The following is a 45,796-nucleotide window of genomic DNA, read 5'->3' as shown; positions in this document are numbered from 1 at the left end:
GTGCGGGGGCACAACGGGCACATATCCGGCAGCTATGTGCGCACCGCAGCCACCGTCGACGGCCGGCGTGTCCTCACCTTCCGCGTGAACACGGACGCGATCGCGGAACCCGGTCTCGAACCCGCGGTGCTCGCGGCCGAGTTCTGCCCCCGCACCTCGTAGAACGACCGGGTCCCGAACGGAGATCCCGGTTTCTGATACTCGTTCGAGTGATGTCGAAAGCGCCGCCCGGTGCGCGGGAACAGCCGCCTACAGCGGCACGATGTCCGGCGCCCCCAGCCGCGCCGCGTCCGCCGTCAGGTCGTCCGGCTGGCGCTGCGACTCCCGCTCGGCCTCCACCCGCTTCTCGTAGTGCTGTACCTCGCGCTCGAACTGGTCCTTGTCCCAGCCGAGGACCTGCGCCATCAGCCCGGCGGCGTCGCGTGCGCTGCGCGTGCCCCGGTCGAAGGTCTCGAAGGAGATGCGCGTGCGCCGGGTCAGCACGTCGTCCAGATGCCGCGCCCCCTCGTGCGAGGCCGCGTAGACGATCTCGGCGCGCAGATAGTCGTCGGCCGCCGGCAGGGGCTCGCCCAGGGACGGGTCCTCGGCGATGAGCGCGAGGAGTTCCTCGGCCATCGTCCCGTACCGGTTCAGCAGGTGTTCCACCCGCACCACATGCAGCCCGGTCCGGGCGGCGATCCGCGCCCGCGCGTTCCACAGCGCCTGGTAGCCCTCGGCGCCCAGCAGCGGCACGTCCTCCGTGACGCACTCGGCGACCCGCATGTCGAGTCCGTGCACCGCCGCGTCCACCGCGTCCTTGGCCATGACCCGGTAGGTCGTGTACTTGCCGCCGGCCACGACGACGAGCCCGGGCACCGGATGCGCCACGGTGTGCTCGCGCGACAGCTTGCTGGTGGCGTCCGACTCGCCCGCGAGCAGGGGCCGCAGGCCCGCGTACACGCCCTGGACGTCGTCCCTGGTGAGCGGCACCGCGAGCACCGAATTCACATGTTCCAGCAGGTAGTCGATGTCGGCGCTGGACGCCGCCGGGTGGGCCTTGTCGAGGTCCCAGTCGGTGTCCGTGGTGCCGACGATCCAGTGCCGGCCCCAGGGGATGACGAACAGTACGGACTTCTCCGTGCGCAGGATCAGCCCGGTCGTGGAGTGGATCCGGTCGCGCGGTACGACCAGGTGGATGCCCTTGGACGCCCGGACGTGGAACTGGCCGCGCTCCCCGACCATCGCCTGGGTGTCGTCCGTCCAGACGCCGGTCGCGTTGACGACCTGTTTGGCGCGGATCTCGTACTCGCCGCCGCCCTCCACGTCCCGCACCATCGCGCCGACGACCCGCTCGCCCTCGCGCAGGAAGCCCGTCACGCGGGCGCGGTTGGCGGCCTTCGCGCCGTACGCCACCGCCGTGCGCACCAGGGTCGCCACATACCGGGCGTCGTCCATCTGCGCGTCGTAGTACTGCAGTGCCCCGACCAGCGCGTCCTTCTTCAAGCAGGGCGCCACGCGCAGGGCGTGAGAGCGGGTCAGGTGGCGGTGCGTGGGCAGGCCCCGGCCATGTCCCCGGGCCATGGACATGGCGTCGTACATCGCGACGCCCGACCCGGCATAAAGGCGCTCCCAGCCCTTGTGCTGCAAGGGGTACAGGAACGGCACGGGCTTCACCAGATGCGGGGCGAGCCGCTCCAGCAGCAGGCCGCGCTCCTTCAGGGCCTCCCGTACGAGCGCGAAGTCGAGCATCTCCAGGTAGCGCAGGCCGCCGTGGATCAGCTTGCTGGACCGGCTGGAGGTGCCGGACGCCCAGTCACGCGCCTCGACCAGTCCCGTGGACAGGCCCCTGGTCGCGGCGTCGAGGGCGGTGCCCGCACCGACCACGCCTGCGCCCACCACCAGCACGTCCAGCTCGCGCTCGGCCATAGATGCGAGTGACTCGGCGCGCTGCGCCGGCCCGAGTGTCGCTGTCCTCACCGCTGCCTCCCGCTCATCGCGGCGGCTGGTGCCGCCTCGGTCGCGCCGGCCGCACCCCTCGGGTGAGACCCCGTCCGTATCCCATGCCCAAATTCTGACCGTGTTGCCCGACTTCAGCCACCACGGGCCGACAGCCTGTGGACAACACCCACGGGACACTCACCGAAACTCGGGCGAGCAATCCCGCATATCGGTCATATTTACTCCTAGTCTGACATTGCGCTCGCCCGTCCTGTCCACAGGGCTTGCGCACCTGTCCCACTTCGGCTATCGGGAAGGACGGCCACGCCATGCCCGCAGATCTCGCCGTCATCGGACTCGGCCCGTACGGCCTGCCCCTGGCCCAGGCCGCCGTCGCCGCCGGTGTCGCCACCATCGGCTACCGGACCGGCCCCGAGGCCGGCTCCCTCACCGCCGCCGAACAGCGCCGGATGCTCTCGGGGGGCTTCCGGCCGACGACGGACGCCGCCGAGCTCGGCCGGGTGCGCACTGCGGTCATCTGCGCGCCGACCCCGCGGGGCGCGGACGGCGGACTCGACCTGAGCCAGCTGGAGGCGGCCGCGCGCACCCTGGCCGCACAGCTGCGCCCGCACACCACTGTGATCCTGGAGTCCCCTGTGTACCCAGGGACGACAGAGGAATTCCTGCGCCCCCTCCTCGAAGAGGGATCGGGTCTGCGCGCGGGCCGCGACTTCCACCTCGCCTACTCCCCCAGCCGCGTCGACCCCGGCAACCGCGACTTCACCCCCGCCAACACCCCCAAGGTCATCGGCGGCCTCACCCCGGCCTGCACGGAGTCGGCCGCCGCCTTCTACGGACGGCTCACCGACAAGGTGGTACGCGCGCGTGGACCCCGCGAGGCGGAGACGGTGCAGCTCCTGGAGACCAACTACCGGCACGTCAACATCGCCCTCGTCAACGAGATGGCCGTCCTCTGCCACGACCTGGGCGTCGACCTGTGGGACGTCGTCCGCTGCGCGGAGACCAAGCCGTTCGGCTTCCAGGCCTTCCGCCCCGGTCCCGGCGTCGGCGGCCACGCCGTCCCGCAGGACCTGACCGTCCACGGCGGCCGCACCCTGCGCATGGTGGAACTGGCCCAGCAGGTCAACAGCCGCATGCCCGGCTACGTCGTCCAGCGCGCGGCAGCGCTCCTCAACGAACACGGGAAGTCGGCCCGGGGCGCACGCGTGCTGCTCCTGGGCGTCACCTACAAGCCCGACCTCGCCGACCTGCACGGCACGCCCGCCCAGGAGGTCGCCCTGCGCCTGATGGAACTGGGCGCCTCGGTCAGCTACCACGACCCGCACGTCCCCGCCTGGAGCGTCCTGGACCGCCCCGTCCCCCGCGTGGACTCCCTCTACGAGGCGGTCGCCGACGCGGACCTGACCATCCTCCTCCAGCAGCACCGCACGTACGACCTGCAAGGCCTGTCGGTGAAGGCACAGCTGCTGCTGGACACGCGGGGGGCGGCGCCCACGGGGGCGGCGCACCGGTTGTGAAGAAGGGCGCGTGGGGGCGCTGAGCCCCCCGGGCTGGTGGCGCGGGGCACCCCGCCGCCAGTACCTTGGGAGACGGCGGAGCCCACCGCAGAGGCCACTGCGGCAGGCTCCTGGATGGATCACGGAGTGTCCGCCCCTAGTTCTCTTGGGGGCGGCCGCTCACCATCCGAAGCAAGGCGGAGCCCACCGCAGAGGGCACTGCGGCAGGCTCCTGGATGGATCACGGAGTGTCCGCCCCTAGTTCTCTTGGGGGCGGCCGCTCACCATCCGAAAAGTCGCAAGATCCACCTCCTCCGGCACTGCACCATCCGAAGACGGAGTCGGTCCCAGCGGGTGGGCTTGCGGTGGCGTCCCATGGGCGCCCCCTTCCACGACGCCACCCATTGGCCCGGTAGGCGGCACGTCGGAATCGGGCCGGGCCCCGAGGGCGGGGTCCGGAACCGTGTCCTTGGAAGGGGGCACCCAGGAGAACCGGGGCGCCGATCACGGACACTAGCGCCTCGAAACCGCCCTCCACCGCGCCATCCGGCCCGAAGGCAACCACGCGCCCCCATACGCCAACACGCGCCCCTCCAGGGCCAGTTGGGCACGCAAGGGCCTGGTCACTCACCCGAGTGACCAGGCCCTTCCTCGCCCTGGGGGCTGCCGACTACCGCCGGTGCTGCGAGTCCGCCACCGTCACCTCGACCCGCTGGAACTCCTTCAGCTCGCTGTACCCGGTCGTGGCCATCGCCCGTCGCAGCGCGCCGAAGAGGTTCATCGAGCCGTCGGGCGTGTGGGATGGGCCCGTGAGGATCTCCTCGATGGTGCCGACCGTGCCGAGGGCGACCTTCTTGCCGCGCGGCAGCTCCTCGTTCACGGCCTCCATGCCCCAGTGGTGGCCCTTGCCCGGGCCGTCGGTCGCGCGGGCCAGCGGGGAGCCCATCATGACCGCGTCGGCGCCGCAGGCGATCGCCTTGGGCAGGTCGCCGGACCAGCCGACACCACCGTCCGCGATCACGTGCACGTACCGGCCGCCGGACTCGTCCATGTAGTCCCGGCGGGCCGCGGCCACATCGGCGACCGCCGTCGCCATCGGGACCTGGATGCCCAGCACGTTGCGCGTGGTGTGCGCGGCGCCGCCGCCGAAGCCGACCAGCACGCCGGCCGCGCCGGTGCGCATCAGGTGCAGGGCCGCGGTGTACGTGGCGCAGCCGCCGACGATCACCGGGACATCCAGCTCGTAGATGAACTGCTTCAGGTTCAGCGGCTCGTGCGAACCGGAGACGTGCTCCGCCGAGACCGTCGTACCGCGGATGACGAAGATGTCCACGCCCGCGTCGACGACGGCCTTGGAGAACTGGGCCGTGCGCTGCGGGGAGAGCGCGGCGGCCGTGACCACGCCCGAGTCGCGCACCTCCTTGATGCGCGCGCCGATCAGCTCCTCCTTGATGGGCGCCGCGTAGATCTCCTGGAGGCGCCGGGTCGCGGCCTCGGCGGGCAGCTCGGCGATCTCGTCGAGCAGCGGCTGCGGGTCCTCGTAGCGCGTCCACAGGCCTTCGAGGTTCAGCACGCCGAGGCCGCCGAGCTCGCCGATGCGGATGGCGGTGGCCGGGGAGACGACCGAGTCCATGGGGGCGGCCAGGAACGGCAGCTCGAAGCGGTAGGCGTCGATCTGCCAGGCGATCGAGACCTCCTTCGGGTCCCGCGTACGGCGGCTGGGGACGACGGCGATGTCGTCGAAGGCGTACGCCCGGCGGCCGCGCTTGCCGCGCCCGATCTCGATCTCAGTCACGTTGGTGGCCTTTCCCTTTGCGTTTCAGCGTCTTCCAGTATCGCCGACGGGCACGGCGAGGGCGGCCCCGGATGCTCCGGAGCCGCCCTCGGAAGGCCGGGCCTACTTGTTGCGGCTGTAGTTCGGCGCCTCGACGGTCATCTGGATGTCGTGCGGGTGGCTCTCCTTGAGGCCCGCCGACGTGATGCGGACGAAGCGGCCCTTGGTCTCCATCTCCTCGATGGTGGCCGCGCCCACATAGCCCATGGTCTGGCGCAGACCGCCGACGAGCTGGTGCAGCACGTTGGCCAGCGGGCCGCGGTAGGGCACCTGGCCCTCGATGCCCTCGGGCACGAGCTTGTCGTCGGAGGCGACCTCGGCCTGGAAGTAGCGGTCCTTGGAGTACGACCGGCCCTGGCCGCGGGACTGCATCGCACCGAGCGAACCCATGCCGCGGTACGACTTGAACTGCTTGCCGTTGATGAACTGCAGCTCGCCCGGGGACTCCTCGCAGCCCGCGAGGAGGCTGCCCAGCATGACCGTGTCGGCGCCCGCTGCGAGCGCCTTGCCGATGTCGCCCGAGTACTGCAGACCGCCGTCACCGATCAGCGGCACGCCGGCCGGGCGGGCGGCGAGGGACGCCTCGTAGATGGCCGTGACCTGCGGGACGCCGATACCGGCGACGACCCGGGTGGTGCAGATCGAGCCGGGGCCGACGCCCACCTTGATGCCGTCGACACCGGCGTCGATCAGCGCCTGGGCGCCGTCGCGCGTGGCGACGTTGCCGCCGATCACGTCGACGCGCACGCTCGACTTGATCTTCGACATCCAGCTGAGGGCGTTGCTGTTGTGGCCGTGCGAGGTGTCGACGACCAGGAAGTCCACACCGGCCTCGGCGAGCGCCTGGGCCCGCTCCAGCGCCTCGGGGCTGGCGCCCACGGCGGCGCCGACGATCAGACGGCCCTCGGCGTCCTTGGCCGCGTTGGGGTACTGCTCGGCCTTGACGAAGTCCTTGACGGTGATGAGGCCCTTGAGGACGCCCGCGTCGTCGACCAGCGGCAGCTTCTCGATCTTGTGGCGGCGCAGCAGCTCCATGGCGTCGGGGCCGGAGATGCCGACCTTGCCGGTCACCAGGGGCATCGGGGTCATGACCTCGCGCACCTGACGGGAGCGGTCGGTCTCGAAGGCCATGTCGCGGTTGGTGACGATGCCGAGCAGCTTGCCGTTGCCGTCGGTGACGGGGACGCCGCTGATGCGGAACTTGGCGCACAGAGCGTCGGCCTCGCCGAGCGTCGCGTCCGGATGCACCGTGATCGGGTCGGTGACCATCCCCGACTCGGACCGCTTCACCAGGTCGACCTGGTTGACCTGGTCCTCGACGGAGAGGTTGCGGTGCAGGACGCCGACACCGCCCTGGCGGGCCATGGCGATCGCCATGCGCGACTCGGTCACCTTGTCCATGGCGGCGGACAGCAGCGGGATGTTGACCCGCACGTTGCGGGAGATGCGGGACGAGGTGTCGACCGCGCCCGGGAGCACCTCGGATGCACCCGGCAGCAGCAGCACGTCGTCGTAGGTCAGCCCGAGTGTCGCGAATTTACCGGGCACTCCGTCGACGTTTGCAGTCATGACACCTTCCCCAAATGGCCTTGATCGGTGCGGATGTCCATGCTAACGGGAAGCGCGGCTGTCTCATTCCACGGTTCCGCCTGGCTCCGGGCTTCGTATGTTCGTACGGAAGCGGCGCACCGCCTGTTCAGTACAGGGGTTGTTCCGGCAGGGCTACTGCTCGGCCAGCGCCCGCAGCCGGCTCAGCGCCCTGTGCTGCGCCACCCGGACCGCGCCGGGTGACATTCCCAACATCTGGCCCGTCTCCTCGGCCGTGAGACCCACCGCGATCCGCAGCAGCAGCAGTTCCCGCTGGTTCTCGGGCAGGTTGGCGAGCAGTTTCTTGGCCCATTCCGCGTCGCTGCTGAGCAGGGCGCGCTCCTCCGGACCCAGGGAGTCGTCGGGCCGCTCCGGCATTTCGTCGGAGGGGACGGCCGTCGAGCCGGGGTGGCGCATCGCCGCGCGCTGGAGGTCGGCGACCTTGTGGGCGGCGATGGCGAAGACGAACGCCTCGAAGGGGCGCCCGGTGTCCCGGTAGCGGGGCAGTGCGAGGAGCACCGCCACGCAGACCTCCTGGGCGAGGTCCTCCACGAAGTGCCGGGCGTCGCCCGGGAGGCGGGACAGCCGGGTGCGGCAGTAACGCAGGGCCAGGGGGTGGACATGGGCGAGCAGGTCGTGCGTGGCCTGCTCGTCCCCGTCGACGGCGCGGTGGACGAGCGCGCCGATCGCCCCTTGGGCATTGACCGCCTCGTCGTCGCGCATCGGTCCATGGTGCCCTGCGGCCGCCGGGTCCGTGGCACCGCGCCCGTTGTTGTGCACCGAAGCGTTATGAGCAGGTGCGCCGGAACTCATCCCCTGCGCCCTCCCCTTCCGCTCGACCGACTCGTCCCCGAGGAACTCCACACCCTCAAGGATGCGGCATCCGCGGCGAAACGAGCAGCGGGCATCCGGCAGACCCCGGGTCCACCCCCGCCGACCTGGCTTTCCGTGCCCCCACTGCGACCGCTGGGGCCTGCCGTTCGGACCATCCCGGGGCCGTGGGTTCGCGCGTGCGCGCTCCCGGGCTCTCGGTCTCGCCCGGGCGGGGACGGATCCGCTCCGGCGCTGTCGTCAGCCGCCGGCCATGGCACACATGTGAACAGCTCGCACGGGGGCCGCCGTGTGCCCCCGCTCTCCGGTCCTGGCCGGAGAGCGCGCGTCGAAGCCGGCACGGTCCGAAGGGCAGGCCCTAGGGGGTGTCCGTAAAGTCCCGTCGCCGGCCCGGAGGGCGGTCCCTGCGGCGTCCGGTGCGCGCTCTCGGCATGCCGGGCGGACGCCCGCGTACGGGTACGCGGGCGTGCGGCGGATGCGGCGAGGGAGCGTGCCGGGCGTCGCGGGGCGGGCGGGGCTTCGCGGACATCCCCTAGCGCACCAGACCCCACCGGAAGCCGAGCGCTACGGCGTGGGCCCGGTCCGAGGCGCCGAGCTTCTTGAACAGGCGGCGGGCGTGTGTCTTGACGGTGTCCTCGGAGAGGAACAGCTCGCGGCCGATCTCCGCGTTCGAGCGGCCGTGGCTCATGCCTTCGAGCACCTGGATCTCACGCGCCGTGAGCGTCGGCGCGGCGCCCATCTCGGCCGAGCGCAGCCGGCGCGGGGCGAGCCGCCAGGTCGGGTCGGCCAGCGCCTGCGTCACCGTCGCGCGGAGCTCCGCGCGGGAGGCGTCCTTGTGCAGATAGCCGCGGGCACCGGCGGCGACCGCGAGGGCCACACCGTCCAGGTCCTCGGCGACGGTGAGCATGATGATGCGCGCACCGGGGTCGGCGGACAGCAGCCGCCGGACCGTCTCGACGCCGCCCAGGCCGGGCATGCGTACGTCCATCAGAATCAGGTCCGAGCGGTCGGCCCCCCAGCGGCGGAGGACTTCCTCGCCGTTGGCCGCCGTCGTCACGCGCTCTACGCCGGGCACGGTTGCGACCGCGCGACGGAGCGCCTCTCGGGCAAGCGGGGAGTCGTCGCAGACGAGGACGGAAGTCATGACCGCCCTCCGCAGCTGATGCGCGTCACCTTGAGCCTCCAGGCTGGTACGAAATCGTCACCTGTGCGGTTGACCGTCTCGGACGCCCGCCCGAGCACTTGTTCCTTCAACCGCCTCGCACTCTCAACGACGGTCACTCGAAAGAGTTACGGGGGCGGCCGACATCTTCGGCACTCTACGTGAGGGGCCGGACACGGTGCAGACATGCGCAACAGACCCGCGAACTTTCATCACAACCTATGCCCCTTTCGGATCTATTTCTTCCGCTTTGCCGGTGTCTGGAGCTAGATTCGCAATGAGTCATATTTTCATCTCCTTAGATCGTAGTTGTACGGTCGTTGACACCGGATCCGCCCAGAACGGCTACAAGGGGTCACGTAATGGCAGATTTCTCCCGCCTTCCCGGACCGAACGCGGACCTGTGGGACTGGCAGCTGCTGGCTGCCTGTCGTGGGGTGGACAGCTCGCTCTTCTTCCATCCGGAGGGCGAGCGCGGTGCGGCTCGGAGCGCTCGCGAGAACTCGGCCAAAGAGGTCTGCATGAGGTGCCCTGTGCGTGCCGAGTGCGCCGCCCACGCGCTGGCGGTGCGGGAACCGTACGGCGTGTGGGGCGGACTGACCGAGGACGAGCGCGAAGAGCTGATGGGACGGGCGCGCAACCGGCTGGTGTCGGCGTCGACATCCGGCGGGCACGCCGCCTCGAACACCTGAAGTAACGTTTCTGCGAGAGAGGCACGCGCACGCGTGCCGTTTGGTTTTTGACGCGCCGGCGCTGTGGCCGGACGCCCCTGCGCCGTAGCTGGGGCGCGCCTGCGCCGTGGCTAGCGGTGGGCGGCCCGTGCCAGCTGGCCGAGCGTCGCCGCCACCGCCGGGACCTGTGCGAGGTCGGGCAGGGTGAGCGCGACGATCTCCCGGCGTACCGCCGGTTCCAGCGTCACGGTCCGTACTCCCCGGGGCCGTACGGACTCGATCGCCAGCTGAGGCAGCACGGCCACGCCCAGACCGGCCCCGACCAGCCCCGCGACCGCCGGGTAGTCGTCGGTCGCGAAGTCGATGCGCGGGGTGAAGCCGGCCGCCGCACACACCTCGACGAGCTGACCGCGACAGCGCGGGCAGCCCGCGATCCACGCCTCCCGCGCGAGGTCGCCGATCGCGACGGACTCGGCGCCCGCGAGGCGGTGCCGCTCCGGCACGAGTGCGACGAGCCGGTCCGTCAGCAGCGGCCGTACGACGAGGTCCTCCCACTCCTCGGCGCCCGCCGCCCCCTCGTAGCGGAAGGCGAGCGCCACGTCGCAGTCGCCCTCGCGCAGCATGCCGACGGACGCGGGCGGTTCGGCCTCCTCCAGGAAGACCCGGGTGCCGGGGTGCGCCTCGCGCAGGGCGGCGAGGGCGGTCGGCACGAGCGTGGAGCTGCCGCTGGGGAAGGAGACGAGCCGGACCCGGCCCGCGCGCAGCCCGGCGATGGCGGCGACCTCCTCCTCCGCGGCCGTGAGCCCGGCGAGGATCCCGGCGGCGTGCCGCACCAGCGCCTCGCCGGCCTGGGTCAGGCGCATCTCGCGTCCCGTACGGATCAGCAGAGGTGTGCCGACGGAGGCTTCCAGGGCCTTCATCTGCTGGCTGACGGCGGGCTGGGTACAGCCCAGTTCGCGCCCGGCGGCGGAGAAGGAACCGGTGGCCGCGACGGCGCGCAGGACACGGAGATGACGGGCTTCGATCACCCGTCGAGAATAAGCGACCCTTTGCATCCGCTCCGAATAATGCGTCGACGCTTTGGGGCCGGGTCTCCTACCGTGCGGGCATGAAGCTTCTGTCTGTGAATCTGGGCCGTGCCAAGGCTGTGCCGTACACGGACAACCCGGAGGGTGTGACCGGAATCGACAAGCGGCCGTTCGACGGGCCGGTGCGGGTCTCGGCGCCCGGGCCCAAGGGCGTCGGCGGGAGCGGGCTGGCCGGGGACGCGGTGTGCAAGCTGGAGCACCACGGCGGCGACGACCAGGCGGTCTACGCGATGGCGCGCGAGGACATGGACGCGTGGGAACGCGAGCTGGGCCGGACGCTGCCCGACGGGGCGTTCGGCGAGAACCTCACGACAGAGGGTCTCGACGTGTCCGGCGCGCGGATCGGCGAGCGCTGGCGCATCGGGCCCGAGGTGGTGCTGGAGATCACCTGCGGGCGGATCCCGTGCCGCACGTTCCAGGGCCATCTGGACGAGAAGCAGTGGGTGAAGCGGTTCACACGGCGGGGGGCGCCCGGGGCGTATCTCCGGGTGATCCAGCCCGGGGAGATCCGGGCGGGCGACCCCGTGGAGATCGTGCACCGGCCGGAGCACGACGTGACCGTGGCCTTCCAGTTCCGGGCGGTGACCACCGAGCGGACGCTGCTGCCGCGGCTGCTGCCGGCGGGCGAGGCGCTGCACCCGGAGTCGCTGCGGCTGGCGCGGGAGTACGCGGAGAAGCACGGGGTCTGACGGCCGCTCGCCGGTCCGGTCCGACGACCGCTCGCCGGGCGGGTCTCCACCGACCCTTCACCGGCGAGACCCCCGCACGGAAGCGGATGCTCCTACTCCAGGTCACTAACCTTCTGCCATGACAACGGCTCTGATTACGGGATCGACGGCAGGCATCGGGGCCGCGTTCGCGCGGCGACTGGCGGCGGACGGGCACAACCTCGTGCTGGTGGCCCGCGATACCAAGCGGCTCCGGGAGCAGGCGACCGAGCTGCACGACCGGCACGGCATCGAGGCGGAGGTGCTGACGGCCGACCTCGCCGAGGACCAGGGCATCGAGTCGGTGGCCGACCGGCTGGGCGACCGCAAGAACCCCGTCGACCTGCTCGTCAACAATGCCGGATTCGGCAACAAGGGCCGTTATCCCGACGTTCCCATGGCCGACGAGCTGCGCATGCTGAAGGTGCACTGCGAGGCGGTGCTGCGGCTGACGTCCGCGGCGACTGAGGCCATGCGGGAGCGCGGGCGCGGCGGCGTCGTGAACGTCGCGTCGGTGGCCGCGTTCGTCCCGCGGGGCACCTACGGCGCGTCCAAGGCCTGGGTCGTGCAGTTCACCCAGGGCGCCGCGCGCGACCTGGCGGGCAGCGGCGTACGGCTGATGGCGCTCTGCCCCGGCTTCGTGCGCACCGAGTTCCACGAGCGGGCCGGCATGGGCACGGACAACATCCCGGCCTGGATGTGGCTCGACGCGGACAAGCTGGTGGCGGCGGCACTGCACGACCTGGCCCGTGGCAGGACGCTGTCCATCCCGGACCCGCGCTACAAGGCGCTGATGGGGGCGGCGAGGCTGGTGCCGCGGGGCGTACTCGGCGCGGTGTCGTCTAGGACGGGTCGGAAGTACGGGCCCCAGTAGGAACCCCGGCGTGCCACCCGCAGGCAGACTTCATGGCGTCGGCGGCCTCCAGCACGAGCACAACCGCGTCCGGTGCCTGCCCGAGGAGCGCGGGCAGGGCCGACACCCACTCACCGCCCTGGAGGGCCAGGGCAGCCAGTCGCCGGGCCTGTTCGCCGTCGGTCGTCGCGGCCGCGATGAGCGCCCGGGCCCTGGCCAGCGTCGCCGGAACGGACAGCGTCCGTGCGAGTTCCTCGGCGCGGGCGCACTCTCCCGTCCCGGCCAGCACCTCGACCAGGGCGAGCGTCCCGTGAGCGCGGTCGTACGGGTCCTCGATGGTGCCCAGCGTCTCCATGGCACGCTCGTGGTGCCCGAGGGCGGTCAGGGCCTCGGCCACGGCTACCGCCTCGATGTACCAGGCGGACCCGCTCGGCCGGACCGGTGGCGGCATGGCGGCGAGCGCGGCCTCGGCCGCCTCCCGGTCCCCCGCCGCGGCCAGGGCCCTGACCAGAGCGCTCAGCTCCATCGTGGAGGGGCGGTCGTACCCGCTCTCGATCGCGATCACTTCGTCGACGATGCGCCGCCCCCTGTCGGTGTGACCCGTTTCGGTCATCGTCACGGCGAGCGCGCAGAGCGCTGAGACACCGGGTCCGGGCCAGGCGGCTCTGCGCACATGGGCCTCGGCCGCTTCGACGTCGCCTGCTTCGGCCAGACCGCGAGCGAACGGCACGACCAGCGGTGACAGGAGTTCCGCGAGTGCGGGATCCGCCTCGGCCTCGGCCATTATCACCGCTGCGCCCCGGGCCACCTCACCGGATCTGGCCCATGCCCGCATCACCGGGCTCAGGAGATCTCGCCGGTCGTAGTCGTCAGGTACCCGACGTGCCAGCGTCTCCGCCCGGTCCGGCTCTCCGGTGGCCGTGCGGGCGGCGACCAGCGCCCGCAGGGACGAGATGTACTCCCCGTGAGAGGCGTACGGCTCGCTCCTGGGGTCCGCGACCAGCGACTCGGTCCCGTCGAGCACCGCGAGCGCCGCTTCCCGGTGCCCCGCTTCGGCCAGCGCCCTGGCGGCGAGGCCGAGTTTCCGGGCGGCCGTCAGCGGATGGAGCACTCGGGTCCGGCTCTCCACGGCCAGCAGGAGTCGCTCGGCCTCCTCGCGCCGTCCCGCCCGCACCAGTGCGGCAGCCACTTCCAGCGACGCATGGGTGTGCTCCACCGGGTGGGACAGGGAATCGGCGAGCGTCCGGGCCCGGTCCGGGTCTCCGGACTGCGCCAGGGATTCGACGACCTCGTAGAGGGCTGACGGGTCATCAGCCCGGCGACCGAGGGTGCGTGCCAGCGCTTCGGCCCGGTCGGCATCGCCCCCGTCCGCCATGATGCGCACGAGGGAGCACAGCGTCGTCAACGCGACATCCGCGGCGGGGATCTGCCGGGCCAGGGCCTCGGCCTGCTCGTAGCGGCCGGCTCTCGCCCGGGCCCGTGCCACCTCCCGCAGCGCGTAGTGGTTCCCACGAGGATCCAGCGTGCCGAGCAGTGCCTCGGCCCGGTCCAGTTCCCCTGCCCACGCCAGCCACCCGGTCAGCTCCGCCACGGCCGCCTCGTGGCCCGCCTCACCGCGCAGGCCGGCCAGGAACGCCTCGGCCTGGTCGAACTCGCCTGCCTCGGCCAGGAGGTTCACCACGTCCTCGGCGTCCGCACGGTCCCGCGCCCACGCCAAGGCCTCGGCGCACAGGGCGTCAGCGCGTCGGTGCTGCCCCGACTCGCGCAGTGCGGAGGCCAGGGTGAACAGCGCGCCGGCGCGGGCGCCCGGCTCGGTGGCCCTCGCCATCGCCTCCGCCTCGGCGTGCCGGCCCGCGGCGGCGTGGGCCGCTATCACGGTGTTCTCCATACCGGTGCGGCACTCCTTGTTGGGGGCGCCGTCGACCAGGTCCTGTGCGAGATCCCACCGCTGGGCCGCGAGGCAGGCCTTGCCGACCTGGACGTAGGTGTGTACGGCGAGGTGCTGGGTGCTGACCGTCCGCGCGAGCGCTGCCGCCCTGTCGAACTGCCCGGCCCGGGCCAGGAGGTCCGCCACCGCGCAGCGCGCCACGTTGTCCCGGCCCTGTCCCTCGCCCTGGCGCGCCGCCTGCTCCGCCTCGGCGAGCAGTTCCAGCGCCCCGTCGTGGTCTTCCCGCTCCAGCAGCACATCGGCGACGGCGGCCAGGCCCATGGCCCGGCGATGGCCGTCGGGGAGGCCGCGGGCCAGTGCGACGGCCCGGCCGGTCTGCCCGGCCAGGGCCCAGGCGTGCGGCAGGGAGTCCGGGGCGCCCGCACTGCGGTCGGCCAGCCGCTCCCGGTGGATCGCCAGGCGCAGTGAGTCGAGCGGCCGTCGCGCACCGCGCTCGATGATCAGGTCCTCGGTGAGGTGGATCTCGTTCACGGCGGAGGCGTCACTGCCGGTGAGGGCCAGCATGCGCTCCTGCCGTCGGGTGTCCGCCCCGCAGCACAGCATCCGCTCCAGGTCACCGGTGGACCGGAGCATCCGGAAGTAGCCCCGCAGCAGGTACTCCGGTGTCTCCCGCGGCCAGCCGCGCCCGCGCCACTCCTCGGCCCAGGCGTGCAGTTTCGCGCGGTAGAGGTCCGTCTCGGACGGGCCGAGCATCTCCTCCGCCTGGGACTGCAACTCCTCGTGACCGAGCAGGTAGACGTCGACGCGCAGGCCGAAGGTCCGCCCCGCCCGGGTCCGCAGGACATCCCGCACCCGGTACGGAACCGCCCCGGTCAGCGCCGCCAGGTCCTCGGCCGTCAGGCCGCCGCCCGCCGCCGCCACCAGGCCGAGCAGGTCGTGCTCCAGGCCGCCCGCCTCGATCAGCCGCTTCAGCTCGCGTTCCGCCTCCGCGCGGATCGCCCGGGCGTACGGGGACGGCGACAGCGTCCGTACGATCGCGGGGTCGCGCAGCGGATGGTCCTCGGGTACGTCACCGGGCAGCGGCGGATTCAGCCGCCCCGCGACCAGGACCCGCATCCCGGCCTCCGGGCGGGCGGGCAGCAGGCTCGCGATGCTGTGGGCGTCCGGGCCGGTGGTGACGCCGCGGTCCTCGTCCAGGCCGTCGACCAGGAGGACCAGGCGTTCCCCGCGCTCGGCGCAGGCGCGGGCGGCGGCGCCGTACAGGTACAGCAGGTGGGCCTCGCGGGTCGCCACGGTCAGGTGGGCGGGCAGGGCCTGACCGGCCAGCTCCGCCAGCTGTTCGAGTACGACGTCCACGTACGCCGCGACGTCGTTCTGGGCGCCCAGCCGGGCCGTGATGAAGAACGGCACGATCCGTACGCCCCGCGGAGGGTGCAGGGCGAACCAGGACAGCAGCGCCGTCTTGCCGGCCCAGGCGCCCGCGCGCCACCAGGCGTACGCCGGGCCGGAGTCGGCCGTGCCGAAGGCGGACAGCCCGGCCAACTCCTCCTCGCGGTCGACGAGTCGGGGCGGGGCGATGCGGCGGACCTGCTCCCAGTACGCCGAACGCACCGCCGGGGCGAGCAGGATGCGGTTGTGATCGCCGGTGACGGCCACCGCGATGTCACCGCCCGCGGTCACCGACCGCTCCCCCCGCTTCCCCCACCAGCGCATGACCTCATGATGCCAAAGGGCCGGGAGGCGACGAGCGGCCCTGGTGGGGACAATGGAGCGGTACAGCCGGACCCAGGGGGGCCGGAGGCGAGGCCATGACCTTCGTACAGCTCATCGAATGCAGGACCAGCCGGCTCGACGAGATGAACCGGCTGATGGACCGGTGGGTCGAGCAGACCAAGGGGAAACGGACCGCTACGCACAGCGTGGTGGCGAAGGACCGGGCCGACTCCTCGCACATCGTCGAGATCGTGGAGTTCCCGTCCTACGAGGAGGCGATGCGCAACTCCGGGCTTCCGGAGACGGGCCGGATCTTCCAGGACATGGTGGCGCTCTGCGACGAGACGCCGACGTTCACGGACCTGGACGTGGTGCGGGACGAGCAGCTGAACGCGGCCACGGCACGCAGGTTCTTCGAGCTGACGCCCGGGCAGGGTGCGGCGCCGGCGTTCAACGACGTGTTCATCGAGGGCTACCACGACCACGATCCCGCCAATGTGCAGGACACCATCGGGCTGGACGCGATGCGGCGCGAGGTGGAGGTGTGGCGGGGCGGGTTCGACTTCTCGTTCACGATCGAGGACCAGATCGCCCAGGGCGACCGGGTGTGCACGCGGTGGACCTGGAAGGGGCACCACGAGGGTGAGTTCCTCGGGATTCCGCCGACCGGGAAGGACGTCACCATGACCGGGACGACCGTGCACCGCTGCACGCCGGACGGGAAGCTCGCCGAGGGCTGGTGGCAGTACGACCGGCTGGGGCTGATGCAGCAGCTCGGGGCGCTGGACCCGCTGGAGTTGTGACGGGACCCGTGTACGGGAGAAGCCCCCGTTCCGCGCGAGGCGGGGCGGGGGCTTCTCGCAGAGGTCGGTGCCTCAGTGGGCGTGGCCGTGGCCGTGGCCCGCGGCGGCCGGCTCCTCCTCTTCCTTCTTCTCGACGACCAGGGTCTCGGTCGTGAGCAGGAGGGAGGCGATGGAGGCGGCGTTCTCCAGGGCGGAGCGGGTGACCTTGACCGGGTCGATGACGCCGGCCTTGATCAGGTCGCCGTACTCGCCGGTGGCGGCGTTGAAGCCCTGGCCCTTGTCGAGCTCGGCGACCTTGGAGGTGATGACGTAGCCCTCCAGGCCGGCGTTCTCGGCGATCCAGCGCAGCGGCTCGACGACGGCGCGGCGGACGACGGCGACACCGGTGGCCTCGTCGCCGGACTTGCCGAGGCTGCCCTCCAGGACCTTGGCGGCGTGGACCAGAGCGGAGCCACCACCGGAGACGATGCCCTCCTCGACCGCGGCGCGGGTCGCGGAGATGGCGTCCTCCAGACGGTGCTTGCGCTCCTTCAGCTCGACCTCGGTGGCGGCACCCACACGGATGACGCACACGCCGCCGGCCAGCTTCGCGAGGCGCTCCTGGAGCTTCTCGCGGTCCCAGTCGGAGTCGGTGGTCTCGATCTCGGCCTTGATCTGGGCGACGCGGCCCTGCACGTCGTCCTTGTTGCCGGCGCCGTCGACGACCGTGGTGTCGTCCTTGGTGACGGTGACACGGCGGGCGGAGCCGAGGACGTCCAGGCCGACCTGGTCGAGCTTGAGGCCGACCTCCTCGGAGACGACCGTGGCGCCGGTGAGGACCGCCAGGTCCTGCAGCATCGCCTTGCGGCGATCGCCGAAGCCGGGGGCCTTCACCGCGACGGCGTTGAAGGTGCCGCGGATCTTGTTCACGACGAGGGTCGACAGGGCCTCGCCCTCGACGTCCTCGGCGATGATCAGCAGCGGCTTGGAGGCGTTGGACTGGATGACCTTCTCCAGCAGCGGCAGGAGGTCCGCGATGGCGGAGATCTTGCCCTGCGTGATGAGGATGTACGGGTCGTCCAGGACGGCTTCCATGCGCTCCTGGTCCGTCACGAAGTACGGCGACAGGTAGCCCTTGTCGAAGGCCATGCCCTCGGTGAAGTCCAGCTCCAGACCGAAGGTGTTGGACTCCTCGACGGTGATGACACCGTCCTTGCCGACCTTGTCCATCGCCTCGGCGATGAGCTCGCCGACCTGCTGGTCCTGGGCGGACAGCGCGGCGACCGCGGCGATGTCGGACTTCTCGTCGATCGGGCGGGCCGAGGCGAGCAGGTCCTCGGAGATCGCGGCGACGGCGGCGTCGATGCCCTTCTTCAGGGCGGCCGGGGAGGCACCGGCGGCGACGTTCTTCAGGCCCTCGCGCACGAGCGCCTGGGCGAGCACGGTCGCGGTGGTCGTACCGTCACCCGCGATGTCGTTGGTCTTGGTCGCCACCTCCTTGACCAGCTGGGCACCGAGGTTCTCGTACGGGTCCTCGATCTCGACCTCGCGGGCGATCGTGACACCGTCGTTGGTGATGGTGGGGGCGCCGAACTTCTTGTCGATGACGACGTTGCGGCCCTTGGGGCCGATCGTCACCTTGACCGTGTCGGCAAGCTTGTTGACGCCGCGCTCGAGGGCGCGACGGGCGTCCTCGTCGAACTTCAGGATCTTCGCCATGGGAGCGTGAGCCCTCTTCCGGAATCAGGGTTAACGGCACTGCGCCCCGGGCGCCCGGCTTCTTAGCGATCGCGGGGGGCCAGGGGCGCAGCTCAAAGCAATGTGCTTGGGGTGAATTACTTCTCGACGATCGCGAGCACGTCGCGGGCCGAGAGGACGAGGTACTCCTCGCCGTTGTACTTCACCTCGGTGCCGCCGTACTTGCTGTAGAGCACGACGTCGCCGACGGAGACGTCGAGCGGAAGACGGTTGCCGTCCTCGAAGCGGCCCGGGCCCACGGCCAGGACGACGCCCTCCTGGGGCTTCTCCTTGGCGGTGTCCGGGATGACCAGGCCAGAGGCGGTGGTCTGCTCGGCGTCGAGCGGCTGGACCACGATGCGGTCCTCGAGCGGCTTGATGGCAACCTTGGAGCTGGTGGTCGTCACGATCCGACCTCCCCCTTCGGAGATCTCACGGGGTTAACTGTCTGAGGTGGCGACCAGGTGGATCCGTCGTCGCGGGTGCCGGACCTGCCCGTCGCTGTGTTGGCACTCTCCAGTGGGGAGTGCCAGAGCCGAGACTATGACTGCGATTAGCACTCGGTCAAGCGGAGTGCCAATTGCCTGCGGCGCGTCGGCCTGGACCGCCTCGTCCGCGCAGGAGTCAGAGGTAGTCCTCCAACCGCCCCACCCGCAGCCCCCTGCCCTCGATCTGCCTCAGCAGGCGCTCCGTCCGTTCTGTGAGCGTCAGGGACGCGGGCTCGCCCGACGGTACGGAGACGATGTCGCCCGGGCGCAGGGCGGGCTTGCCGCGCGTGTACGTCAGGGCGCCGCCGGGGTCCAGGGACGCCCGCCACAGGACGACCGCCCGGATGCCGCAGTCGGCGGCGGCGCGCAGGGTCGTCGTGTCGTACGTGCCGTAGGGCGGGCGGAAGAGGCGGGGGCGGATGCCGAAGCGGGAGCGGAGTTTGTCCTGCTGGCCGCAGATCTCGGCGCGCTGGCCGGCGTAGGGCAGGCCGCGCAGGGCGGAGTGGTCGAGGGTGTGGTTCTGGAGGGACGCGCCGACCGCGCGCAGCCGCGCGAAGTGGCCGTAGCCGGGCCCCACGACGCTGTCCGTGAGGAACATGCTGACCGGAAGCCGCCGTTCGCGGACGAGTCCGACGAAGGAGGGGTCGCGTTCGGCTCCGTCGTCGTAGGTCAGGAAGACCACCCGGTCGCGGGTGCGGACGTGGTCGACGACGGGCGCGAGACTGCCCCGGTCCGGCCCGCCGATGTCGCTCGGCGCGTGCGCCGGGGACTGGCCCCGGCCGTCCGCCTCCGTGCGCTCCTCCGCGACCCCGGCGCATCCGGCCAGCAGGATCACTCCCGCGCACACCACGGCGGCCGGTGACCGCCGCCTCACAGGTAGTCCTCCAGCCGGCCCACCGCGTACCCCTCGGCCGTGACCTTGTTCAGGAAGCGGCGGATCATGTCGGGCATCGTGCCCGGCCACTGGTCGCGGCCGCGGAAGTGGGTGAGGACGATGTCGCCCGGGCGCAGTCTCCGGTCCCCCTCGCGGTACTCCCAGTGGTCGGCGAAGACCTCCTCGTTCCAGAGGGGCGCGTACTCGATGCCGCAGGCCTTGGCGGCGCGCAGGGTCGCCCCGTCGTAGCTGCCGTAGGGCGGGCGGAAGAGGGTCGGGCGCTTGCCGTAGCGCTTCTCGATGAGGCGCTGCATGCCGCAGATCTCGCGCTTCTGGGCGCTGTACGACATGCCCCGCATGAGGCGGTGGCGGAGGGTGTGGTTGTTCAGGACCACGCCCCGGTCCTGCATCTGCTCGAAGTAGCCGTAGCCGTTCCTGATCAGGTAGCCGCTGAGGAAGGCGCTGTAGGGGACCTTCAGCTCGCTCATCATCCGCAGGAACGCCGGGTCCTTCTCGGCGCCGTCGTCGATGGTGAGGAAGACGACCTTGTCCCGGGTGGGGACGGTGGTGAAGACCGGCGGGAGGTTCAGTCGCCGGTGGCCCGTCACCTCGAAGCCCTGGCGGGTCGTGATCCTCGGCTTCTTCGCGGGGGCCGGCGGGGCGGTGAGCGGGACCGTCCTGAGCCTCCAGCGCTGCGCGGCGGCGACCCGGGCGGCGTGCGCGGCGCGCAGTTTGGAGGCGTAGGAGTCGAGCGCGCGGGCCGGGGGCGCGTCGAGGGGCTGCTGGCCGCCGGCCGCGGTGATCCGGCCGTTGTCGCCCTGCGCGCAACCCGAGGCGATGGCTGCGAGGGTGAGTACGGCGATGCCGATCCGCACACCGCCAGATGCCCGGCTTTTGTCATTTTGTACGACTGCTCGCATGACGCGGGATCCTCGCAGCCGGTCTCCCCGTCACGGGCCCCGACACCGCGACGGGCAGCGCACCATCCACCGAGTGGCCCACACGGGGCCCGGTCCGGACGCCCTGTTCCGGCGGCGCCGGAGCAGCGCACGCACACGGAGGGAGCCCGCCGCCCTCAGCGCGGCCCCGGCCCGACCCGCGCCCCCGGGCCCGGAGCCACCGGCTCCGACCCGACGGACCACGCCGATCCACCCGGACCGGCTTTTCGGCACACACACGAACCACGACCCACCGCCCCACCCCGGACAGGCCGACCTCGCGGCACAACGGCCACCGGGCCGGACACCCCCTCCCGGCGGCACCGCAGGCCCCCGGAGCCGGCGCCGCGCCCGGTGCCGCCGGAACAGCGCACGCACGCGGAGCGGAACCCACTGCCCTCCGCGCGCCCCGGCCCGACCTGCGCCCCGGGCCCGGACCCACCGGCACCGACATGACGCACCACGCCGATCCACCCGGACCCGGGCCGGCTTTCCGCTCACACACGAACCACGCCCCACCGCCCCACCCCGGACAGGCCGACCTCGCGGCACAACGGCCACCGGGCCGGACACCCCCTCCCGGCGGCGGGCGCCGCAGGCCCCCGGAGCCGGCGCCGCGCCCGGTGCCGCCGGGACAGCGCACGCACGCGAAGCGAAACCCACCGCCCGCCGCGCGAGAGCCCGGGCCGGCCGGCATCGGGCTGACGGACCATGCCACCGCCCCCGCCACCCGTGGCCGACAATGATCCGGTGAACGACCTCGCCCTCCTCCTCACCCCCGAAGGCCGCGCCCTCCTCGACGAGGTGCGGGACACCGATCCGGCGCGGGAGCTGGCCGTCGCGACCCGGCTGCGTCGTGAGCACCCCGCCGAGCTGGTGTCGGCGGCGCTGGGCCAGGCGCGGCTGCGGCAGCGGGCGGTGGTGAAGTTCGGGGCGCGGGACGCGGGGCGGATGTTCTTCACGCCGAACGGGGTGGAGCAGTCGACCCGGGCGAGCGTGGCGGCCTACCGGGCGCGGCGGCTCGCGGAGTCGGGGGTGACCTCGGTCGCCGACCTGTGCTGCGGCATCGGCGGTGACGCGATCGCGCTGGCCCGGGCCGGGATCCGGGTCCTGGCCGTCGACCGGGACCCGGCGACGGCCGCGGCGGCGCGGGCGAACGCCGAGGTGCTGGGGCTGGCCGGCCTGATCGAGGTGCGGGAGGCGGATGTCACGGAGGTGGACACGGCCGGATACGACGCCGTGTTCGTCGACCCGGCCAGGCGCGGCGGCCGGGGCCGGATCTTCGACCCCGAGGCGTACTCGCCGCCCTTGTCCTGGGCGGTCTCCGCAGCCCGCCGAGCCCCTCGCACCGCCGCGCTGAAGATCGCCCCCGGCATCCCGCACGAGGCGGTCCCCGAGGACGCCGAGGCCGAGTGGATCTCCGACGGCGGCGATGTGAAGGAGGCGGTGCTGTGGTTCGGCACCGACCCCGGGGCGGTACGGGCCACCCTGCTGCCGGGCCCGCGCACCCTGCTCTCCCGCGGCCTGCCCGACCCTGAGGTCCGCCCGCCCGGCCGCTACCTGTACGAGCCCGACGGCGCCGTCATCCGGGCCCACCTGGTCGCCGAGGTGGCCGAGGAGCTCGACGGCGGGCTGCTGGACGCGACGATCGCGTACATCACCGCGGACGAGCTGCGCCCGACCCCGTACGCCACCGCCTACGAGATCACCGACCATCTCCCCTTCAACGTCAAGAAGCTGAAGGCGCTGCTGCGGGAGCGGGAGGTCGGCAACCTCACGGTGAAGAAGCGCGGCTCGGCGGTCGAGCCGGAGGAACTGCGCAGGAAGGTCAAGCCGCAGGGCCGGCACTCCGCGACGGTGTTCCTGACGCGGGTGGCAGGGGCACCGGCGATGCTCATCGGGCACCCGGCCTGACCTTCAGGACTGCTCCGCCGCCCGCCGCAGCAGCAGGTCCCGCTCCCGTTCGTTCCGCGTCAGCGACGCCGCCCGTTCGAATTCCGCCCGGGCCTGCGCCGTGCGGCCGAGGCGGGCGAGGAGGTCGCCGCGGACGCTGGGCAGCAGGTGGTAGTCCCGCAGGGCGGGGTCGGCGCACAGGGCGTCGACGAGGGGCAGGGCGGCCTGCGGGCCCTCGGCCATCGAGACGGCCACCGCGCGGTTCAGTTCCACGACCGGGGACGGGCTACGGGCGGCCAGCAGGCCGTACAGCGTGGCGATGCGGGGCCAGTCGGTCTCCTCGTACGTGTACGCGTGCGCGTGACAGGCGGCGATGGCGGCCTGGAGGAGATACGGGCCCGGGGCGCCGGAGGAGGTGGCCTCGGCCCTGCCCAGCGCGGCGACGCCGCGGGCGATGAGCATGCGGTTCCAGCGGGCGCGGTTCTGGTCCTTGAGGAGCACGGGTACGCCGGAGGGCCCCGTGCGCGCCGCCGTGCGGGACGCCTGGAACTCCAGGAGCGCGGTCAGGCCGTGCACCTCGGGTTCCTTCGGCATGAGGGCCGAGAGCACCCGGGCCAGGCGCAGGGCGTCCTCGCACAGGGAAGGGCGCAGCCAGTCGTCGCCGGCCGTGGCGGCGTACCCCTCGTTGAAGACCAGGTAGATGACGTCGAGGACCGAGCCGAGGCGGGCCTCGCGGTCGGGGCCGTAGGGCACCTCGAAGGCGATGTTCCGCGTCGCCAGGGTGCGTTTGGCGCGGACGACGCGCTGCGCGACGGTCGGCTCGGGGACGAGGAACGCGCGGGCGATCTCGGCCGTGGTCAGGCCCCCGAGGAGGCGCAGCGTGAGGGCGGTGCGGGCCTCGGTGGACAGGACCGGGTGGCAGGCGGTGAAGACCAGGCGCAGCAGGTCGTCGTCGATGTCGTCCGGGTCGGCGGGCTCCTGAGGGGGTGCCACCGCCGACAGGTCCCGGCCGATCTCCGCCAGCTTGCGGGCGTAGTTCTCGCGGCGGCGGACCAGGTCGACGGCGCGGTTGCGGGCGGTGGCCATGAGCCAGGCGCCCGGGTTGTCGGGCACCCCGTCCCGCGGCCACCGCTCCAGCGCGGCGACCAGAGCGTCCTGTGCGAGTTCCTCGGCGATGCCGACGTCCCGGACGATGCGGGCGACGCCGGCGATGACGCGGGGCGACTCGATGCGGAAGACCGTCTCGATGGCCTCGGCGGCCCGGTCGGGCCGGGGCGCCGGGGAGGGGGTGGGCTGCGGGGTCACAACCCACCATCAGACACCCCGGGCGCCGCCCGGCCAAGGAGAACCGGTCAGCCCTCGGCGATCTGCCGGACCTCGGCGGTGATCGTCCAGTAGTCCTCGTGCTGGGACAGGAAGCGCTTGGTCCACTCGATGGCCTCGGCCTTGTCCTTGCACTGGCTGATCGAGTAGCCGCCGATGACCTCCTTGGACTCGGTGAACGGCCCGTCGGTGACGGAGAGCTTCCCGCCCTCCCAGGTCACCCGGGTGCCGTCCGCCGTCGGGGTGAGCCCGGCCGTGTCGAGCATGATCCCGGCCTTGGTGATCTCCTCCAGGAGCTTGCCCATGCGCTCCTGGAGTTCGGGGCTCGGGCCCTCGGCGGGGGCGTTGTTCTCGTCGATGCGGATCAGGGTGAGAAAGCGCGGCATGGTGACTCCTCGGGGCTCTGCGGAGCGAGGTCCTTCCTCGCTCTCACCCCTGCGTCGATCGAGGAACCTCCGGATCGACACCCTCGCCGGATTTTCCGCGGGATTTTTTCGCGGAGCGCGTTTACCCAGGTCAGCGCAGCGATTCCCACAGCTTCCGGGCCTCCGGCTCCTCGGCCACCACCCGGTTGGGATCCGTCGGCGCCCGCACGACCGGCATCGTCACCGTCCGCACCGCGCTCGCGGACAGGCCCCGCACGCTCTGCCCGAGCCGGGTCAGCTCGCCGAGGGAGTCCAGGCCGGTGTCGGTGGTGAGGCCGGCGGTCACCGCGTCCGCGACCCGGTACAGCTTCGCCGGGTCGGTGAGCAGGTCCTGCGCGGCGATCTGGTCCAGCAGTGCCTTCACCAGCTTCTGCTGCAGGCCGATCCGTCCCAGGTCGCTGCCGTCGCCTATGCCGTGCCGGGTGCGGGCCAGGGCGAGGGCCCGTGTGCCGTCCAGGTGGTGGGTGCCCGCCTTCAGGTGCAGATGGCTGTCGTCGTCGGCGATGTCCTCGTCCGTGGTGACGGTGACGCCGCCGAGCGCGTCCACGAGTTTCGCGAAGCCGGCGAAGTCGATCTCGATGTAGTGGTCCATGCGGACGCCGGTCATCGACTCGACCGTCTTCACCGCACAGACCGGACCGCCCACGGCATACGCGTCGTTGAACATGGAGTCGTAGGCGACGGCCGTCGACCCGCCGGACGGGCGCGGGCAGGAGGGGCGGGTGACCAGGGTGTCGCGCGGGATGCTCACCACCGTCGCGCTGGTGCGCCCGGCGTCGAGGTGGACGACCATCGCCGTGTCGGAGCGGGCACCGGAGCTGTCGCCGCCGCCGAGCCGCTGGTTCTCCGCGCCGCTGCGCGAGTCGGAACCCAGGACCAGGACGTTGAGGGCCTCGCCGGGCAGGGCCGGTGCGGAGGGAGACGGCGTGAGCACCGGCTTCGGCGGGCGGTTGCCGCCCAGCGCGTTGTCGATGTCGACGCTCTTGATGTTGTCGTCGAGATGCCAGTAGGCCCAGCCCGCCGAGCCGATGCCGAGTACCAGCGCGCCCGCCAGGGCGAGGCCGGCGATCCGCAGCGCTCTCGACCGCCGGCCCACTGCTCTGGCCGCGTCCTCCTGCCCGTCACCGTCCCCGGCCCCGTTTCCGTCACGTCCCGTCACGGGCAGGAACGTACGTCCGAATTATGACGAGCAGGGACCCAGGGCGATGTTTCTTCGGAAATTCTCAGACTTCTCCGTCCGGTCTCACCCCAGGGTCACCACGGGCACCGGGTTGCTCCCGCTCCACGAGGCATTGAAGCCGAACGTGACCGAACCGCCGTCCGGCACCGACCCGTTGTACGGGGCGTTCGTACAGCTGACCGCCGCGCCCGACTGCGTGCAGCTCGCGTTCCAGGCCTGGGTGATCCGCTGCCCGGCGCCGAACGTCCAGTCCGCCTTCCACGACGACAGCGAGGCGCCCGAGCAGGCGATCCGCACCTGGCCCGTGTAGCCGGTGCTCCACTGACTGGCGACGCTGTAGGTGGCCGTGCACGCGTCCGCCGGCGGCGGGGTCGTCGTCCCGCCGAGGGCCTCCGCGATGGCGTGGTACGCCGGTTTCGGCTGGTAGTTCTCGTCGTACGGGGTCGCCGCGCCCTGCCCGGGGAAGGTGTCCGGGATCCAGGAGTCGGAGTCGGTGAAGCCCCAGACGGTGACGCCGGTACAGCGCGCGACGGCCACGCAGGCGTTCATGACCGCCTTGTAGTCGGCGGCCTGCTGGGTCAGCTTCGCCTGCGTCGCCGGCAGCTGCATCCGGATGTCCAGCTCGGTGATCGCCACGTCGACGCCCAGGTCGGCGAAGCGCTGGATGTTCTGCCGCAGCGTCGAGGGCACCTGGCCGACGATGAGATGCGCCTGCAGCCCGACCCCGTCGATCGGGACCCCGCGCTCCTTCAGGGACTTGACCAGGTCGTACAGGGCGGTGCTCTTGGCGTTGACGCCCTCGACGTTGTAGTCGTTGATGTACAGCTTGGCGCCCGGGTCGGCGGCCCGGGCCCAGGTGAGGGCCTGTGCGATGTAGTCCTGGCCGAGGGTGTCGTGAAAGAGGGTCGAGCGGTAGGTGCCGTCCTCGTTGAAGGGCTCGTTGACCACGTCCCAGGCGGCCAGCCGGCCCTTGTAGCGGCCGACCTCGGTGGCGATGTGGTCCTGGACGACGGCGCTGAGCTGGTCCCGGGTCCAGTTGCCGTTCGTCAGCCAGCCCGGGTTCTGCTGGTGCCACAGCAGGGTGTGGCCGCGCACCTGCTGGCCGTGGGCCTCGGCGAAGTCCACGATCTGGTCCGCCTCGGCCCAGTCGTGGCTGCCCCGGCTCGGCTCGACGGAGGCCCACTTCATGGCGTTGCCGGGGGTGAGCGAGTTGAACTCGCGTCCGGTGATCTCGCCGTAGGTGCCGGTGAGTTTCGAGCCGGTGACCGCCGTGCCCATGATCTTGCCCTTGGCCTCGGCCAGGTCGCGCAGCGGGGCGTCGGCGGCGTGGGACGCGGGGGCCGCGAGCAGCAGGGAACCGGCCGTGACGACCCCGGCCAGCACGGATGTGAGGAAGCCCGATCTCAGCGATCTCATGTGCGGGTGCCTCCGAAAGTTTCGGTGGTGCAACCGATTGACTTCGGTGCAGTGTGGAGGCGCCCGGAACACCCGTCAATACAGCGACAGGTCAGCCCGCGGGCGGCGCCGTGCTGCTGCGCACCACCAGGCTCGTCGCCAGCTCGACCCGGGTGGCCGCCGGGGTGCCGGTCTCGCGGCCGAGGTCGAGGACGAGCTTGGCCGCCGCCTCGGCCATCTCCGTCAGCGGCTGCCGTACGGTCGTCAGCGGCGGCCCGACCAGGGGCGCCACCGGCAGGTCGTCGAAGCCGACCACGCTCAGGTCCTCGGGGACGCGCAGCCCCAGCTCGCGCGCGGCCTCGTACAGCCCGAGCGCCTGGAGGTCGTTCCCGGCGAAGACGGCGGTCGGCCGGTCCGGGCGGCGCAGCAGCTCCAGGCCCAGCCGGTAGCCGGCCTCGTGATGGAAGTCGCCGTTCGCGATCAGCGCGGGGTCGACCGGCAGCCCGGCCGTCTCCAGTGCGGCCCGGTAGCCGTCGACCCGGGCCCGGCTGCACATCATCTGCGTCGGTCCGCTGATCGCGCCGATCCTGCGGTGCCCCAGCTCGACCAGGTGCCGGGTCGCCGCGAGACCGCCCTGCCAGTTGGTCGCGCCGATCGAGGGCACGTCCGCCCCCGGGTCACCGGCCGGGTCCATCACCACGAACGGGATGGCGCGGCTGGTCAGCAGGGCCCGCTGGGACTCGTCGAGCCCGGACAGCACGAGGACCACGCCGTGCGGGCGGCGCGCGGCGACCTGGTCGGCCCAGGTCCGCCCGGGGGTGAGCCGCCCCGCGCTCTCGGACAGCACCACGCTGAGTCCCGCGTCCCGGGCCACGTTCTCCACGCCCCGGATGACCTCCAGCGCCCAGGCGCTCTCCAGCTCGTGGAAGACCAGGTCGATCAGGGGCGAGCGGGTCGCCTCGGCACGGCGGCGCCGGTAGCCGTGGGCGCGCAGCAGGTCCTCGACGCGGGACCGGGTGGCGGGGGCGACGTCGGCCCGGCCGTTGAGGACCTTCGAAACAGTCGGTGCCGACACACCGGCCTCACGGGCGATCTCGGCGAGCGTCGCGGTCTGCGCGTTGCGCGCCTGCGTCCGGGTTTGCGTCCGGCTTTCAACCGGCTCCGGGGATGTCATGGCGGCGATCGTATCCCTGCCGGCCCCCTTGACGAAGTCCCCGTGGCGCCATAGGTTCCCGGAACATTCGACATACTTATCGAAACATTCGTGGAAGCGGGCGTGAGAAACGCTCGTGAGCACCGTTCGTGAGAGGGCCGTCCGTCCACCCGACAGGAGCTTCATGACCACCGCGCCCTGGCGTGACCCCGCCCTGCCCGCCGCCGCCCGCGTCGACGACCTGCTCTCCCGGATGACCCTGGAGGAGAAGACCGCCCAGCTGTACGGCGTGTGGGTGGGTGCGTCGACGGACGGTGACGGAGTCGCTCCGCACCAGCACGACATGACCGTGGACTACGAGTGGGACGAGCTGATCACCCGCGGCCTGGGCCAGCTCACGCGCTCCTTCGGCACCGCCCCCGTCGACCCGGCGCTGGGCGCGCAGGCACTGGCCCGCGCCCAGCGCCGTATCACCGAGGCCGGCCGCTTCGGCATCCCGGCGGTCGCGCACGAGGAGTGCCTGGCCGGCTTCACCGCCTGGCAGGCCACGGCCTACCCGGTCCCGCTGGCCTGGGGCGCGACCTGGGACCCCCCGCTGGTCGAGGAGATGGCCCGCCGCATCGGCACCGACCTGCGCTCGGCCGGCGTCCACCAGGGCCTCGCGCCCGTCCTGGACGTCGTACGCGATCCGCGCTGGGGCCGCGTGGAGGAGACGATCGGCGAGGACCCGTACCTGGTCGGCACGGTCGGCACGGCCTATGTGCGGGGCCTGGAGTCGGCCGGGATCGTCGCCACGCTGAAGCACTTCGCCGGGTACGCCTCCTCGGCCGGCGCCCGCAACCTCGCGCCCGTGCGGGCCGGCACCCGCGAGTTCGCGGACGTCACCCTCCCGCCCTTCGAGATGGCGCTGCGCGAGGGCGGGGCCCGTTCGGTGATGGCGGCCTACACGGAACGGGACGGCGTCCCGGCCTCGGCGGACCCGGAGCTGCTGACCGGCCTCCTGCGCGAGGAGTGGGGCTTCACCGGCACGGTCATGGCGGACTACTTCGGCATCGGCTTCCTCCAGACCCTCCACCGCGTCGCCGGCACCCCGGCCGAGGCGGCCCACGCGGCGCTTGAGGCCGGCGTCGACGTGGAACTGCCCAGCCTCAGGTGCTACGGCGGTCCGCTGGTGGACGCGGTCCGCTCGGGCGAGATCCCCGAGGCACTCGTGGACCGCGCGGCCCGCCGCGTCCTGCTCCAGAAGTGCGAACTGGGCCTGCTGGACGAGGACTGGACGCCCGAGCCGGCCGCCCCGGTCGACCTCGACTCGACGGGCAACCGGATCCTGGCCCGCCGCCTGGCCGAGGAGTCCGTCGTCCTGCTCGACAACCCCGACGGCCTGCTGCCGCTGGCCCCCGACACCCGGATCGCGGTGATCGGTCCCCGGGCGGCCGACGCCCTTGCCATGCTGGGCTGCTACTCGTTCCCGTCCCACGTCCTCACCCACCACCCCGGCGTGCCGACCGGCATCGAGATCCCGACGGTCCTCGACGCCCTGCGCACCGAACTCCCCGACGCCAAGGTGACGTTCGCGCACGGGTGTGATGTGACGGACCCGGACACCTCCGGCTTCGAGGAGGCGATCGCCCGCACCGCCGAGGCGGACGTGTGCGTGGCGGTCCTCGGCGACCGTGCGGGCCTGTTCGGCCGTGGCACCTCGGGTGAGGGCTGCGACGCGACGGACCTCGCCCTGCCGGGCGCCCAGGGCGAGCTGCTGGACGCGCTGGTGGCCACGGGCGTCCCCGTGGTGCTGGTGCTGCTGACCGGCCGCCCCTACGCCCTCGGCCGCTGGCACGGCCGCCTGGGCGCGGTCGTCCAGGCGTTCTTCCCGGGGGAGGAGGGCGGCCCGGCGGTGGCGGGAGTGCTGTCGGGCCGCGTGACCCCCTCGGGCCGCCTCCCCGTGAGCGTCCCGCAGGTCCCCGGCGGCCAGCCCTGGACGTACCTCCAGCCGCCCCTCGGCCTCGCGGGCGAGGTCAGCAACCTCGACCCGACCCCGCTGTACGCCTTCGGGCACGGCCGCTCGTACACGACGTTCGCCTGGGAGGACGGCACGGGCGGCGCGGAACCGGCGGAGATCGGCACGGACGGGACGTACGACGTCTCGGTGACCGTCCGCAACACGGGCGACCGCGAGGGCGCCGAGGTCGTGCAGCTGTATCTGCACGACCCGGTGGCCTCGGTGACCCGCCCCGACGTACGGCTGATCGGCTACCAGCGGGTGCGGCTGGCGCCGGGGGACGCGGCCCGGGTGCGGTTCCGCTTCCACCCGGACCTTTCGGCGTTCACCGACCGTTCGGGCCGCAAGGTGGTCGAACCGGGCGCCCTGGAACTACGGTTGGCGGCGTCCAGCACGGACGTACGCCACACGGCCCACCTCACCCTCACGGGCCCGGTCCGGGTGCTCGGCCCCGACCGGCGGCTGCGGTGCGAGACGGAGGTGACGGACGCCGGGTGACTGTGCGGGTCAGTCGGCGCCGACCGACTCGAACCGCCACCGGTGCACGGCCCGGGTCACCAGCTCCCCGTCCGGCTCCGGCAGTTCGGGCAGCTCGGCGTCGTAGGGTGCGTCCCACCAGGTGATGACGAGGACCCGGTCCTGGGGAGCGCGCAGGGTCTCCCGGCGCAGGGGTGCACGGGGCAGCTCCTGCGCCCGTGCCCAGGCCAGCAGGTCCTCGCCCCGGCCGGGCAGCGCCCGCGCCTCCCACATCAACGCGACCGTCACGAGTAGAGGTTCTCCTTGCTGATCTCGTGCACGTGGTCGTGGCCCGGGACATGCGGTTCCGTCACCGGGAGGGACGAGTCAGCCGGCAGGTCCCAGTCCGACGCGGCACGGTTGCGGGCCACCATCTCCGCGCCGAGCGCGGCGACCATCGCGCCGTTGTCCGTGCACAGCTTGGGCCGCGGCACCCGCAGCCGGATCCCGGCCGCCTCGCAGCGCTCCTGGGCCAGGGCGCGCAGCCGGGAGTTGGCGGCCACCCCGCCGCCGATCATCAGGTGGTCGACGCCCTCGTCCTTGCAGGCCCGGACGGCCTTGCGGGTCAGCACGTCCACGACCGCCTCCTGGAAGGAGGCCGCCACGTCCCGCACCGGGACCTCCTCCCCCGCTGCCCGCTTCGCCTCGATCCAGCGCGCCACGGCCGTCTTCAGCCCGGAGAAGGAGAAGTCGTAGGCCGGGTCGCGCGGACCGGTCAGCCCGCGCGGGAAGGCGATCGCGTCCGGGTCGCCCTCGCGTGCGTACCGGTCGATGACCGGGCCGCCCGGGAAGCCGAGGTTCAGCACGCGGGCGATCTTGTCGAAGGCCTCGCCGGCCGCGTCGTCGATGGTCGCGCCCATCGGACGGACGTCGGAGGTGATGTCCGAGGACAACAGCAGCGAGGAGTGGCCGCCGGACACCAGCAGCGCCATGGTCGGCTCGGGCAGCGGGCCGTGCTCCAGCTGGTCGACGCAGATGTGCGAGGCGAGGTGGTTGACGCCGTACAGGGGCTTGCCGAGCGCGTACGCGTACGCCTTCGCCGCCGAGACGCCGACCAGCAGGGCACCGGCGAGACCGGGACCGGCGGTGACGGCGACGCCGTCGAGGTCGCGGGCGCTGACGCCCGCCTCCTTCAGCGCGCGGTCGATGGTGGGGACCATCGCCTCCAGGTGCGCCCGGGAGGCGACCTCGGGCACGACACCGCCGAACCGGGCGTGCTCGTCGACGCTGGAGGCGACGGCGTCGGCGAGCAGCGTGGTGCCGCGGACGATGCCGACGCCGGTCTCGTCACAGGAGGTCTCGATGCCGAGGACGAGCGGCTCGTCGCGAGAGTCAGTCATTGGTCTGGGTTCCTCGTACGGAAGTCGGACCCGCGGCGGAGCCGCTGTCGGGTTTCGTGGTCAGTCGCATCACCAGGGCGTCCACGTTCCCCGGCTGGTAGTAGCCGCGCCGGAAGCCGATGGCCTCGAAGCCGAAGCGCTCGTAGAGCTTCTGCGCGCGGATGTTGTCCACCCGGCACTCCAGCATCACCTCGGCGCACTCGAAGGCGGTCGCGGCCCGCAGCAGTTCGGTGAGGAGCCGGCCGCCCAGTCCCGTCCCCCAGTACTCCCGGGTGACGGCGATGGTCTGGATGTCGGCCTGCTCGCCGGAGGAGGCGACACCGGCGTATCCGACGATCCGCTCCCCCTCCTCGGCCACGAGGTACTTCCGGGTCGCCTCCGGCCCGCGCGCATGGGCCAGCTCGGACCAGAACATGCCCCGCGACCAGGCGTCGTCGGGGAACAGGTCCCGCTCCAGCTCCAGCACGGGGTCGATGTCCCACCAGCGCATCTCGCGCAGCACACACGGCTCGGATCCGGTCACTTGGGCGTGACCACCTTGTAGTTCTTGGGGACCTGGGCGTCGGGGCGGCGCAGATACAGCGGCCGGGGCGCGGGGAGTTCCGCGCCCGCCGCCAGCTTCTCCGCGGCCAGCCGGGCGAGCGCGGCGGCGGACACGTGCTCGGGTTCGTGCGCCTGGGGGAAGGTGTCCGGATACAGCAGGGCGCCCGCACCGACCGCGGGCAGGCCCGCGACCTGCCCGGCGATGTCGGCGGGCCGGTCGACGGCCGGGTCGGTGACGCGGGTGCGGGAGTCGGCGTAGCGGGCCCAGTACACCTCCTTGCGGCGGGCGTCGGTCGCCACGACGAACGGGCCCTCCAGGTCGGCGGCGTAGGCGATGCCGTCGAGCGTGCACACGCCGTGCACGGGCACGCCGAGGGCGAGTCCGAAGGTCTCGGCGGTCATCAGACCGACGCGCAGCCCGGTGTACGGGCCGGGCCCGATACCGGCGACGATCCCGGTGAGGGCGTCGAGCTTCAGACCGGCCTCGGCGAGCACTCGGTCGATCGCGGGCAGCAGCAGTTCCCCGTGCCGGCGCGCGTCCACCTGACTCGACGAGGCGATGACGTCCCGGCCGTCGTGCAGGGCGACGGTGACGGCGGGTGTGGCGGTATCCAGAGCGAGCAAGAGCACGCAAACAGCCTACGGCTCCCCGGGGCCCGTGTCGGACGTACCTGTCGGGCCGTCACCTGCTGCTACCGTCACCTTCCGTCACGGCGCGGCATGCGCACCGTGCGCGACAGGAACGTACGACACGAAAGGTGGGCGCCGGTGGCAGTCAGCAGCTCGGGGATCGTGGCCGGGCTCACCGCCGCGGCCCTCGCGACGGTCGGCTACCTCGCCCACCAGGCGTCCCAGACCCTCCCGGCCGGCCTGGGCCGGGCGCACGCGGACGCCACACCGGCGGCCGACGTCTCGAAGGCACCGCCCCGGGCCAGGAAGGACCCCGCCGCGCTCCCCGTCGGCTCCGGCAAGGGCGCACGGGTCGTGTACTCCCTGCGCGGCGACCGGGTGTGGCTGGTCGGCGGGGACGGGACGGTCACCCGCACGTTCGAGGTCGCCCCGAGCGCGGTGGACCCGGCCCCGGGCGACTACTCGGTCACGTCCCGCTCGAACGCGGTCACCGGCTCCGACGGCGTCCCCGTCGAGCACGTCGTGCGTTTCACCAGCGTGGACGGCGTGGTCATCGGCTTCAGCGCGGCCGTGAACGACGCGACCGCCGCCCCGCCCCCGAAGGCCCACACGGGCGGCATCCGCGAGTCCCGCGCGGACGGCGAGGCGATGTGGACCTTCGCAACGATCGGCCGCAAGGTCGTGGTCATCCGCTAGGCGGCGGGGCGGCTGGGCGGCGGGGCGGCGGGTTGACTGGGCCGCAGGGCGGCCGGGGCGCCGGGCCGCGATAGCCGCCGGGCAACGGGCCTCTGGGCCGCCGGGCCGCTAACGCGTGATTGCCGCGCCACGGGCCACTGGGCCGTTGAGTCACTGGAGCCGCAAGGCCACCAGGCGGCAAGGCTGCGACCGCCTGCCGGGCCACCGGTCCGCCGGAACCTGGGGCGCCCGGGCGGGGCGCGGGGCTGCAAGGACACAGGCCGCCGGGGCTGCCGGGGCCGCTGAGGCGCGGCCGCCGGCCACGGGCCACTGGGCCGTTTGGGTCACTGGGGCCGCCAGGCCACCGGGCCGCAAGGCTGCGGCCGTCTGCCGGGCCACCGGTCCGCCGGACCGCTGGACATCTGAGCCGCCGGGACCTCGGGCGCCCGGGCGGGGCGCGGGGCTGCAAGGCCACAGGCCGCCGCCCGGGCCGCTAAGGCGTGATCGCCGCCGGGCCGCAGGGCCGCCCAAACCTGGGGCGCTGTGGCGCCGAACCGCCGAGGCTCGATAGCCACCGGGCCGCTGGGCCGTTGGGTCTGGGGCCTCCAGGCCACCGGGCCGCAAGGCCGTGATCGTCTGGTGCGCCCGCTAGGCCGCTTCGCGGTGGTCCGTCACCGGGTCGGCCGGCTTGGCGAGTTCCGGCTCGGGGGCCCGCGGTGGTGTGGAGATCAGTGCCGCCGCCTCGCCCGCCGCCAGCAGGTCGCGCATGGACACCCCGGCGGCCGCGTACGGCAACCGCTGGCCCTTGCTCTCTGTAGCCGACATGGACGCCTCCCGAAGGCGGGGCGGTGCGGGCGTAGTTAGGTAGACCTAACTACGGACTGGGTACCATGTGACCACGCACAAGAGGCCGAACGCAACATTTTGCCGACGCCTTGTCGGAACGTTCATCAAAACACCACGCGTCGGGAGCTACGCCGCGAGCACGCTCAGGTCCGCCGACGTCCAGCGTTCCCCCATACCGGTGATCGTCATCTGCCGGACCTCGTCGGTCGTGTCGCCCACCGCCCGGTGGATCACCACCTGGAGCCGGTCCTCGGTCAGCTCCTCGACCTTGCCCTCGCCCCACTCCACGACGACCACGGACTCGGGCAGCGACACGTCGAGATCGAGGTCCTCCATCTCGTCCAGCCCGCCGGACAGCCGGTACGCGTCGACGTGGACCAGCGGCGGTCCCTCGCCCAGCGAGGGATGCACCCGGGCGATCACGAACGTCGGCGAGGTGACGGCCCCACGCACGCCGAGCCCCTCGCCCAGCCCACGCGTCAGCGTCGTCTTGCCTGCCCCGAGCTCGCCGCTGAGCATCACCAGGTCACCGGCGCGCAGCAGTTTCGCGAGCCGGCGGCCCAGCTCCCGCATCTGCTCGGGGGAGGTGACGGTGATCTGGACGGATCCGGGTTCAGCCGGGTTGTGCGGTGCCGCTGGTGCTTCCATAGCCCTTCACGGTAGCCCCTGCGGGCACGGCACCCGTGCGGGTGAGCAGGTCGGCGAGGCGGTCGGTGACCACCTCCGGGTGTTCCAGCATCACCAGGTGCCCGGCGTCCGGCACCAGCACCAGCTCGGCGTCCGCCAGCAGATCGGCGATCGCCTCGCTGTGCTCACTCGGCGTGACCAGGTCCTGCACCCCGGCCAGGACGAGCACGGGCATGTCCGCGAAACACCCCAGCGCCTCCGTCTTGTCGTGGTCGTTGAACGCCGGGTAGTACTCGGCGACCACATCGATGGGCGTGCTCTCGATCATCCGCTCGGCGAACCGGGCGACGGCCGGATCGACGTCCCGGGACGCGAACGAGTACCGCTTGATGACCCCGGCGAACAGGTCCGCGGTCGCCCGGCGCCCCTTCTCCACCAGCTCGGCCCGCTGCCCCATCGCCTTCAGCACACCGGGCAGCACCCGCCGCACCGCGTTGACGCCGGCCACCGGAAGCCCGTAGTTGACCTCCCCGAGCCGCCCCGACGACGTCCCCACGAAAGCCACCCCGACGACCCGCTCCCGGACCAGCTCGGGGTACTGGTCGGCCAGCGCCATCACCGTCATGCCGCCCATCGAGTGCCCGACCAGCACGAGCGGCCCCTCGGGCGCGGCCGCGTCGATGACGGCCTTCAGGTCGCTGCCCAGCTGCTCGATGGTGACCGGCTCGCCCCGCCCCTGGGCCACGCCCCGTCCGGACCGGCCGTGGCTGCGCTGGTCCCAGTGCACGGTCTGTACGACGCCTCTGAGCGCCGCCCGCTGGAAGTGCCAGGAGTCCTGGCTGAGGCAGTAGCCGTGGCTGAAGACGACCGTGACGGGGGCGGGGGCCTTGCGGCCGAACAGCCTCCTGCGGCGCGGGCCGATGGCGGCGGGGGCGGCCTCCGGGTCGAGGTCGTCGACCTCGTAGTACAGCTCCGTACCGTCGTCGGCGAACGCCTTGCCCGGCATGCCGCGCAGCGAACCGTAGGGCCCCGCGGAGTCGAGGGCGAGCCGGGCCTTCTGGCGCATGCCCCGGCCGACCGTCATCCGCTCCAGGGCGACACCGGCGGCCGCGCCCGCGGCCACCACGCCTATCGCGACACCGGCGATGCCGGTCGCCCGGCGCCAGCCTCCCGCCGCCCCCGCGGCGGAGGCCGCGACGGCCGCGGTGGCGGCGTTCGCGACGACCTCCGCACTGCTCTCGCTCACGTACCGCTCCTCTTCGCCGGGGTGCTGCTGCCGATGGTGGCGCTTATGGTGCCGATGGTGCTGGTGTTGTCAGGGTGCCTGTTGTTCTGGGCGTGACCGGTTCTCTGTGCGAGTTACCCGTCCTGTTCCTCATTCACGTAGACGCGAGGAACACGCGTTCCGATCCGGGTCACGATCTCGTAGGCGATGGTTCCGGCCGCCTGGGCCCAGTCCTCGGCGGTGGGCTCGCCGCGGTCCCCGGGGCCGAAGAGCACCGCCTCGGCGCCCGGCGCGGGCTCGTCGCCGCCCAGGTCGACCACGAACTGGTCCATGGCCACCCGCCCCGCGATCGTGCGCCACTTGCCCTCGACCAGGACCGGCCCGGCCGAGGAGGCGTGCCGCGGGATGCCGTCGGCGTAGCCCAGCGGGACGAGGCCGAGGGTGGTCGCGCCGGGCGTCACATACCGGTGGCCGTAGCTGACGCCGTGCCCGCCCGGCACGTGTTTGACCAGGGCGAGCGAGGCGGACAGCGTCATCACCGGGCGCAGCCCGAAGTCGGCCGGGGTGCCCAGCTCGGGGCTGGGCGAGATGCCGTAGGTGGCGATGCCGGTGCGGACCAGGTCGAAGTGGCTCTCGGGGAGCGTGAGCGTGGCCGGCGAGTTGGCGATGTGCCGGACCTCCGGGCGGGCGCCCCGCTCCTCGGCGTACGCGACCATCTCCCGGAAGCGGCCGATCTGAGCGGCGATGGAGGGGTGCCCGGGCTCGTCGGCACAGGCGAAGTGCGACCACAGCCCCGTCACGCGCAGGAGCCCCTCGGCCTCGGCGCGCAGTGCCTCCCGGACCAGCTCGGCCCAGTCCTCCCCGGGCTGGCAGCCGCCCCGCCCGAGCCCGGTGTCGGCCTTGAGCTGCACCCGCGCGGGCCGGTCCGCCCGCCGGGCGGCCTCGGTGACCTCCGCCAGGGCCCACATCCCGCTGACGGACACGTCGACGTCCGCCTCGATCGCCTCGCGCCAGGGCCCGCCCGGCGTCCACAGCCAGCACATGACGCGGCCCGGCAGCCCGGCGGCCCGCAGGGCGAGGGCCTCCTCGGGCGTCGCCGTGCCCAGCCAGTCGGCCCCCGCGGCGACGGCCGCGCGGGCACACCGCACAGCCCCGTGGCCGTACGCCTCGGACTTCACCACGGCCATCAGGGCCGCGCCGGGCGCGTGGGCACGCAGCGCCCGCACATTGGCCCGCAGGGCGGCCAGGTCGATCTCCGCGCGGGCCCGCAGGGGCGCGGTCCGCCGGGCTGTTCTCTCGCTCATCGCGCCCAGTGTCTCAGAGGGCCCCGGCCCACCCGAGGCAGCGGCCCCCGACAGCCGCCCGGCTACGTCCCGGGCCTGCGCCCCACACGAACACACGGTCGCCCTGCTTCAGCACGCTCCACAGCCTCCGCGCGTCGGGGACGGAGAGATCGACGCGGCCCCGGGAGCCGACAGTGGTGTTGAGACTGCCGTGGACGCCGTGGAAGGCCTGCCCGCCGCTGAAGAACCGGGCGTACGGCATGGGCGTGTTGTACAGCGCCGACCAGTGGTCCTTGTGCCGCCGGTGGACCTTGTGCCACCCGGCCCGGGTCCGGTACCCGGCGCGTCCGCTGCGGATCGGCACCGCCCCGAACACGACCGTCCGCCCCTTCTGCACCCAGGTCGGCTGCCTGCTGAGATCCACACACGCCACGGGATGGCGGCGCACCGGGCACCGACCGGCGGCGTCGGGTTCCGGCGCGCCGGCAGATACCGCGTCCGGCCCCACGCACTCCCTCTCACTCAGCCGAGAACGTTCCGCCAAGCCTCCGGAACCGTCTCCGCCACGTCATGCGCCCCCACCGGCGCCCCGTCCGCCGCCAGCCTCCCGGCCAGCCCGTGCAGATACGCCCCCACACTCCCCGCGTCCACCGCGGAAAGGCCCGCCGCCAGCAGCGACCCCGCGAGCCCCGACAGCACGTCCCCACTCCCCGCCGTGGCCAGCCAGGACGTCCCCGTCGGATTCACCCGCACCGCCCCGCCCCCCGAGTCGGCGACCAAGGTCGTGGACCCCTTCAACAGCACGGTCGCCCCGTAGCGCCCGGCCAGCTCCCGCACCGCCGCGAGCCGCCCGCTCTCGACCTCCTCCCGGTCGACGCCGAGCAGCGCCGCCGCCTCCCCGGCGTGCGGTGTCATCAGCGTCGGCGCCCGCCGCGCCCGTACGACCCCCGCCTCGGCCAGCCGCAACCCGTCCGCGTCGACCAGCACCGGGACGTCCGCCGCCAGCACCTCCCCCACCGTCGCCGCGTCGTCCCCGGCCCCCGGCCCGACGACCCACGCCTGCACCCGCCCCGCGTGCTTCGGCCCCTGGTCCGACACGAGCGTCTCGGGGAAGCGGGTGATGACGGCGTCCCCGGCCGGCCCGACGTACCGCACGGCCCCGGCCCCGCCCCGCAGCGCTCCGGCGACAGCCAGCACGGCGGCCCCGGGGTAGCGCGCGGACCCGGCGGCGATGCCGACGACACCCCGCCGGTACTTGTCGCTCTCGGCCCGCGGCACCGGCAGCAACCGCGCCACGTCCGCGTGCTGCAAGGCCTCCAGCTCCGGCTCGGCCGGCAGCTCAAGACCGATGCCGACCAGCCGCACCGACCCGGCGTACTCCCGCGCCGGATCGATCAGCAGCCCCGGCTTGTGCGTCCCGAACGTCACCGTGAGATCGGCCCGGACCGCCACGCCGCGCACCTCCCCGGTGTCGGCGTCGACCCCGCTCGGCAGATCGACGGCGACGACCGCGCCCCGCGACCGCTGGGCGGCGGCGGCCAGCGGCACCGCGTCCGGCCGCAGCCCGCCCTTCCCTCCGATCCCGACGATGCCGTCGACGACGAGGTCCGCCCGCTCGACCAGCTCCTCGACGCCCGGCCCGTCCGCCTTCCCACCGGCACCCCCTGCGACCCTCCCACCGGCCCGCCGCAGCGCCGCGAGCCCCCCGGCGTGAGCCCGCTCCGGCGCGAGCAGCACCGCCGTGACACCGGCCCCCCGCCGCGCCAGCCGGGCCCCGGCGTACAACGCGTCACCCCCGTTGTCCCCGCTCCCGACCAGCAGCACGACCCTGCTGCCGTACACCCGCCCCAGCAGGTCGGCGCAGGCCGCGGCGAGTCCGGCGGCGGCGCGCTGCATCAGCGCCCCCTCCGGCAGCCGCGCCATCAGCTCCCGTTCGGCGGTCCTGACCGTCTCCACGCTGTACGCACTACGCATGCGGTCGAGTTTCCCGTACGACCGCCCGGGCACTCCCCCGCAACTCCGGCAACTCCCCAACTCCGCACCGTGTCGCATCCTTTGGCGCGTCGCATCCTTGACGCGTCGCATCCATTGACGCTTTGCCTGCCCTTTGCCAGACTCACCGGCCGCGCAGAAAGCGCTTGCACACCCCCCACATTCGACGAAACCGAGGCCACCATGGGACGCAGAGCCGCATTCCTCGCCGCCGCCGGTGCCACCGCCGTCCTCACCGCAGCCGGCACCCTCACCGCCCCCGCCACCGCCGCCCCGACCCGGGCGGCGGCCTGCGGTGACGGCTCCTACCAGGCAGAGGCCGTGCAGAACGGCGGCAACTGGACCGCCCGGCGCGGCGGCAGCACGGTCTACACCGGCACCGACATGCGCGCGGCCGTCCAGGCGGCCGTCAACAGCCTCAGCTCCGGACGCACCTCGAAGGAACGGGTCGTGGTCCGCGGCTCGGGCTCGATCTCGGCGGGCTCGCGCATCTCGCTCCCGAGCTACACCGCCCTCGACGTCTGCGGCACCATCAACGTCACCGGCAGCGGCTCCGGCGACCAGGCGCCGGTCTACTCCCGCGGCACCCGCGACGTCGAGGTCCAGAACCTCAAGCTCACCGGCACCCCGCTCTACGGCATCTTCCTGCGCAACGTCCAGAACGTCGTGCTCGGCCAGATCGACATGCGCCTCTCCCGCGGCCTGGGCGTCCGCATCGACAACCGTGGCGACACCAGCCAGTGGACGCGCAACGTCCGCATCGACAACGTCTACGTCTCCGGCGCGTCCAGCCACGCGGTCGAGACCTACGGCGTCGACGGCATCACCATCGGCACGGTCACCGCCCGCAACGTGGGCGAGTCCGGCCTGCTGCTCAACCAGACCATCAACGCCCGCGTCACCAAGGTGGACGCGGAGAACGCGGGCACGGGCACCGGCTACGCGGCCTTCCGCATGGCCAACCGCAACGGCCGGATCGGCAGTGGCTACCCGACCAACATCCGGGTCGGCGAGGTCATCGCGCGCGGCGGCGGACGCGGGGTGTTCTGCGTCTCGGAGAGCGGCGGGGCGACCATCGACAAGGTGACGATCTCCAACACCGGCAACAACTCGGTCCTGATCGAGAACTGCTACAACGTCAACCTCGCGGCACAGAGCGGCACGATCTCGGGCGGCGGCGAACTGCGCCTGGCCGCCCGCTCGGAGTTCCCGAACAACAAGGACATCACCATCCAGAACCTGACGGTCACCAACTCGGCCATCAGGGAGAGCCCGTGCGGTGAGAACACGACGTTCCGCAACATCACGCGGGTGAACAGCAGCCAGACGATCTGCTGACACCCGCGCCGGCGAAGAACCCGGGCCCGTGAAGCCCTCGCCTCACCCGGCGGGGGCTTCACCGCGCAGGCGGCTCAGAGCCTCCATGGCTTCGCGTTCGATGCGCGCGATGTCGCAAAGGACGGTGCCTGCCCGTCCGAGGTAGCGCTCATCGCCCGACTCGCCGGCGTTCGTGATGAGCGCCGCGACGTCGGTCCACAAGCCGGCCGCTTCCGAGTACAGCCTGTGGCCGGTGCGCAGATGGCCGCTGTCGACCAGCTGGGCGCATTCGGCGAGGAAGTCGCGGTAGAGGTTGCGGAACAGAGCACCGCCGGTGCCGGCTCTCTCCATCAGCAGGGCCGCCTGCGGCAGGTCCCGCCGCGGGTCGCCGGTGCGCTGGAGCCAGGTGCGGACCAGCTGGCCGGCCTTCTCGATGCCCCGGTGGCCGAGGTTGGCGATGGGCGGGTTCAGGAAGGCGTCGGCGCATTCGGTGATGGCCGGAATGATCCGACTCTCCAGGGAGGGCACCTTCCCGGCGGCGGTGAGCGTGAAGGACCGCTGCCTGGCGGTCATCGGCCCGCGCGCGGCCCGGGCCCGGGCGAGACTGCTCAGGCTGGTGGACACCGCGCCGCCCTGCTGCTCGGTGTCGACGAGGTGGGCGTCGTGCTCGTCATAGCCGTACAGCGCGACGACGTGACCGCCGAAGTGCACCTTCGAGGTGAAGTAGTCCAGGTGGTAGCTGTCGAGCTGGAGCCCGACGGGCAGTCCGGCGTCGATGACGGTCGCCACGTTCTCCCACGCCTTACGGGCCGAGCCGGTCTCCTGGACCACGAGCTCCAGTCCCAGCCCGGCGGCCAGGTTCCGGGTGAGCTCGAAGGGCCTGACGCGCCCGCCGAGGAACGGGAAGTCCATGTTCCTGCTGTCCCAGTAGACGAAGGACAGGCCGGCCCCGAGGCCGAAGAGCATGGGCTCGGACAGGTCGAGCCCCTGATGCCGCAGCAGCACACCCAGAGCCGACGTCTCACAGTGCTGCGTACCGCGGGGGTCGACGCCCTTAACCGTGCTCATGCCATGGTCCCCACACCATCACCCCTCCGCGATCACCACGGCCGAGGCGACACCCGCGTCATGGCTCAGTGACACATGCCAGGACCGCACCCCCAGCTCGGCGGCCCGCGCCGCCACGGTCCCGGTCACCCGCAGCCACGGCTGCCCGCTGTCCTCGACGCACACCTCGGCATCGGTCCAGAGCAGCCCGGGCGGCGCACCGAGCGCCTTGGCCAGGGCCTCCTTGGCGGCGAACCGAGCGGCCAGGGAGGCGACCCCCCGGCGCTCCCCGCTGGGCAGCAACAACTCCCGTTCCACGAACAGCCGTCCGGCCAGCGCCGGCGTACGCTCCAGCGACGCCGCGAACCGATCGATCTCGGCGACGTCGATCCCGACCCCGATAATGCTCATGCCCAGCACCCTACGGTGAGACTCACGCCGCCATCGGACCGACGTGGTGACTAGCATGATCGGCATGGAATGGGACGGCCTCACCGACCGCGAGTGCTACGGGGACTGGTACCTGAAGGAGCGGGACCGGTTCTCGGACCTGGCCCGGGACGCCGACTGGGGCGGCGTGTTCGGGGAGCTGGTGAAGAATCCCGAGCGGGTCAATCTCGCCCGCCCCGGGAACCGCAGCGGGTTCGCCCCGCTGCACCAGGCGGCCTGGCACGGCGCCACGATTGCGGTCGTCTCGCGGCTGATCGCGCACGGCGCCTGGCGCACGCAGCGCACCCGTGACGGACGGCGCCCCGTGGACATCGCGCGGGAGCGGGGGCACACGCACCTGCTGGAGCTTCTGGAGCCGGTCTCGGTGCGGCAACTCCCCGCTCCCTCCGAAGCGTTGGAGCGCCACTTCCACGCGATGCTGCGGGAGCGCACCGGCAGCTGCTTCGACGAGATCGAGCACCTCCTGCCACCGCTGGCCCCCCCTGACGGAGGGCCTGGACGTGCGGATCTTCTTCCGGGTGGCCGGCATGATGGGCGGCTTCCACTACCGCCTTCACGCGGACATCGTGCACGCGAACGGCAGCTCGCGGATGGACGGCGACAACGGGGACTTCTACCACGTGACCCCCGACGGCTGGACCAAGCTCCCCTACAGCCCCGAGCCGCCGCCGCCCTGGACCTTTCCGTACTGAACCCTTGATCGTGAACTCCCCCTCCTCCTTGTACAGTTCGCGATGACCGCGATGTGCAAACCGCATCGCACACAACGGGAGGAACGCACCACCATGAAGTTCAAGTCGCTGGGGACCGCGGCCACTTCGATAGCCCTCTTCGCCACGGCCCTCACCGGTACCGTCGCCTTCGCCGGCAGCGCCGCCGCGGCCCCGCCGAAGGACTGCAGCAAGGCGATCGTCAACGTCAAGGCCAAGGAGACCGTCAAGGTCCGGACCTCGCCGAAGACGTCCGCCACCGCCCTCGGCATCTGGGGCAAGGGCAAGCGCGGCGGGATCTGCAATGACGGCAAGGCCTACAAGGGCGGTTCGTACACGGCCTGCGGCAAGAAGAGCAACATGTGGTACTACGGCGGCGACAAGGTGAACGGCTGGGTCCCGAAGACCTGCATCAACTGGTAGTCGCCGGCTGCCCGGGGGCGAACGGCGACCGGCCGTTCGCCCCTTTTTGTTGCTCCGCCGCTGCACCGTCACCTACTCCACCGTCACCGACTTCGCCAGATTCCGGGGCTGGTCCACCTCGTTCCCGCGAGCCGTCGCCAGCTCGCACGCGAACACCTGGAGCGGCACCGCCGTCACTAGGGGCTGGAGCAGCGTGGGCGTGGCCGGCACCCGGATCAGGTGGTCCGCGTACGGCACGACCGCCTCGTCCCCCTCCTCCGCGATGACGATCGTCCGGGCACCGCGCGCCCGGATCTCCTGGATGTTCGACACGATCTTGTCGTGCAGCACGGACCGCCCGCGCGGCGACGGCACCACGACGACCACCGGCAGATCCTCCTCGATCAAGGCGATCGGCCCGTGCTTCAACTCCCCCGCCGCGAACCCCTCGGCGTGCATGTACGCCAGCTCCTTGAGCTTCAGCGCGCCCTCCAGCGCCACCGGATACCCCACATGGCGGCCGAGGAACAGCACCGTGTTCTTCGAGGCGAGCGTGCGCGCCAGCTCCCGCACCGGCTCCATCGTGCCCAGCACCTGCTCCACCGCACCGGCGATCGAGGACAGGTCGCGAACCACCGCCCGGATCTCGTCCCCCCACTTGGTGCCCCGCACCTGGCCCAGATAGAGGGCGACCAGGTAACACGCGACGAGCTGCGTCAGGAACGCCTTGGTGGAGGCGACGGCCACCTCGGGACCGGCGTGCGTGTACAGCACCGCGTCCGACTCGCGCGGGATCGTCGAGCCGTTGGTGTTGCAGATCGCCAGCACCTTGGAGCCCTGCTCGCGGGCGTGCCGCAGCGCCATGAGCGTGTCCATGGTCTCGCCGGACTGGGAGATGGCGATGACGAGGGTCTGCGCGTCCAGGATCGGGTCCCGGTACCGGAACTCGCTGGCCAGTTCCACCTCGCACGGCAGGCGCGTCCAGTGCTCGATGGCGTACTTGGCGATCATCCCGGCGTGGAAGGCCGTACCGCACGCGACGATGACGACCTTGTCGATCTCCCGCAGCACCCCCGCGGGGATCCGCACCTCGTCCAGGCTCAGCGAACCGGAGCTGTCGATACGGCCGAGCAGCGTATCGGCGACCGCCTTGGGCTGCTCGGCGATCTCCTTGAGCATGAAGTAGTCATAGCCCCCCTTTTCCGCGGCCGACGCGTCCCAGTCGACGTGGTAGGAGCGGACGTCGGCCGGGCGGCCGTCGAAGCCCGTCACCGTCACGCCGTCCCGGCGCAGCTCCACCACCTGGTCCTGTCCCAGCTCGATCGCCGACCGCGTGTGGGCGATGAACGCGGCGACGTCCGAGGCGAGAAAGGCCTCGCCCTCTCCAACGCCCACCACCAGCGGCGAGTTCCGCCGCGCGCCCACCACCACGTCCGGCTCGTCGGCGTGCACCGCGACCAGTGTGAACGCGCCCTCCAGCCGCCGGCACACCAGCCGCATCGCCTCGGCGAGGTCCGCGCACGCCGAGAACTCCTCGGCGAGCAGATGCGCGACGACCTCGGTGTCGGTCTCGGAGGCCAGCTCGTGCCCCCGCTCCTCCAACTCGGCCCGCAGCAGGGCGAAGTTCTCGATGATGCCGTTGTGGACGACCGCGACCCGTCCCGCGTTGTCGATGTGCGGGTGGGCGTTGGCGTCGGTCGGGCCGCCGTGCGTGGCCCACCGGGTGTGGCCGATGCCCGTGGTGCCCGTCGGCAGGGGTCTGCCGTCCAGTTCCTTCTCCAGGTTGAGGAGCTTGCCGGCCTTCTTGGCCGTCGCCAGCCCGCCGTCGGCCAGTACGGCGACGCCCGCCGAGTCGTACCCCCGGTACTCCAGCCGCTTCAGCCCGGCCGTCACGACCTCGAGCGCCGACTGCGGGCCCACGTATCCCACGATTCCACACATGGGCGGCAGCTTAGGGTCGTTTCCCGCGCCGAACCGGGCGCCGCGTGCCCGAAATCGGAAATTCCCACCGTCGTACGAACAGCCCGGTCCCCCGCGCTCAGACCTTGGCGCGATACGCCCTCATGGCCAGCGGATAGAACACGAGCGCGATACCCGCCGCCCACACCAGCGACCACAGGACCGGCTCCGCCACCGCCCCGCCGAGCAGCAGCCCGCGGAAGGCGTCGGACAGGTGCGTGACCGGGTTGACGTCGCTCCACGCCTGGAGCCAGCCCGGCATGGTGTCGACGACGACGA

At 72.5% G+C, this 45,796-nt stretch carries 41 protein-coding genes and 1 pseudogene (1 of these 42 running past the window's edge); 12 read left to right on the top strand and 30 right to left on the bottom strand.

The features are described from left to right. A pseudogene (locus tag ACFZDA_RS21405) lies at positions 1-162 on the top strand (serine hydrolase); the annotation flags it as partial. 87 nt (positions 163-249) lie between these two features. Here the strand turns inward: ACFZDA_RS21405 and ACFZDA_RS21400 are convergent. Beyond that, positions 250-1,956: an FAD-dependent oxidoreductase gene (locus tag ACFZDA_RS21400; protein ID WP_391083644.1), complete on the bottom strand. Its 1,707-nt coding sequence runs from the start codon at positions 1,954-1,956 to the stop codon at positions 250-252. Between the two features lie 290 nt (positions 1,957-2,246). Here ACFZDA_RS21400 and ACFZDA_RS21395 point away from each other — a divergent pair, with 290 nt between their 5' ends. Beyond that, the gene (locus ACFZDA_RS21395; protein WP_391083642.1) at positions 2,247-3,455 is read left to right on the top strand and encodes a nucleotide sugar dehydrogenase; all 1,209 of its coding nucleotides are present in this window, start codon (positions 2,247-2,249) and stop codon (positions 3,453-3,455) included. Positions 3,456-4,104: 649 nt separating this feature from the next. Here ACFZDA_RS21395 and ACFZDA_RS21390 read toward each other — a convergent pair. The 4 genes from ACFZDA_RS21390 to ACFZDA_RS21375 form a co-directional block, all read right to left on the bottom strand. Beyond that, entirely contained in the window at positions 4,105-5,229 is a 1,125-nt protein-coding gene (locus ACFZDA_RS21390; RefSeq protein WP_355853900.1) for a GuaB3 family IMP dehydrogenase-related protein, read from the bottom strand. Positions 5,230-5,331: 102 nt separating this feature from the next. Next, on the bottom strand, positions 5,332-6,837 hold the full coding sequence (gene guaB, locus ACFZDA_RS21385) for an IMP dehydrogenase (protein ID WP_391083638.1): 1,506 nt from the start codon (positions 6,835-6,837) through the stop codon (positions 5,332-5,334). Positions 6,838-6,990: 153 nt separating this feature from the next. Then, positions 6,991-7,578 (bottom strand): sigma-70 family RNA polymerase sigma factor, encoded by a 588-nt coding sequence (locus ACFZDA_RS21380; RefSeq protein ID WP_010036508.1) that lies wholly within the window; start codon positions 7,576-7,578, stop codon positions 6,991-6,993. Positions 7,579-8,218: 640 nt separating this feature from the next. Further along, positions 8,219-8,830 (bottom strand): response regulator transcription factor, encoded by a 612-nt coding sequence (locus ACFZDA_RS21375; protein WP_003948568.1) that lies wholly within the window; start codon positions 8,828-8,830, stop codon positions 8,219-8,221. 380 nt (positions 8,831-9,210) lie between these two features. Between ACFZDA_RS21375 and ACFZDA_RS21370 the strand changes: the two genes are divergently transcribed. After that, entirely contained in the window at positions 9,211-9,540 is a 330-nt protein-coding gene (locus ACFZDA_RS21370) for a WhiB family transcriptional regulator (RefSeq protein ID WP_086561542.1), read from the top strand. A 110-nt stretch (positions 9,541-9,650) separates the two neighbouring features. Here the strand turns inward: ACFZDA_RS21370 and ACFZDA_RS21365 are convergent, their stop codons facing one another. After that, positions 9,651-10,547, bottom strand: coding sequence for a LysR substrate-binding domain-containing protein (locus ACFZDA_RS21365; RefSeq protein ID WP_391083634.1), 897 nt, complete (start codon positions 10,545-10,547; stop codon positions 9,651-9,653). Positions 10,548-10,627: 80 nt separating this feature from the next. Between ACFZDA_RS21365 and ACFZDA_RS21360 the strand changes: the two genes are divergently transcribed. Together ACFZDA_RS21360 and ACFZDA_RS21355 are read left to right on the top strand one after the other, a co-directional pair. Next, positions 10,628-11,296 (top strand): MOSC domain-containing protein, encoded by a 669-nt coding sequence (locus ACFZDA_RS21360; protein ID WP_391083631.1) that lies wholly within the window; start codon positions 10,628-10,630, stop codon positions 11,294-11,296. Between the two features lie 118 nt (positions 11,297-11,414). Then, positions 11,415-12,188 carry an SDR family NAD(P)-dependent oxidoreductase gene (locus tag ACFZDA_RS21355; protein WP_391083628.1) on the top strand — a complete coding sequence of 258 codons (774 nt, stop codon included), beginning with the start codon at positions 11,415-11,417 and terminating at the stop codon, positions 12,186-12,188. On the opposite strand, the gene ACFZDA_RS21350 is transcribed toward ACFZDA_RS21355, so the two are convergent. Further along, complete coding sequence (locus ACFZDA_RS21350) at positions 12,157-15,768, bottom strand: hypothetical protein (protein WP_391083625.1); 3,612 nt, start codon at positions 15,766-15,768, stop codon at positions 12,157-12,159. The genes ACFZDA_RS21355 and ACFZDA_RS21350 overlap by 32 nt on opposite strands. A 95-nt stretch (positions 15,769-15,863) precedes the next feature. Between ACFZDA_RS21350 and ACFZDA_RS21345 the strand changes: the two genes are divergently transcribed. After that, a complete protein-coding gene (locus tag ACFZDA_RS21345; protein WP_391083622.1) occupies positions 15,864-16,571 on the top strand; it encodes an ester cyclase in 708 nt (235 codons plus the stop codon). 72 nt (positions 16,572-16,643) lie between these two features. On the opposite strand, the gene groL is transcribed toward ACFZDA_RS21345, so the two are convergent. From groL to ACFZDA_RS21325, 4 genes are all read right to left on the bottom strand, one after another. Next, positions 16,644-18,269 (bottom strand): chaperonin GroEL, encoded by a 1,626-nt coding sequence (gene groL, locus ACFZDA_RS21340; RefSeq protein WP_391083619.1) that lies wholly within the window; start codon positions 18,267-18,269, stop codon positions 16,644-16,646. 116 nt (positions 18,270-18,385) lie between these two features. Then, positions 18,386-18,694, bottom strand: coding sequence for a co-chaperone GroES (gene groES / locus ACFZDA_RS21335; protein ID WP_003974211.1), 309 nt, complete (start codon positions 18,692-18,694; stop codon positions 18,386-18,388). Positions 18,695-18,911: 217 nt separating this feature from the next. Further along, positions 18,912-19,649 carry a polysaccharide deacetylase family protein gene (locus ACFZDA_RS21330; RefSeq protein ID WP_391083616.1) on the bottom strand — a complete coding sequence of 246 codons (738 nt, stop codon included), beginning with the start codon at positions 19,647-19,649 and terminating at the stop codon, positions 18,912-18,914. Continuing rightward, the gene (locus ACFZDA_RS21325; protein WP_391083613.1) at positions 19,646-20,569 is read right to left on the bottom strand and encodes a polysaccharide deacetylase family protein; all 924 of its coding nucleotides are present in this window, start codon (positions 20,567-20,569) and stop codon (positions 19,646-19,648) included. The genes ACFZDA_RS21330 and ACFZDA_RS21325 overlap by 4 nt, the downstream gene beginning before the upstream one ends. A 768-nt stretch (positions 20,570-21,337) precedes the next feature. Between ACFZDA_RS21325 and ACFZDA_RS21320 the strand changes: the two genes are divergently transcribed. After that, positions 21,338-22,501: a methyltransferase domain-containing protein gene (locus ACFZDA_RS21320; RefSeq protein ID WP_391083610.1), complete on the top strand. Its 1,164-nt coding sequence runs from the start codon at positions 21,338-21,340 to the stop codon at positions 22,499-22,501. A gap of 3 nt (positions 22,502-22,504) precedes the next feature. Here the strand turns inward: ACFZDA_RS21320 and ACFZDA_RS21315 are convergent, their stop codons facing one another. The 5 genes from ACFZDA_RS21315 to ACFZDA_RS21295 form a co-directional block, all read right to left on the bottom strand. Beyond that, the gene (locus tag ACFZDA_RS21315) at positions 22,505-23,785 is read right to left on the bottom strand and encodes a sigma-70 family RNA polymerase sigma factor (protein WP_391083607.1); all 1,281 of its coding nucleotides are present in this window, start codon (positions 23,783-23,785) and stop codon (positions 22,505-22,507) included. Between the two features lie 47 nt (positions 23,786-23,832). Continuing rightward, positions 23,833-24,189, bottom strand: a complete 357-nt coding sequence (locus ACFZDA_RS21310; protein WP_391083604.1) for a YciI family protein — start codon at positions 24,187-24,189, stop codon at positions 23,833-23,835. A 130-nt stretch (positions 24,190-24,319) separates the two neighbouring features. Then, on the bottom strand, positions 24,320-25,387 hold the full coding sequence (locus ACFZDA_RS21305) for an LCP family protein (protein ID WP_391083601.1): 1,068 nt from the start codon (positions 25,385-25,387) through the stop codon (positions 24,320-24,322). Between the two features lie 84 nt (positions 25,388-25,471). Then, on the bottom strand, positions 25,472-26,824 hold the full coding sequence (locus ACFZDA_RS21300) for an endo-1,4-beta-xylanase (RefSeq protein WP_391083599.1): 1,353 nt from the start codon (positions 26,822-26,824) through the stop codon (positions 25,472-25,474). A 91-nt stretch (positions 26,825-26,915) separates the two neighbouring features. After that, positions 26,916-27,977 (bottom strand): substrate-binding domain-containing protein, encoded by a 1,062-nt coding sequence (locus ACFZDA_RS21295; protein ID WP_391083596.1) that lies wholly within the window; start codon positions 27,975-27,977, stop codon positions 26,916-26,918. A 163-nt stretch (positions 27,978-28,140) separates the two neighbouring features. On the opposite strand from ACFZDA_RS21295, the gene ACFZDA_RS21290 reads away from it, so the two are divergent. Beyond that, the gene (locus tag ACFZDA_RS21290; protein WP_391083593.1) at positions 28,141-30,453 is read left to right on the top strand and encodes a glycoside hydrolase family 3 N-terminal domain-containing protein; all 2,313 of its coding nucleotides are present in this window, start codon (positions 28,141-28,143) and stop codon (positions 30,451-30,453) included. A gap of 9 nt (positions 30,454-30,462) precedes the next feature. Here the strand turns inward: ACFZDA_RS21290 and ACFZDA_RS21285 are convergent, their stop codons facing one another. Genes ACFZDA_RS21285 through tsaB form a run of 4 tightly spaced genes read right to left on the bottom strand, consistent with a single transcriptional unit; the run spans position 30,463 to position 32,984 of the window. Continuing rightward, positions 30,463-30,720, bottom strand: a complete 258-nt coding sequence (locus ACFZDA_RS21285) for a hypothetical protein (protein ID WP_391083590.1) — start codon at positions 30,718-30,720, stop codon at positions 30,463-30,465. Further along, positions 30,717-31,811: a tRNA (adenosine(37)-N6)-threonylcarbamoyltransferase complex transferase subunit TsaD gene (gene tsaD, locus ACFZDA_RS21280; protein WP_391083587.1), complete on the bottom strand. Its 1,095-nt coding sequence runs from the start codon at positions 31,809-31,811 to the stop codon at positions 30,717-30,719. Before tsaD ends, ACFZDA_RS21285 begins: the two co-directional genes overlap by 4 nt. Further along, positions 31,804-32,301 carry a ribosomal protein S18-alanine N-acetyltransferase gene (rimI, locus tag ACFZDA_RS21275; protein WP_391084576.1) on the bottom strand — a complete coding sequence of 166 codons (498 nt, stop codon included), beginning with the start codon at positions 32,299-32,301 and terminating at the stop codon, positions 31,804-31,806. The genes tsaD and rimI overlap by 8 nt, the downstream gene beginning before the upstream one ends. Before the next feature lie 29 nt (positions 32,302-32,330). Next, positions 32,331-32,984: a tRNA (adenosine(37)-N6)-threonylcarbamoyltransferase complex dimerization subunit type 1 TsaB gene (gene tsaB / locus ACFZDA_RS21270; RefSeq protein WP_391083585.1), complete on the bottom strand. Its 654-nt coding sequence runs from the start codon at positions 32,982-32,984 to the stop codon at positions 32,331-32,333. 138 nt (positions 32,985-33,122) lie between these two features. Between tsaB and ACFZDA_RS21265 the strand changes: the two genes are divergently transcribed. Beyond that, positions 33,123-33,680 (top strand): hypothetical protein, encoded by a 558-nt coding sequence (locus ACFZDA_RS21265; protein ID WP_391083582.1) that lies wholly within the window; start codon positions 33,123-33,125, stop codon positions 33,678-33,680. A 627-nt stretch (positions 33,681-34,307) separates the two neighbouring features. On the opposite strand, the gene ACFZDA_RS21260 is transcribed toward ACFZDA_RS21265, so the two are convergent. From ACFZDA_RS21260 to ACFZDA_RS21235, 6 genes are all read right to left on the bottom strand, one after another. Further along, on the bottom strand, positions 34,308-34,484 hold the full coding sequence (locus tag ACFZDA_RS21260) for a hypothetical protein (protein ID WP_391083580.1): 177 nt from the start codon (positions 34,482-34,484) through the stop codon (positions 34,308-34,310). 147 nt (positions 34,485-34,631) lie between these two features. Then, positions 34,632-35,153: a tRNA (adenosine(37)-N6)-threonylcarbamoyltransferase complex ATPase subunit type 1 TsaE gene (tsaE, locus tag ACFZDA_RS21255; protein ID WP_391083577.1), complete on the bottom strand. Its 522-nt coding sequence runs from the start codon at positions 35,151-35,153 to the stop codon at positions 34,632-34,634. Next, complete coding sequence (locus ACFZDA_RS21250; RefSeq protein ID WP_391083575.1) at positions 35,119-36,378, bottom strand: alpha/beta fold hydrolase; 1,260 nt, start codon at positions 36,376-36,378, stop codon at positions 35,119-35,121. The genes tsaE and ACFZDA_RS21250 overlap by 35 nt, the downstream gene beginning before the upstream one ends. A gap of 113 nt (positions 36,379-36,491) precedes the next feature. Further along, positions 36,492-37,661 carry an alanine racemase gene (gene alr / locus ACFZDA_RS21245; RefSeq protein WP_391083572.1) on the bottom strand — a complete coding sequence of 390 codons (1,170 nt, stop codon included), beginning with the start codon at positions 37,659-37,661 and terminating at the stop codon, positions 36,492-36,494. 13 nt (positions 37,662-37,674) lie between these two features. Further along, positions 37,675-38,064, bottom strand: a complete 390-nt coding sequence (locus ACFZDA_RS21240) for a L,D-transpeptidase family protein (RefSeq protein ID WP_391083570.1) — start codon at positions 38,062-38,064, stop codon at positions 37,675-37,677. Positions 38,065-38,162: 98 nt separating this feature from the next. Next, positions 38,163-39,614, bottom strand: coding sequence for an NAD(P)H-hydrate dehydratase (locus tag ACFZDA_RS21235; protein ID WP_391083567.1), 1,452 nt, complete (start codon positions 39,612-39,614; stop codon positions 38,163-38,165). Positions 39,615-39,815: 201 nt separating this feature from the next. On the opposite strand from ACFZDA_RS21235, the gene ACFZDA_RS21230 reads away from it, so the two are divergent. Beyond that, positions 39,816-40,970, top strand: coding sequence for a hypothetical protein (locus ACFZDA_RS21230; RefSeq protein ID WP_391083564.1), 1,155 nt, complete (start codon positions 39,816-39,818; stop codon positions 40,968-40,970). A 42-nt stretch (positions 40,971-41,012) separates the two neighbouring features. On the opposite strand, the gene ACFZDA_RS21225 is transcribed toward ACFZDA_RS21230, so the two are convergent. After that, positions 41,013-42,017 carry a DUF4872 domain-containing protein gene (locus ACFZDA_RS21225; protein WP_391083561.1) on the bottom strand — a complete coding sequence of 335 codons (1,005 nt, stop codon included), beginning with the start codon at positions 42,015-42,017 and terminating at the stop codon, positions 41,013-41,015. Positions 42,018-42,035: 18 nt separating this feature from the next. Next, the gene (locus tag ACFZDA_RS21220; RefSeq protein WP_086565408.1) at positions 42,036-42,407 is read right to left on the bottom strand and encodes a holo-ACP synthase; all 372 of its coding nucleotides are present in this window, start codon (positions 42,405-42,407) and stop codon (positions 42,036-42,038) included. A gap of 539 nt (positions 42,408-42,946) precedes the next feature. Between ACFZDA_RS21220 and ACFZDA_RS21215 the strand changes: the two genes are divergently transcribed. Continuing rightward, the gene (locus ACFZDA_RS21215; protein WP_391083558.1) at positions 42,947-43,138 is read left to right on the top strand and encodes a hypothetical protein; all 192 of its coding nucleotides are present in this window, start codon (positions 42,947-42,949) and stop codon (positions 43,136-43,138) included. Between the two features lie 93 nt (positions 43,139-43,231). Beyond that, the gene (locus ACFZDA_RS21210; RefSeq protein WP_391083555.1) at positions 43,232-43,579 is read left to right on the top strand and encodes a hypothetical protein; all 348 of its coding nucleotides are present in this window, start codon (positions 43,232-43,234) and stop codon (positions 43,577-43,579) included. A 72-nt stretch (positions 43,580-43,651) separates the two neighbouring features. Here ACFZDA_RS21210 and glmS read toward each other — a convergent pair whose 3' ends face one another. Further along, a complete protein-coding gene (gene glmS / locus ACFZDA_RS21205) occupies positions 43,652-45,499 on the bottom strand; it encodes a glutamine--fructose-6-phosphate transaminase (isomerizing) (RefSeq protein WP_391083552.1) in 1,848 nt (615 codons plus the stop codon). Positions 45,500-45,596: 97 nt separating this feature from the next. Then, positions 45,597-45,796: the 3' portion of an ABC transporter permease gene (locus ACFZDA_RS21200; RefSeq protein WP_391083549.1), read on the bottom strand. The gene runs 610 nt beyond the window's last position; only the last 200 of its 810 coding nucleotides appear in the window; its start codon lies beyond the right edge, outside the window; the stop codon is at positions 45,597-45,599.

Origin of the sequence: Streptomyces sp. NPDC007991 (assembly GCF_042958445.1) — a bacterium.
Taxonomy (GTDB): domain Bacteria; phylum Actinomycetota; class Actinomycetes; order Streptomycetales; family Streptomycetaceae; genus Streptomyces.
The sequence above is the reverse complement of the archived record's forward strand: the minus strand, read 5'-3'. Positions and strand labels throughout refer to the sequence as shown.

Bases quoted from the DNA above. Each gene is read 5' to 3' on its own strand.
- ACFZDA_RS21355 (WP_391083628.1), top strand. From the start codon at position 11,415: ATGACAACGGCTCTGATTACGGGATCGACGGCAGGCATCGGGGCCGCG.
- ACFZDA_RS21380 (WP_010036508.1), bottom strand. From the start codon at position 7,578: ATGCGCGACGACGAGGCGGTCAATGCCCAAGGGGCGATCGGCGCGCTC.
- ACFZDA_RS21360 (WP_391083631.1), top strand. From the start codon at position 10,628: ATGAAGCTTCTGTCTGTGAATCTGGGCCGTGCCAAGGCTGTGCCGTAC.
- ACFZDA_RS21300 (WP_391083599.1), bottom strand. From the start codon at position 26,824: ATGAGATCGCTGAGATCGGGCTTCCTCACATCCGTGCTGGCCGGGGTC.
- tsaE (WP_391083577.1), bottom strand. From the start codon at position 35,153: ATGGAAGCACCAGCGGCACCGCACAACCCGGCTGAACCCGGATCCGTC.
- ACFZDA_RS21225 (WP_391083561.1), bottom strand. From the start codon at position 42,017: ATGAGCACGGTTAAGGGCGTCGACCCCCGCGGTACGCAGCACTGTGAG.
- ACFZDA_RS21290 (WP_391083593.1), top strand. From the start codon at position 28,141: ATGACCACCGCGCCCTGGCGTGACCCCGCCCTGCCCGCCGCCGCCCGC.
- rimI (WP_391084576.1), bottom strand. From the start codon at position 32,301: ATGCGCTGGTGGGACATCGACCCCGTGCTGGAGCTGGAGCGGGACCTG.
- ACFZDA_RS21370 (WP_086561542.1), top strand. From the start codon at position 9,211: ATGGCAGATTTCTCCCGCCTTCCCGGACCGAACGCGGACCTGTGGGAC.
- ACFZDA_RS21310 (WP_391083604.1), bottom strand. From the start codon at position 24,189: ATGCCGCGCTTTCTCACCCTGATCCGCATCGACGAGAACAACGCCCCC.
- tsaD (WP_391083587.1), bottom strand. From the start codon at position 31,811: ATGACTGACTCTCGCGACGAGCCGCTCGTCCTCGGCATCGAGACCTCC.
- guaB (WP_391083638.1), bottom strand. From the start codon at position 6,837: ATGACTGCAAACGTCGACGGAGTGCCCGGTAAATTCGCGACACTCGGG.
- glmS (WP_391083552.1), bottom strand. From the start codon at position 45,499: ATGTGTGGAATCGTGGGATACGTGGGCCCGCAGTCGGCGCTCGAGGTC.
- ACFZDA_RS21325 (WP_391083613.1), bottom strand. From the start codon at position 20,569: ATGCGAGCAGTCGTACAAAATGACAAAAGCCGGGCATCTGGCGGTGTG.
- ACFZDA_RS21295 (WP_391083596.1), bottom strand. From the start codon at position 27,977: ATGACATCCCCGGAGCCGGTTGAAAGCCGGACGCAAACCCGGACGCAG.
- ACFZDA_RS21350 (WP_391083625.1), bottom strand. From the start codon at position 15,768: ATGCGCTGGTGGGGGAAGCGGGGGGAGCGGTCGGTGACCGCGGGCGGT.
- ACFZDA_RS21210 (WP_391083555.1), top strand. From the start codon at position 43,232: ATGAAGTTCAAGTCGCTGGGGACCGCGGCCACTTCGATAGCCCTCTTC.
- alr (WP_391083572.1), bottom strand. From the start codon at position 37,661: ATGAGCGAGAGAACAGCCCGGCGGACCGCGCCCCTGCGGGCCCGCGCG.
- groL (WP_391083619.1), bottom strand. From the start codon at position 18,269: ATGGCGAAGATCCTGAAGTTCGACGAGGACGCCCGTCGCGCCCTCGAG.
- ACFZDA_RS21375 (WP_003948568.1), bottom strand. From the start codon at position 8,830: ATGACTTCCGTCCTCGTCTGCGACGACTCCCCGCTTGCCCGAGAGGCG.
- ACFZDA_RS21230 (WP_391083564.1), top strand. From the start codon at position 39,816: ATGGGACGCAGAGCCGCATTCCTCGCCGCCGCCGGTGCCACCGCCGTC.
- ACFZDA_RS21235 (WP_391083567.1), bottom strand. From the start codon at position 39,614: ATGCGTAGTGCGTACAGCGTGGAGACGGTCAGGACCGCCGAACGGGAG.
- ACFZDA_RS21260 (WP_391083580.1), bottom strand. From the start codon at position 34,484: ATGTCGGCTACAGAGAGCAAGGGCCAGCGGTTGCCGTACGCGGCCGCC.
- ACFZDA_RS21220 (WP_086565408.1), bottom strand. From the start codon at position 42,407: ATGAGCATTATCGGGGTCGGGATCGACGTCGCCGAGATCGATCGGTTC.
- ACFZDA_RS21395 (WP_391083642.1), top strand. From the start codon at position 2,247: ATGCCCGCAGATCTCGCCGTCATCGGACTCGGCCCGTACGGCCTGCCC.
- ACFZDA_RS21345 (WP_391083622.1), top strand. From the start codon at position 15,864: ATGACCTTCGTACAGCTCATCGAATGCAGGACCAGCCGGCTCGACGAG.